The sequence below is a fragment of the Corallococcus aberystwythensis genome (assembly GCF_003612165.1).
Lineage (GTDB): Bacteria > Myxococcota > Myxococcia > Myxococcales > Myxococcaceae > Corallococcus > Corallococcus aberystwythensis.
Genome location: NZ_RAWK01000003.1, coordinates 1 through 56,021, shown reverse-complemented (window position 1 = coordinate 56,021; position 56,021 = coordinate 1). Strand labels below are relative to the sequence as shown.

General features: G+C 68.8%; 51 protein-coding genes (1 of these 51 running past the window's edge). 26 read left to right on the top strand and 25 right to left on the bottom strand.

Translation table 11 applies throughout. The annotated features are described in order from the left end of the window. The 5 genes from D7W81_RS01075 to D7W81_RS01055 all read left to right on the top strand — a co-directional run. On the top strand, positions 1-1,166 hold the 3' portion of the coding sequence (locus tag D7W81_RS01075; RefSeq protein ID WP_120553421.1) for a shikimate dehydrogenase. The gene continues 82 nt to the left of window position 1, outside the view; the window shows 1,166 of its 1,248 coding nt (coding positions 83-1,248); its start codon lies beyond the left edge, outside the window; it ends in the stop codon at positions 1,164-1,166. Then, positions 1,163-2,182, top strand: coding sequence for a chorismate synthase (aroC, locus tag D7W81_RS01070; RefSeq protein ID WP_120553420.1), 1,020 nt, complete (start codon positions 1,163-1,165; stop codon positions 2,180-2,182). The genes D7W81_RS01075 and aroC overlap by 4 nt, the downstream gene beginning before the upstream one ends. Beyond that, positions 2,179-3,249, top strand: coding sequence for a 3-dehydroquinate synthase (locus tag D7W81_RS01065; RefSeq protein WP_120553419.1), 1,071 nt, complete (start codon positions 2,179-2,181; stop codon positions 3,247-3,249). Before aroC ends, D7W81_RS01065 begins: the two co-directional genes overlap by 4 nt. Then, entirely contained in the window at positions 3,246-4,541 is a 1,296-nt protein-coding gene (locus D7W81_RS01060; protein ID WP_120553453.1) for a 3-phosphoshikimate 1-carboxyvinyltransferase, read from the top strand. Before D7W81_RS01065 ends, D7W81_RS01060 begins: the two co-directional genes overlap by 4 nt. A gap of 86 nt (positions 4,542-4,627) precedes the next feature. After that, on the top strand, positions 4,628-5,935 hold the full coding sequence (locus tag D7W81_RS01055) for a citrate synthase (RefSeq protein WP_120553418.1): 1,308 nt from the start codon (positions 4,628-4,630) through the stop codon (positions 5,933-5,935). Between the two features lie 77 nt (positions 5,936-6,012). On the opposite strand, the gene D7W81_RS01050 is transcribed toward D7W81_RS01055, so the two are convergent. Continuing rightward, complete coding sequence (locus D7W81_RS01050) at positions 6,013-7,830, bottom strand: AMP-dependent synthetase/ligase (RefSeq protein WP_208721107.1); 1,818 nt, start codon at positions 7,828-7,830, stop codon at positions 6,013-6,015. A gap of 95 nt (positions 7,831-7,925) precedes the next feature. On the opposite strand from D7W81_RS01050, the gene D7W81_RS01045 reads away from it, so the two are divergent. The 3 genes from D7W81_RS01045 (at position 7,926) to pyk (ending at position 10,815) form a co-directional block, all read left to right on the top strand. Continuing rightward, positions 7,926-8,288 (top strand): hypothetical protein, encoded by a 363-nt coding sequence (locus tag D7W81_RS01045; RefSeq protein WP_244226899.1) that lies wholly within the window; start codon positions 7,926-7,928, stop codon positions 8,286-8,288. A 129-nt stretch (positions 8,289-8,417) separates the two neighbouring features. Beyond that, positions 8,418-9,206 carry a bifunctional nuclease family protein gene (locus D7W81_RS01040; RefSeq protein ID WP_244226898.1) on the top strand — a complete coding sequence of 263 codons (789 nt, stop codon included), beginning with the start codon at positions 8,418-8,420 and terminating at the stop codon, positions 9,204-9,206. Positions 9,207-9,414: 208 nt separating this feature from the next. Beyond that, complete coding sequence (pyk, locus tag D7W81_RS01035; protein ID WP_120553416.1) at positions 9,415-10,815, top strand: pyruvate kinase; 1,401 nt, start codon at positions 9,415-9,417, stop codon at positions 10,813-10,815. A gap of 33 nt (positions 10,816-10,848) precedes the next feature. On the opposite strand, the gene D7W81_RS01030 is transcribed toward pyk, so the two are convergent. The 9 genes from D7W81_RS01030 to D7W81_RS00990 all read right to left on the bottom strand — a co-directional run bounded on the left by D7W81_RS01030 (position 10,849) and on the right by D7W81_RS00990 (position 20,302). Next, the gene (locus D7W81_RS01030; protein ID WP_120553415.1) at positions 10,849-11,514 is read right to left on the bottom strand and encodes a DUF7986 domain-containing protein; all 666 of its coding nucleotides are present in this window, start codon (positions 11,512-11,514) and stop codon (positions 10,849-10,851) included. Between the two features lie 19 nt (positions 11,515-11,533). After that, the gene (gene carA / locus D7W81_RS01025; protein ID WP_120553414.1) at positions 11,534-12,661 is read right to left on the bottom strand and encodes a glutamine-hydrolyzing carbamoyl-phosphate synthase small subunit; all 1,128 of its coding nucleotides are present in this window, start codon (positions 12,659-12,661) and stop codon (positions 11,534-11,536) included. Beyond that, complete coding sequence (locus D7W81_RS01020) at positions 12,661-13,962, bottom strand: dihydroorotase (protein ID WP_120553413.1); 1,302 nt, start codon at positions 13,960-13,962, stop codon at positions 12,661-12,663. The genes carA and D7W81_RS01020 overlap by 1 nt, the downstream gene beginning before the upstream one ends. Continuing rightward, positions 13,959-14,852 (bottom strand): aspartate carbamoyltransferase catalytic subunit, encoded by an 894-nt coding sequence (locus D7W81_RS01015; protein ID WP_120553412.1) that lies wholly within the window; start codon positions 14,850-14,852, stop codon positions 13,959-13,961. The genes D7W81_RS01020 and D7W81_RS01015 overlap by 4 nt, the downstream gene beginning before the upstream one ends. A 76-nt stretch (positions 14,853-14,928) precedes the next feature. Then, positions 14,929-16,176, bottom strand: coding sequence for a signal peptidase I (gene lepB, locus D7W81_RS01010; protein WP_120553411.1), 1,248 nt, complete (start codon positions 16,174-16,176; stop codon positions 14,929-14,931). Between the two features lie 5 nt (positions 16,177-16,181). Further along, complete coding sequence (gene lepA, locus D7W81_RS01005; RefSeq protein ID WP_120553410.1) at positions 16,182-17,993, bottom strand: translation elongation factor 4; 1,812 nt, start codon at positions 17,991-17,993, stop codon at positions 16,182-16,184. Positions 17,994-18,115: 122 nt separating this feature from the next. Next, a complete protein-coding gene (locus D7W81_RS01000; protein WP_120553409.1) occupies positions 18,116-19,060 on the bottom strand; it encodes an NAD-dependent epimerase/dehydratase family protein in 945 nt (314 codons plus the stop codon). Positions 19,061-19,135: 75 nt separating this feature from the next. After that, on the bottom strand, positions 19,136-20,095 hold the full coding sequence (locus D7W81_RS00995) for a UDP-glucuronic acid decarboxylase family protein (protein ID WP_120553450.1): 960 nt from the start codon (positions 20,093-20,095) through the stop codon (positions 19,136-19,138). Positions 20,096-20,119: 24 nt separating this feature from the next. Next, positions 20,120-20,302, bottom strand: coding sequence for a ribbon-helix-helix domain-containing protein (locus D7W81_RS00990; protein ID WP_014397342.1), 183 nt, complete (start codon positions 20,300-20,302; stop codon positions 20,120-20,122). Between the two features lie 92 nt (positions 20,303-20,394). Between D7W81_RS00990 and D7W81_RS00985 the strand changes: the two genes are divergently transcribed. Next, complete coding sequence (locus tag D7W81_RS00985) at positions 20,395-20,994, top strand: hypothetical protein (protein ID WP_120553449.1); 600 nt, start codon at positions 20,395-20,397, stop codon at positions 20,992-20,994. 52 nt (positions 20,995-21,046) lie between these two features. Here the strand turns inward: D7W81_RS00985 and D7W81_RS00980 are convergent, their stop codons facing one another. The 4 genes from D7W81_RS00980 to D7W81_RS00965 all read right to left on the bottom strand — a co-directional run bounded on the left by D7W81_RS00980 (position 21,047) and on the right by D7W81_RS00965 (position 24,970). After that, positions 21,047-21,409, bottom strand: a complete 363-nt coding sequence (locus tag D7W81_RS00980; RefSeq protein WP_014397344.1) for a cupin domain-containing protein — start codon at positions 21,407-21,409, stop codon at positions 21,047-21,049. Between the two features lie 30 nt (positions 21,410-21,439). Next, entirely contained in the window at positions 21,440-22,369 is a 930-nt protein-coding gene (locus D7W81_RS00975) for an SPOR domain-containing protein (protein ID WP_120553408.1), read from the bottom strand. Positions 22,370-22,563: 194 nt separating this feature from the next. Continuing rightward, entirely contained in the window at positions 22,564-23,610 is a 1,047-nt protein-coding gene (gene mnmA / locus D7W81_RS00970) for a tRNA 2-thiouridine(34) synthase MnmA (protein WP_120553407.1), read from the bottom strand. A 94-nt stretch (positions 23,611-23,704) separates the two neighbouring features. Continuing rightward, entirely contained in the window at positions 23,705-24,970 is a 1,266-nt protein-coding gene (locus D7W81_RS00965; protein WP_120553406.1) for a CCA tRNA nucleotidyltransferase, read from the bottom strand. Between the two features lie 218 nt (positions 24,971-25,188). Between D7W81_RS00965 and D7W81_RS00960 the strand changes: the two genes are divergently transcribed. The 4 genes from D7W81_RS00960 to D7W81_RS00945 all read left to right on the top strand — a co-directional run bounded on the left by D7W81_RS00960 (position 25,189) and on the right by D7W81_RS00945 (position 27,339). Next, positions 25,189-25,575 carry a hypothetical protein gene (locus D7W81_RS00960; protein WP_120553405.1) on the top strand — a complete coding sequence of 129 codons (387 nt, stop codon included), beginning with the start codon at positions 25,189-25,191 and terminating at the stop codon, positions 25,573-25,575. Between the two features lie 74 nt (positions 25,576-25,649). Further along, positions 25,650-26,105, top strand: coding sequence for a DUF4326 domain-containing protein (locus tag D7W81_RS00955; protein ID WP_120553404.1), 456 nt, complete (start codon positions 25,650-25,652; stop codon positions 26,103-26,105). Positions 26,106-26,143: 38 nt separating this feature from the next. Further along, positions 26,144-26,854, top strand: a complete 711-nt coding sequence (locus tag D7W81_RS41795) for a hypothetical protein (protein ID WP_147445301.1) — start codon at positions 26,144-26,146, stop codon at positions 26,852-26,854. A gap of 5 nt (positions 26,855-26,859) precedes the next feature. Next, entirely contained in the window at positions 26,860-27,339 is a 480-nt protein-coding gene (locus D7W81_RS00945; protein WP_147445300.1) for a hypothetical protein, read from the top strand. Between the two features lie 7 nt (positions 27,340-27,346). Here the strand turns inward: D7W81_RS00945 and D7W81_RS00940 are convergent, their stop codons facing one another. Next, the gene (locus D7W81_RS00940; protein ID WP_120553401.1) at positions 27,347-28,393 is read right to left on the bottom strand and encodes an alpha/beta hydrolase; all 1,047 of its coding nucleotides are present in this window, start codon (positions 28,391-28,393) and stop codon (positions 27,347-27,349) included. A 133-nt stretch (positions 28,394-28,526) separates the two neighbouring features. On the opposite strand from D7W81_RS00940, the gene D7W81_RS00935 reads away from it, so the two are divergent. Further along, a complete protein-coding gene (locus D7W81_RS00935; protein WP_120553400.1) occupies positions 28,527-29,837 on the top strand; it encodes a carbohydrate binding domain-containing protein in 1,311 nt (436 codons plus the stop codon). Positions 29,838-29,884: 47 nt separating this feature from the next. Further along, positions 29,885-30,505 carry a DUF1877 family protein gene (locus tag D7W81_RS00930; RefSeq protein WP_120553399.1) on the top strand — a complete coding sequence of 207 codons (621 nt, stop codon included), beginning with the start codon at positions 29,885-29,887 and terminating at the stop codon, positions 30,503-30,505. Positions 30,506-30,553: 48 nt separating this feature from the next. On the opposite strand, the gene D7W81_RS00925 is transcribed toward D7W81_RS00930, so the two are convergent. Further along, positions 30,554-30,847 carry a hypothetical protein gene (locus tag D7W81_RS00925; RefSeq protein ID WP_120553398.1) on the bottom strand — a complete coding sequence of 98 codons (294 nt, stop codon included), beginning with the start codon at positions 30,845-30,847 and terminating at the stop codon, positions 30,554-30,556. Between the two features lie 324 nt (positions 30,848-31,171). On the opposite strand from D7W81_RS00925, the gene D7W81_RS00920 reads away from it, so the two are divergent. Beyond that, a complete protein-coding gene (locus D7W81_RS00920; RefSeq protein ID WP_120553397.1) occupies positions 31,172-31,387 on the top strand; it encodes a carboxymuconolactone decarboxylase family protein in 216 nt (71 codons plus the stop codon). Between the two features lie 23 nt (positions 31,388-31,410). After that, a complete protein-coding gene (locus tag D7W81_RS00915) occupies positions 31,411-32,400 on the top strand; it encodes an aldo/keto reductase (RefSeq protein WP_120553396.1) in 990 nt (329 codons plus the stop codon). 17 nt (positions 32,401-32,417) lie between these two features. Here the strand turns inward: D7W81_RS00915 and D7W81_RS00910 are convergent, their stop codons facing one another. Then, positions 32,418-33,323, bottom strand: a complete 906-nt coding sequence (locus tag D7W81_RS00910) for a LysR family transcriptional regulator (RefSeq protein ID WP_120553395.1) — start codon at positions 33,321-33,323, stop codon at positions 32,418-32,420. After that, complete coding sequence (locus D7W81_RS00905) at positions 33,320-34,273, bottom strand: LysR family transcriptional regulator (protein ID WP_120553394.1); 954 nt, start codon at positions 34,271-34,273, stop codon at positions 33,320-33,322. Before D7W81_RS00905 ends, D7W81_RS00910 begins: the two co-directional genes overlap by 4 nt. A gap of 144 nt (positions 34,274-34,417) precedes the next feature. Here D7W81_RS00905 and D7W81_RS00900 point away from each other — a divergent pair, with 144 nt between their 5' ends. From D7W81_RS00900 to D7W81_RS00885, 3 genes are all read left to right on the top strand, one after another. Further along, positions 34,418-35,461, top strand: coding sequence for an NAD(P)-dependent alcohol dehydrogenase (locus D7W81_RS00900; RefSeq protein ID WP_120553393.1), 1,044 nt, complete (start codon positions 34,418-34,420; stop codon positions 35,459-35,461). A gap of 320 nt (positions 35,462-35,781) precedes the next feature. Then, a complete protein-coding gene (locus tag D7W81_RS00890) occupies positions 35,782-36,957 on the top strand; it encodes a right-handed parallel beta-helix repeat-containing protein (protein WP_120553392.1) in 1,176 nt (391 codons plus the stop codon). Positions 36,958-37,102: 145 nt separating this feature from the next. Continuing rightward, positions 37,103-37,978 carry an OmpA/MotB family protein gene (locus D7W81_RS00885; protein WP_120553391.1) on the top strand — a complete coding sequence of 292 codons (876 nt, stop codon included), beginning with the start codon at positions 37,103-37,105 and terminating at the stop codon, positions 37,976-37,978. Between the two features lie 66 nt (positions 37,979-38,044). Here D7W81_RS00885 and D7W81_RS00880 read toward each other — a convergent pair whose 3' ends face one another. Further along, entirely contained in the window at positions 38,045-39,946 is a 1,902-nt protein-coding gene (locus D7W81_RS00880) for a LamG-like jellyroll fold domain-containing protein (RefSeq protein WP_120553390.1), read from the bottom strand. Positions 39,947-40,271: 325 nt separating this feature from the next. Between D7W81_RS00880 and D7W81_RS00875 the strand changes: the two genes are divergently transcribed. Continuing rightward, positions 40,272-42,179, top strand: coding sequence for a hypothetical protein (locus D7W81_RS00875; RefSeq protein ID WP_120553389.1), 1,908 nt, complete (start codon positions 40,272-40,274; stop codon positions 42,177-42,179). Between the two features lie 34 nt (positions 42,180-42,213). Then, entirely contained in the window at positions 42,214-43,782 is a 1,569-nt protein-coding gene (locus D7W81_RS00870) for a M28 family metallopeptidase (RefSeq protein WP_244226902.1), read from the top strand. A 9-nt stretch (positions 43,783-43,791) separates the two neighbouring features. On the opposite strand, the gene D7W81_RS00865 is transcribed toward D7W81_RS00870, so the two are convergent. From D7W81_RS00865 to D7W81_RS00855, 3 genes are all read right to left on the bottom strand, one after another. Continuing rightward, positions 43,792-44,808, bottom strand: coding sequence for a hypothetical protein (locus tag D7W81_RS00865; RefSeq protein WP_120553388.1), 1,017 nt, complete (start codon positions 44,806-44,808; stop codon positions 43,792-43,794). 97 nt (positions 44,809-44,905) lie between these two features. After that, entirely contained in the window at positions 44,906-45,106 is a 201-nt protein-coding gene (locus tag D7W81_RS00860; protein ID WP_120553387.1) for a hypothetical protein, read from the bottom strand. A gap of 114 nt (positions 45,107-45,220) precedes the next feature. Further along, positions 45,221-47,299, bottom strand: a complete 2,079-nt coding sequence (locus tag D7W81_RS00855; RefSeq protein WP_120553386.1) for a sodium-translocating pyrophosphatase — start codon at positions 47,297-47,299, stop codon at positions 45,221-45,223. Between the two features lie 379 nt (positions 47,300-47,678). On the opposite strand from D7W81_RS00855, the gene D7W81_RS00850 reads away from it, so the two are divergent. Both D7W81_RS00850 and D7W81_RS00845 read left to right on the top strand, forming a co-directional pair. Continuing rightward, the gene (locus tag D7W81_RS00850) at positions 47,679-49,439 is read left to right on the top strand and encodes an ATP-dependent nuclease (RefSeq protein ID WP_158621385.1); all 1,761 of its coding nucleotides are present in this window, start codon (positions 47,679-47,681) and stop codon (positions 49,437-49,439) included. Positions 49,440-49,453: 14 nt separating this feature from the next. Beyond that, positions 49,454-50,956 carry a DUF1570 domain-containing protein gene (locus D7W81_RS00845; protein ID WP_120553384.1) on the top strand — a complete coding sequence of 501 codons (1,503 nt, stop codon included), beginning with the start codon at positions 49,454-49,456 and terminating at the stop codon, positions 50,954-50,956. A 9-nt stretch (positions 50,957-50,965) separates the two neighbouring features. Here the strand turns inward: D7W81_RS00845 and D7W81_RS00840 are convergent, their stop codons facing one another. After that, positions 50,966-52,660 carry an alpha/beta hydrolase gene (locus tag D7W81_RS00840; protein ID WP_120553383.1) on the bottom strand — a complete coding sequence of 565 codons (1,695 nt, stop codon included), beginning with the start codon at positions 52,658-52,660 and terminating at the stop codon, positions 50,966-50,968. Positions 52,661-53,013: 353 nt separating this feature from the next. On the opposite strand from D7W81_RS00840, the gene D7W81_RS00835 reads away from it, so the two are divergent. Continuing rightward, positions 53,014-53,682 (top strand): SDR family oxidoreductase, encoded by a 669-nt coding sequence (locus tag D7W81_RS00835; RefSeq protein WP_120553382.1) that lies wholly within the window; start codon positions 53,014-53,016, stop codon positions 53,680-53,682. Further along, the gene (locus D7W81_RS00830; RefSeq protein WP_120553381.1) at positions 53,682-54,458 is read left to right on the top strand and encodes an SDR family NAD(P)-dependent oxidoreductase; all 777 of its coding nucleotides are present in this window, start codon (positions 53,682-53,684) and stop codon (positions 54,456-54,458) included. The genes D7W81_RS00835 and D7W81_RS00830 overlap by 1 nt, the downstream gene beginning before the upstream one ends. A gap of 12 nt (positions 54,459-54,470) precedes the next feature. On the opposite strand, the gene D7W81_RS00825 is transcribed toward D7W81_RS00830, so the two are convergent. After that, a complete protein-coding gene (locus tag D7W81_RS00825; protein WP_120553447.1) occupies positions 54,471-55,136 on the bottom strand; it encodes a TetR/AcrR family transcriptional regulator in 666 nt (221 codons plus the stop codon). Next, a partial coding sequence (locus tag D7W81_RS00820) for a saccharopine dehydrogenase family protein (protein ID WP_120553380.1) occupies positions 55,136-56,021 on the bottom strand: 886 nt, incomplete at its 5' end. The genes D7W81_RS00825 and D7W81_RS00820, both read right to left, overlap by 1 nt.

The following is a 56,021-nucleotide window of genomic DNA, read 5'->3' as shown; positions in this document are numbered from 1 at the left end:
GCGGCGCGGACGTCATCGAGGTGCGGACCGACCTGCACGCGCCCGGCGACATCGACCCGGACGCGCTCGCCCGCGTGATGCCGCTGCTCGTCTCCGAGCGGGGCAAGCCGCTGCCCGCCCCGTGGGTCCAGGCCGCGTGGCGCGTGGACCGCGACGTGGAGCGTGCGCAGGACATGGATGCGCCCCCGGGCAAGCTGCTCGCGTCGCACCACGCGGAAGGGCCGCTGACGACGGCGGAGGCGCTCAAGCGCTGGTCCCGCCCCATCCCGCCGGATGCGCTGGTGAAGCACGTGGAGCCCATGGACGGGCCCGCGCACCTGGATGTGCTGCTGGAGACGCAGGCCCAGCTGGCCCTGCGCTTCGGCGCCGAGCGCGTCACCGTGCTGGGCATGGGGCCTGTCGCCATCCCGGCGCGCGCGGTGCTCTCGCGCAGGAACGGCCTGGAGTACGTGGCCATGGGCGGCCCGTGGACGGCGGCCCCCGGACAGCGCCTGCTGGACGACGTGGTGCGCGAGCACCGCAAGGCGAAGGATCCGCACGCGCCGCGCCTGGGCATCCTCGGCACGTCCATTCCCCACTCGCGCTCGCCGCGGATCCACCGTCAGCCGTTTGATCGCATCGACCTGGCGGAGGACGCGCCGGTGGAGGCGGTGGTGGACGCGATGCTGCCGCACTACGCGGGCTTCGCCGTGACGAGCCCGTTCAAGATGCGGCTCGCGAAGCACACGGGCTCGTCGCTGGACGCCATCAACACGCTGGTGCGCCGGGGCTCGCGGTGGGAGTCCTTCAACACCGACACGGAGGGCGCCCGCGCGGTGCTGGAGCGGCTGGGCGCGAAGGACGTGGCGGTGCTGGGCGACGGTGGCTCAACGCAGGCCCTGCGGCTGGTGGCCGCTGAACAGGGACGTGCCCTCAGGGTCGTGCGGCGCGCCGAGATTCAAACGCCTCTGTCGGGGGATTGGGTCTGGACGTGGCCAGACCGGGTGACTCCGCCTGAAAACCTGAGATTCCAGGGGGCACGCGTGGCGGTGATCGCATACGGTGCACCCGGCCGGCGCGTCGCCGCGGAGATCGTTCGCCGCGGGGGCACCCCTCTCCTGCTCGGTGCGGCGTGGTTCGTCGCCCAGGCCCGGCGGCAGCGACAACTCTGGGAAACGGCGACATGAATACCTTTGGCACCCTCTTCCGGCTGACCACCTTCGGTGAAAGCCACGGCCCCGCGCTGGGCTCCGTCATCGACGGCTGCCCCGCGGGCGTTCCGCTCACGCGCGACATGCTCCAGGCGGCGTTGGATCGCCGGCGTCCCGGGCAGTCCGCGCTCGTCACGGCACGCAACGAACCGGACACGGTCGAAATCCTGTCCGGTGTCTTCGAGGACAAGACGCTGGGCACGCCCATCGCGGCCATCGTGCGCAACACGAACCAGCGCTCGCAGGACTACAACCAGCTGGCCTCCGTGGACCGGCCGGGCCACGCGGACGCCGTGTGGCGTGAACGCTACAAGCACCGCGACCACCGGGGCGGCGGCCGCACCAGCGGACGCGAGACGCTCTGCCGCGTCATCGGCGGCACCATCGCGGAGGCGTACCTCGCGCGCGACCTGCCCTCGCTGAGCACCGTCGCCTACGTCTCCCAGGTGGGTGAACTGGTCGCTTCCGTGCCCGCGCCGGGCCTCACCCGCGCGATGGTGGACGCGCACGCCACGCGCTGCCCGGACACCTCCGTGAACGAGGAGATGTCCCGCCGGATCCTCGCCGCGAAGGAGGCAGGGGACAGCCTGGGTGGCGCCATCGACGTGCGTGTGGAGGGCCTGCCCGTGGGTCTGGGCGAGCCCATCTTCGGCAAGCTCAAGGCGCTCATCGCGCAGGCGCTGGGCAGCATCGGCGCCGTCACCGGTGTCGTGTGGGGCCCGCCGGATCTGCTCCTGCGCATCGGTCAGCCCGGCAGTGTGTTCCACGCCGTGAAGGACGCGTACGGCGGCATCCAGGGTGGGCTCGCCAACGGTGAGCCCATGCAGGTGCGCGTCTTCTTCAAGCCCCCCGCGACGCTCGCGGATCACGCCAAGGGCGGCCGTCACGACCCGTGCATCATGCCCCGCGCCGTCCCGGTGCTGGAGGCCATGGTGTCGCTCGTCATCGCCGACCTCGTCCAGCACCTCAACGCCCGCCCCCACTCCGCATGAGCCCGCTTCCTCCCGGTTCCTACCGTCCCCCGGCCGACCGCTGGGGCTCCTTCACGAAGCTCGTCGCGAAGCTGCCCGAGGGCAGCGTCGCCGTGGTGGACCGCACCGTCGCGCGCTTCCACCCCACGCTCCTCCCCGCCATCGTGGCCCGCAAGCCGCGCGCCATCATCCAGCTGGTCGGCGGTGAGCGCGCCAAGAGCCTCATCTCGCTGCAGAAGGTTCTCGCGGGTGGCATCTCGCTGCCGCGCTCCGGCACGCTCGTCGCCGTGGGCGGTGGCACCGTGGGCGATGTCGCCACCGTGGCCGCGCACCTGCTCAAGCGCGGCGTGCGGCTGGTGCAGGTGCCCACCACGCTGCTCGCGGCGGTGGACAGCAGCCTGGGCGGCAAGGGCGCGGTGGACCTCGTGGTGCGCGGCCGCGTGGTGAAGAACCCCGCGGGCGTCTTCCACTACGCGGATGAAACCTGGCTATGCCCGGAGCTGTACGCCACGCTTTCCGACTCGCAGGTGCGCGAGGGCTCCATCGAGGCGTGGAAGATGGTCGCGTCGCTGGATGCGTCCCTCTTCAAGCGCTACGTGCGCACGCCGCCGCCGCTGGAGAAGCTGGTGAAGGACGCGCGCGGCCTGAAGGAAGGCGTCTGCGCGAAGGACCCCTACGAGCACCAGGGCCTGCGCCGCGTGCTCAACTTCGGCCACACCTTCGGCCACGTGCTGGAGAGCCTGTCCCGCTTCAAGCTGTCGCACGGCGACGCGGTGGGCCTGGGCATCCTCTGGGCCCTGGACGTGGGCCGGCACCTGGGCATCACCCCGGAGCCGGTGGCGCATGACGTGGAGCGCGCGCTGGCGCGAGGCCCGGGCGTGCTGGGCCGCGACCGCGCCGCGGAGCTGGCCCACCGCGCGTCGTTGAAGGACGTGGTCGCGCTCCTGGACGCAGACAAGAAGGCCGGCGCGAACGGCGAGCTGCGCATGGTGCTGCTCACCGCCGTGGGCACCGCCGAAGTCGTGGATGTGATGCCGAAGACGTGGCGGGCCCTGTGGCCCGCCTGGACCCGTGGAGCCCGCCCTTGAGCCACGCCTCGCCGAACCGCCTCACCGTCGACCCGAGCGCCTTGAGCGCCTCACCGCTCACCCCGCCCGTGTCGAAGTCGGACGCCCAGCGAGCCCTGGTGTTGGGACACCTCACGGGCGCCTGGCCGTTGCCGTCGGTGCAGGCGGAATCGGACGAGGACCTCCCCGCGGACGTGCGCGTGCTGCGCCGGGGCGTGGAGGCCCTGCGCCTTCCCCCCGGTCCCGTGCGCGACGTGGACTGCGCGGACGGTGGCGCCCCTTTTCGCATCCTCGTGACCCAGGCCGCGGTGACGCCCGGCGCGCGCGTGCGCTTCACCGGCACGCCCCGCCTGGGCGAGCGTCCGCACGGCCCGCTCTTCACCTCGCTGAAGGAAGCCCTGGGCCCCGCGGGCCTGACGCTCACCGAAGGCACCCCGTGGCCGGTGGAGCTGCACGCGCCCCAGGACACGGCGAAGCTCGCGCCGGTGTTCCGCGTGCCGGGCGCGCAGAGCAGCCAGTACGCCTCCAGCCTGCTCCTGGGCTGCGCGGAGCGGTTCCTGCGGGAGAAGCGCGCGTGGAGCGTCCAGATTGAAGGCCCGCTCACCAGCGCCGGCTACATGGACCTCACGGTGGCGTGGCTGCGCCGCTTCGGCTTCACCGTGGAGCAGTCCGAAGGTCACTATTCGGTCACGGCCTATCAGGCGCCCGAATCCGTCCCATCACTGCCGGGCGACTGGTCCTCCCTGGGCTATCTGGTGCTCATCGCCTGGCGCACGGGCGGCACGGTGGAGCGCGCGGAGCCCGAAAGTGCCCACCCGGACCAGGCGATCCTCCGGCTGGTCGCTGACGTGGGCTTGAAGAGGATCCCCGCGGGCGCGCCCAACACGTGGCGCTTCGGGGGAGAAGCCACGGGCGAGCTGCGCGCCACCGGCAAGGAGTGCCCGGACCTGCTGCCCACGCTGGCGGCGCTCGCGTGCGTGCTGCCCAGGCCCACCACGCTCCTGGACGTGGGCATCCTGCGGGTCAAGGAGAGCGACCGCCTGGAGGGAATCCGCACGTTGGTGGCGGCCTACGGCGGCACCACGGAACTGTCGGCCGGAGCCGACAGTGAGACGCTGCGCATCCTCCCGCCGAAGGCGAAGCCCGCGCGCTTCGCCATGGACAGCCGGGGTGACCACCGCCTGGCGATGTCAGCGGCCACCCTGTGTGTGCTGTCCGGGGTGCCTCTGGATCTGACGGGGCCGGAGTGCGTGGAGAAGAGCTTTCCCGGCTTCTGGCGGCAGCTCGCGCGCGCCGGAGTCCGCTATTCCTGAGCGGGACGCCGGACCGGAAACTTCGCCTCTAGGACTTATCGTTCTTTTTTGTTGAAAGCGTCCGCCGCCCTGTGAAATCTCCGCCCATGCCCAAGGACACGCTGACCGTCACCGACAATCGGACCGGGAAGACGTACGAGATCCCGATCGAGAACGGCTGTATCCGCACCCCCGACCTGCGCCAGATCAAGACCGGCAGCGATGACTTCGGTCTGATGGGTTACGACCCTGCGTTCCTGAACACGGCGAACTGTAAGAGCGCCATCACCTTCATCGACGGTGACAAGGGCATCCTCGAGTACCGCGGCTACCCCATCGAGCAGCTCGCGGAGAAGTCCTCCTTCCTGGAGGTGGCCTACCTGCTGCTGAAGGGCGAGCTGCCCACGCAGAAGGAGCTGGAGAACTTCACGTTCAACGTGACCCACCACACGCTGGTGCACGAGAACATCAAGTCCTTCATCGACGGGTTCCGCTACGACGCGCACCCCATGGCCATGCTGGGCTCCACGGTGGCGGCGCTGTCCGCGTTCTACCCGGACGCGAAGAACATCAAGGACGCGCGCAGCCGTGAGATCCAGATCACGCGCCTCATCGCGAAGATGCCCACCCTGGCCGCGTTCTCCTACCGGCACGCGATGGGCCTGCCGTTCGTCTACCCGGACAACGACCTGTCCTACGTCGCCAACTTCCTGGCGATGATCAAGCGCATCGGCACGAGCGCCTTCAAGGTGCACCCCACGCTGGAGAAGGCGCTGGACGTGCTCTTCATCCTGCACGCGGACCACGAGCAGAACTGCTCCACCACGTCCGTGCGCACGGTGGGCTCCTCGCAGGTGGACCCCTACTCCGCGGTCGCCGCGGGCGTGGGCGCGCTCTACGGCCCGCTGCACGGCGGCGCCAACGAGGCGGTGCTCCGCATGCTCCGCGAGATTGGCAGCAAGGCCAACATCCCGGAGTTCATCAAGCAGGTGAAGGGCGGCGAGGGCGAGAAGAAGCTGATGGGCTTCGGCCACCGCGTCTACAAGTCCTACGACCCGCGCGCGAAGGTCATCAAGCGCGTGGCGGACGAGGTCTTCGACGTGACGGGCAAGAACCCGCTGCTGGAGATCGCGCTCGAACTGGAGCGCATCGCGCTCGAGGACGAGTACTTCGTGAAGCGCAAGCTGTACCCGAACGTCGACTTCTACTCGGGCCTCATCTACGAGGCGATGGGCTTCCAGGCGGAGATGTTCCCCGTCCTGTTCGCCATCCCCCGCACGGTGGGCTGGTGCGCGCAGTGGGAGGAGATGGTGACGGACAACGAGCAGAAGATCGCCCGTCCCCGTCAGGTCTTCACCGGCGCCGCGCGCCGCGACTACGTGGCCCAGGACAAGCGCACCAGCGGCGGCAAGTAGTCACCGCGGGCGGTAACAGCCACTGAAGCACGAAGGGGCGCGGGACTCAGGTTCGAGTCCCCCGCCCCTTTCGCTTTCTATCCGTGGGCGGCGTGCGCCCCGGGCTCGCTGTAGAGCGCTTCAATGGCGTCCGCGTACTTCTGCTCCACCACCTTGCGGCGCATCTTCATGCTGGGCGTGAGCTCCCCACCGTCGATGGAGAACTCCCCCGGCAGCACGCGGAAGCGCTTGATGGTCTCGAAGCGCGACAGCTTCGGGTTCACGTCCCGCTCGAAGGCCTCGTGCAGGTGCTGCTGGAGCCGCGGGTCCTTCACCAGCGTGGCCACGTCCTCCGGCCAGCCCTTCTCCCGCGCCAGCTTCCGCACCCGGTCCGGCTCCAGCGTCACCAGCGCCACCAGGTAGTTGCGCCTGTCCCCCACGACCAGCGCGTGGCCCACGGGGGACACGGCCTTGAGCAGCTCCTCGATATTGGCAGGGGACGTCTTCTTGCCGCCGGAGGTGACGATGATCTCCTTCTTGCGCCCGGTGATGCGCAGGAAGCCCTCCGAATCCAGCTGCCCCACGTCCCCCGTGTGCAGCCACCCGTCCGCCAGCAGCTCCTGCGTGGCCTCCGGGTTGCGGTGGTAGCCCAGGCACACGTTGCCGCCCTGGACGAGGATCTCCCCGTCCTCCGCGATGCGCACCTCCACGCCCAGCATGGGGCGGCCCACCGTGCCCAGGCGGGCGCATTCCGCCGTGCTCACCGTGGCGGGGCCGGACACCTCCGTCATGCCCCAGACCTCCAGGAGGACGACGTCGATGGAGGCGAAGAAGTCCAGCACGTCCCGGCCAATGGGGGCCGCGGACGTGGAGAACAGCTTCGCCTTCTCCAGGCCGATGCGCGTCTTCAACGGCTGGAACACCAGCCGCTGGGCCAGCGCGAACTTGGCCTCCATGAACGACGGCACGCGCTCCTGGCTCAGGATGCGCGTGTTGCGCTCCAGCGCCGTGGCGCGGGCCCACTCCACCAGCCGGCGCTTCAGGGGCGGCTGCGCGGCCAGCCCCTCCTCCGCCTTCGTCTTGAACTTCTCCCAGACGCGCGGCACCGCGAAGAAGACGGTGGGGCGCACCTCCGTGAGGTTCCTGCCCAGCGCGTCCAGCGAGTCCGCGAAGTACACCTGCGTGCCCAGCAGCAGCGGGCTGTGCAGGGAGACAATCTGCTCCGCGATGTGCGACAGCGGCAGGTACGACACCAGCCGCTCGTCCTCCATGTCCTGGAAGCCCATGGTGTCGCCCAGCTGCTTCGACGTCCAGGCGAGGTTGCGGTGGCTCAGGGCCACGCCCTTGGGCTGGCCGGTGGTGCCGGAGGTGTAGATGAGCGTGGCCAGCGCGTCCGGGTGGAGCGCGTGGACGCTGTCCCAGTAGGGGGCCTCGTCCTGCTTCGCGCCGGAGGCCAGCACGTCCGCGTAGCGCAGCACGCCTTGCGGCAGGGGCGTGGGCGCGTCCACGACGAGCAGGTGCTTGAGCGCGGGCAGCCGCTTCTGGACCTCCAGCGCGGTGGCCAGGTGCTTCGCGTTCTCCACCAGGAGGAAGCGCGCCTCGCAGTGGCCCAGGATGTAGACGAGCTGCTCCACGCTGCTGGTGGTGTAGAGCCCCACCGGCACGCCGCCCAGGGCCATGGCCCCCAGGTCCGCGACGTGCCACGCCTCGCGGTTGAAGCTCAGGATGCCCAGCGGGTCGCCTTCCTGGAACCCCAGCGCGTTCAGCCCCAGGGCGAAGCGCTTGACGCGCTGGGCATAGTCGAACCACGAGGTGGGCACATAGGCGCCTCCATGGCGGGACCAGAGTGCCGGGCGGTGTTCCAGCCGCGCGGCCTGGTCATGGAGCGCATGCAGCATCGTCTTGGGCAGGTCCATCCGACGGAACGTAGTGGAAGCTCCCTGCCCGTTCCACGTCCCCCCGTCTCAGTCGTTGACAGCATGTTCACCGGCTTTGTATGCCGCGCCCGACCATGAGCATCGACTTCACCTGCCAGAAGTGCGAGGCCAGCTTCGAGTTGGAAGCCCAGGACCTCATCGAGGGGACGGAGAAGATTGTCTGCCCCCACTGCGACGCGAAGGCGCCCGCGAACCTCAGCGAGGACTTCGTCGCCGCGCTCACGGAGATGCGCGCGCAGATCGCCATCCTGAGCAAGAAGTTCGCGGTGACGATGACGCTCGAGGCCGAGGAGCTGGAGGACGAACTCGACGACGAGGAGGAGGACGAAGAGGAGTCCGACGAGGACGACGACGACGAGGATGAAGACGAGGACGACGAGGACTCCGACGACGAAGAGGACTACGACGACGAGGAGTCCGGAGAAGACGACCGCTAGTCGTCTCGCGCACTCTCTTCCCGCCTGCCCGCCCGCCCTCCAACCGGGTGGGCCAGGGCCCGGGGGCCGCTCGCGGTAGCACGGGGGCGGCGCCCTCCCGGTGAAGGGGGAGGTGCGTAGCTTAGGGATGTGAAAACGTCCAACCGCGCCAATTTCTTCGTCGCTCCGTTCACGGCCGTGGTGCTGGCGCTGGGGGGAGCGTTGTTCCTTCCCGCGTTCGGGATACCCGGCGCCATCGCCGCCTCCGAAACAGCGGAAGCGAAGAAGGAGAAACCCTGCCTCACCGAGAAGGGCAGTGATCCGAAGGCCTGCTCGGAGCTGGTGGAGTTGGAGGTGAAGGACGTGGTGCCCTTGCTGGAGGCGCAGACGCACGCCGTCGTGCTGACCACCAAGGACGGGCAGACGGTGCTCCCGCTCTTCGTGGACGAGGGCGCGGCGGTCTCCATCGCCTTCCGCCTCGCGGAGCGCCCGCCCCCGCAGCCGCTGTCGCAGGACCTGCTGGACGACGTGGTGTCCAAGCTGGGCGGCAAGGTGACGGAGGTCCGCATCGACGACCTGCGCGACAACGTCTACTCCGGCCGCGTCTTCCTGCAGCAGGGCAAGAAGGAGCTGGCGCTGGACGCCCGCCCCTCGGACTCCATCGCCATGGCCATGCACAGCCAGGCCCGCATCCGCGTGACGCGCAAGGTGCTGGCGCTGGCGGGCATCACCCGCGCGGAGATTGAAGCCCTCCAGAAGCAGCAGGACCTGGGCGTGGGCGGCAGCGGCCACGGCGAGGACATGGGTCCCCTGCCCCCGCCGCCTCCCATGGGCCCCAGCGCCGGCCACCCGAAGCCGCCCTCGGAGGACATCGGCATGGACCAGGCCGTCCAGCCGCTGATGGAGCCCATGGGCAAGGGTCAGGAGATCGACCTCTAGCCGCCTCAAGGCACCGCCCTGAAACGATGAAAGCCCGGCCCCCCCTCCCAGGGTAGCCGGGCTTTCTTCGTCTCAGAGCGTCTGAGAGCCACGAATGGCATGCGCCAGCTCGCGGTAACTTTCCGCCCGGCGCGTGAGGCGAAGAGTTAGTCCTTCGGGCGCAAGGCTGTCAAGCCGCCCACACCGTGGGGCTAGGATGGGCGGTCCTATGCGCAAGGCGAAGATCATCTGCACGCTGGGTCCGGCGTCGGACTCCAGGGAAGTCATCGAAGGGCTCGTGAAGGCGGGCATGAACGTGGCCCGGCTCAACTTCTCCCACGGGACGCACGACGAGCACCGCCAGCGCGTCCAGCGCATCCGCGCGGTGTCGAAGAAGCTGGGGGTGCCGGTGGCCATCCTCCAGGACGTGCAGGGCCCCAAGGTGCGCCTGGGGAAGTTCGAGGGCGGCCAGCTGATGGTGAAGGCCGGCGACATCGTGACGGTGACGACGCGCTCGGTGATGGGCCAGGGGAACATCATCCCCACGCCGGTGCGCTCGCTGCCCCGGGACGTGGCGAAGGGCCACGAGGTGCTTCTGGACGACGGCCGGGTGCGCCTGCGCGTGCTGAAGGTGAGCGGCCAGGACGTGTCCTGCCGCGTGGAGGTGGGCGGGCTCCTCAAGGACCACAAGGGGCTCAACCTGCCCGGCACGGCCATGTCGGTGCCCACGCTGACGGAGAAGGACAAGGTGGACCTCGCCTTCGGCCAGGAGGTGGGCGTGGACTACGTGGCGCTGTCCTTCGTGCGCTCCGCGCAGGACGTGCGCCAGGCACGGGCGCTGGTGACGAAGCTCAACACGCCGATCATCTCCAAGATTGAAAAGCCCCAGGCGGTGGAGAACCTGGAGGCCATCGCCCTGGAGTCGGACGGGGTGATGGTGGCCCGCGGCGACCTGGGGGTGGAGATGCCCTTGGAGCAGCTGCCCGCCATCCAGAAGCGCGCCGTGCGGGAGGTCAACCGCATGGGCGGCATCGTCATCGTCGCCACGGAGATGCTGGAGAGCATGGTGCTCAACGCCCGGCCCACGCGCGCGGAGGTGTCTGACGTGGCCAACGCCATCCTGGACGGCGCGGACGCGGTGATGCTCTCCGGAGAGACGGCCGCGGGCCGCTACCCCGTGGACGCGGTGGCCACCATGGCGCGCATCGTGGAGGAGACAGAGCGCACCAGCCTCGTCACCCTGCCCCACCCCCCGTTCGAGCGCTCGGAGGACCTGGGCACCGGCATCGCGGCGGCGGCGGTGGCCGCGTCCCGGCAGCTCGGCATCGGGACCATCATCGCGTACACGGAGAGCGGCCACTCCGCGCGCCTCATCTCCGAGTTCCGCCCCGGCGCGCGCATCGTCGGCCTGACGCCCAACGCGGACACGGTGAACCGGATGGCGCTGTACTGGGGCGTGACGGGGCACCTGGTGAAGCGCGTCTCGTCCACGGACGCCATGCTCAAGCAGGTGCGCCGGCTCTGCCACGAGCAGCGCTTCTGCGAACCCGGCGAGCCCTTCATCCTGGTGGCCGGCATCCCGCTCAACGTGCCGGGCAACACCAACCTGATGAGCATCCACCGCGTCTGAAGCACGCGGTGGAGGCATCAAGGGCAGGAGGCCCTAGAGGACCTTCTGCTCGAAGTCGTAGAGCTTCTCCACGGAGAGCTGGCGGTAGCGCTCCACGTTGAGGGCCCGGCGGGCGCACTCCCACACCAGGTCCTTGGCGGGGCGCTCCGGCTCCTTCTTCTTGCGGCGCTTCACCTCGGCCTTGATGGCCTTGAGGGCCATGGCGGGGTGGTAGCAGAAGGCGGAGGAGAACAGCAGGTGGCCGCCAAAGGGCACCAGGCGCGCCTCCAGCACGTCACCCGTCTCCAGGCCCGCGATGTGACGGCGCTCCGTCACGTCGAAGTCCTTGCCGGAGAAGAGCTCGCGCAGGCGCACCATGCCCTTGGCCAGCTTGCGGACTTCAAAGAGGCCGTGGACCGTCTCCGTGAAGCTGCGGAAGGCGTTGGCCTCCTCTGGCGGCGCGGACTTCTGGCGCTCCTCGTACAGCTCCGCGGCCGGCGTCTTGCCCGTGAGCGGCGAGACGCGGTCGTAGAGGTAGTAGTCCAGGAACGACGCCATCCGCAGCTCGAAGAGCTTGTCGTCCTCGAAGACTTCGCCGGTGAGGCGGAAGTACTCCGCCTTGGCCTCCAGGAGGTCCGGCTTGCGCGCCTCCGAGCTGCCGAAGGCGATGAGCTGGTCCAGGTACGGCTGGTACGACAACGGGGTCAGCGCGGTGTCCATGGCCGGTGCGAGCCTCTTCCTACGAACCCGCCATCAGCGTCGCGAAGCGGCTGAACAGGTAGCGCGCGTCGTGAGGGCCGGGCGAAGCCTCGGGGTGGTACTGCACGCTGAAGGCCCGTGCGTCCGGTACGGCCAGGCCCTCCACCGTGCCGTCATTCAGGTTGATGTGCGTGACAACGGCCTTGCCCTTGAGGCTGGCGTCGTCCACCGCGAAGCCGTGGTTCTGCGCGGTGATCTCCACCTTGCCCGTGGTGAGGTCCTTCACGGGCTGGTTGCCGCCGCGGTGGCCGAACTTCATCTTGTACGTCCGGCCGCCCAGGGCCAGCGCCATGATCTGATGCCCCAGGCAGATGCCGAACACCGGCACCTTGCCCAGGAGCGCCGCGACGGTGCGGTCCGCGCCCTTCACCGCGGCCGGGTCACCCGGGCCGTTGGCCAGGAAGACGCCGTGCGGCTTCCTCGCCAGCACCTGCTCCGCCGTGGTGTTGGCCGGCACCACCGTCACGCGGCAGCCCACGTCCACCAGGTACTGGAGCATGGAGCGCTTGAGGCCGTAGTCGTACGCCACCACGTCGTACTTCAGCTCCGGCTCCGGCTGCTTGTCCCCGGTGCCCAGGAACACGTCCGGCGTCGGCGTGGTGAAGAGGTAGGGCTCCTTGCAGGACACGCCCGTGGCCAGGTCCAGACCTTCCATGCCGACAGCGCCGCGAGCGCGCTCGGACAGGGCGGCGGCGGACACGTTCTCCGTGGAGATGATGCCCGTCTGGGCGCCGTGCGTGCGCAGGTGGCGCACCAGCCGGCGGGTGTCCACGCCTTCAATGCCCACGCGGCCATGGCGCGCGAGGTACGCGTCCAGAGTCTCCTGTGAGCGCCAGTTGGAGGGCGTCTTCGTCAGCGAGCGCACCACCATGCCCACCGCGTGCGGAAGGCCTGCTTCCTCGTCGCCCGCGTTCGCCCCGATGTTGCCCATCTCCGGGTACGTCATGGTGACGATCTGCCCCACGTACGAGGGGTCCGTGAGGATCTCCTGGTAGCCGTACATGGACGTGTTGAAGACAACCTCACCCACCGTCTCGCCGGAAGCGCCAAAGGCGCGTCCCTCGAACGTGGTGCCATCCGCCAGTGCGAGCACTGCCCGCTTCGCCATCACCGAGACTCCTTGAGCTGACCGTCCTCGAACACACACCGGCCGCCCACCCACGTCTGCGCCACGCGGCCCTTCAGCGTGCGCCCGTGGAAGGGCGTGTTGCGACTGCGGGAATAGAACCGGTGGGCATCCACCGTCCACTCCTCCGAAGGGGACAAAAGCGTGATGTCCGCCGGGGCACCAGGCGCCAGGTGACCGCCCGGCAGGCCGAATACTCTCGCCGGCCCGTCCGACAGCAGCTCCACCGCCCGGCGCGGGGTGAGCACGCCCTCGTGCACCAGCGCCAGCGTGAGCCCCAGGGCCGTCTCCAGCCCAACGATGCCGTTGATGCCCTTCTCGAACTCCACCAGCTTGTCGGACACGCCGTGCGGCGCGTGGTCCGTGGCGATGGCGTCCACCGTGCCGTCCACCAGCGCCTCGCGCAGCGCCTTCACGTCCACGTCGCCGCGGAGCGGGGGCGCCATCTTGGCGTGGGTGTCGTAGTCCCCCACCGCCCGGTCATCCAGGATGAAGTGGTGCGGGGCCACCTCGCAGGTGACGCGCAGGCCGCGCTTCTTGGCCTCGCGGATGAGCCGCACGCTGCCCTCGCACGACACGTGCGCCACGTGCAGGCGCCCCTTCGTCTCCTCCAGGAGCACCAGGTCGCGCGCCACCATGGCCACCTCCGCGGAGGCCGGAATGCCGCGCAGGCCCAGCCGCGTGGACGTGGCGCCTTCATGCATCGCGCCGCCGGCGGACAGCGTGAGGTCCTCCTCGTGGACCATGACCGGCACGTCGAACTGCGTGGCGTACTGGAGCACCCGGCGCATCAGGGCCGCGTTCATCACCGGGCGGCCATCGTCGGTGAGGGCCACGCAGCCGGCGGCAATCAGCTCGCCCGCCTCCGACAGCTCCTCGCCCTTGAGCCCCTTGGTGATGGCCCCGGCGGGGTACACGTGGCACAGGTCCGCGTCCCGCGCGCGCGACAGCACCAGCTCCGTGACGAGCGCGCTGTCGTTCACCACCTTGGTGTTGGGCATGGCCACGACGCCGGTGAAGCCGCCCGCCACCGCCGCGCGGCAGCCGGTGAGGACCGTCTCCTTGCCCTCTTCTCCCGGCTCGCGCAGGTGCACGTGCAGGTCGATGAAGCCCGGCACCAGCCACTTCCCCGTGGCATCCACCACGCGCGCGTCGCCGGGCGCGGGCAGAGCGCCTTCCGACACCTGCGCCACCCGGCCGTCCGTCACCAGCACGTCCCGGACACCGTCCACGCCATTGCGCGGGTCGATGACGCGCGCCCGCTGAAAGAGCACCGTGGTCATGACGCGCAAGCCTCCAGGATGGCCCGGCGCACCGCGACGCCGTTGGCCACCTGTTCCAGGATGACGCTGCGAGTCCCGTCCGCCACCCCCGGCGAAATCTCCACGCCGCGGTTGATGGGGCCCGGGTGCAGCACGGGGGCGTCCGGCTTCATCCGCTCCGCGCGGGCGGGCGTCAGGCCAAACAGCCGCGAGTACTCCCGCTGGGACGGCAGGAAGGCTTCCGACATGCGCTCCGTCTGCAGCCTCAGGCACATCACCGCGTCCGCCTGGGGCAGCACGGCATCCAGCTGGTGCGTCACCTCTCCGCCCATCTCCTCCAGCCCGGGGGGCAGGAGGGTGGGCGGCCCGCAGAGCACGACCCGGGCCCCCAGGGCCTTCAGGCACACGAGGTTGGAGCGCGCCACGCGGCTGTGCAGCACGTCGCCAACAATCAGCACCGTGCGCCCGTCCAGCCGGCCCCAGCGCTGGCGCAGCGTGAAGGCGTCCAGCAGGGCCTGGGACGGGTGCTCATGCGCGCCGTCGCCCGCGTTCACCACCGCGCACTTCACGTGCCGGGCGACCAGGTGCGGCGCGCCGGAGGAGCGGTGGCGGATGACGATGACCGCCGGCCCCATGGCCTCGATGTTGCGCGCGGTGTCCAGGAGCGTCTCCCCCTTGGACACGGAGGAGCCCGCGTGGCTCCAGTTGAGGACGTCCGCGCCCAGCTTCCGCGCGGCCACCTCGAAGGAGGAGCGCGTCCGGGTGGAGTCCTCGAAGAAGAGGTTCGCCACGACGCGGCCCCGCAGCACGTGCGAGGCATCCGGTCCGCCGGGCAGGTGCGCCTGGGCGCGGTCGAGCAACGCTTCCAGCTCGTCCCGCCGCCAGCCTGCGATTCCGAGAAGATGTCTCATGGGCCGGGGCCGCCGCGTACCGCGCGCCGTACGTTGCGTCAAGCACCGCGCGTGGTGGCCACCCGCCTGGCGTTCTTCAGCGCACCGGTTCGAAGAACCGGTCGACCCGCAGGCCCGTGCCGCCAAACAGGTTGCCCAGCAGGCCGCCCCAACCGAGCGACAGCCAGACGACCATGGCCTTGCCCTTGATGTGCCCGTACGGCACGTAGGCCACCTCGGCGCCGGCCGGGCCGCCCAGGTTGTAGCGGCTGTCCGCGCTGTTGTCCCGGTTGTCGCCCATCACGAAGACGCTGTCCGCGGGCACCGTGTAGGGGCCCTCGTGGTCGCGGCCCGGCAGGCGCATGGGGTGCTGGAGCGACGAGTGCACCACGTCGCCCAGGGCCTCGCGGTAGAGCACCTCTTCCTGGTCGAACCAGCGGCCCGTGGTGTCGTCCTGGTTGTGCACCACGAAGTCCGGCGACACCAGCGTGCGCGTCTGCGCCTCGCCGTTGATGCGCACCACCCCGTCGATGATCTCCACCGTGTCACCGGGGATGCCGATGACGCGCTTGATGAAGTCCTTGGACTCGTCCACGGGGTTGTTGAAGACGATGACGTCCCCGCGCCTGGGCTCCCGCAGAATGCGGAACGGCACCACGTTCATGAACGGGACGCGCACCCCGTAGATGAACTTGTTCACGAAGACCTGATCGCCAATCTGCAGCGTGGGCAGCATGGAGCCGGACGGGATGCGGTACGGCTCCACCAGCACCGTGCGGATCACCAGGGCAATCAGCAGCGCCTTGCCAAAGCCGCCCACGAAGTCCCACACGGACTGCTTGCGGTACGCGCCCAGGTGCTCCTGCGTGAGCTTCTCCAGGGCCTGCGTCTCCGTGCGCAGCTGCTCCACGTTGCCCGCCACGGACGCGGACTCCACGCGCAGGGCCTGCTCGGTGATGCGCTCCGCCGCGGCCGGGGGCACCTTCGTGCCCACGCGCGCGAGGATGCGCTCGTCCTCGGAGAGCAGCTCGCGCGCCTCGTGGCGCAGCGTGCGCAGCTGCGATTCCTTCTTGGAGGCGATGCGCCACACCAGCAGGCCCACGAAGGCCAGCACCATCAAGAGGCCGAAGCCCTTCATCAGGGGCTGGGCCCAGGACGCGGTGCCGGGCGCCGACTCGATGAGGATGAGGTACGGGATGAACGCCAGGCCCACGCCGCACAGCGGGGCCCAGAGGCTGGTGAAGAGCTCGCGCCACATCAGCTGGCGGCGGGCCTTGAGCTGCTCCGGCGTACGGCGCGCGGCCATGGCCGCTCCCAGCTTCGCGGAAGGACTGGCCGTGCTCATAGGGCTTACTGCTCCGTCTTGAGGACCGCGAGGAAGGCTTCCTGCGGAATCTCCACCGTGCCCACCTGCTTCATGCGCTTCTTGCCCTCCTTCTGCTTCTCCAGGAGCTTGCGCTTGCGGCTGATGTCGCCGCCGTAGCACTTGGCAAGGACGTTCTTGCGCATGGCGGAGATCGTCTCGCGGGAGATGATCTTCGCGCCGATGGCGGCCTGGATGGCCACCTCGTACATCTGCTTGGGAATCACTTCCTTGAGCTTCTCGCAGACCTCGCGGCCGCGCAGGTACGCGCGCTCGCGGTGCACGATGACGGAGAGCGCGTCCACCGGCTCCCCGTTGATGAGGATGTCCAGCTTCGCCAGGTCTGCTTCCGCGTAGGCGGACAGCTCGTAGTCCAGGCTCGCGTAGCCGCGCGACACGCTCTTCAACCGGTCGAAGAAGTCGAACACGACTTCCGCCATGGGCATCTCGTACGTCACCTGCACGCGCGTGCCGCTGGAGCCCAGGTACTTCATGTCCTTCTGCACGCCACGCCGGTCCTGGCACAGCTTCAGGATGGCGCCCAGGTGCTCGTTGGGCACGTGGATGTGACAGGTGAGGATGGGCTCCTCGAACTTGGTGATGTTCTGCGTCGGCGGCAGCTTCGCCGGGTTGTCCACCAGGAGCACTTCATCCTTGGTGGTGGTGATGCGGTAGACCACCGACGGGGCCGTGGTGATGAGGTTGAGGTTGTACTCGCGCTCCAGGCGCTCCTGGACGATCTCCATGTGGAGCAGGCCCAGGTAGCCGCAGCGGAAGCCGAACCCCAGCGCCGTGGACGACTCCGGCTCGTAGGTGAAGGCGGAGTCGTTGAGCGTCAGCTTCGCCAGCGCGTCGCGCAGGTTCTCGTAGTCGGACGAGTCCACTGGGAAGATGCCGGAGAACACCATCGGCTTGACTTCCTTGAAGCCCGGGAAGGCAGTCTCCGTGGGCCGCGCCTCCTCCGTCACGGTGTCGCCGACCTTCGCGTCCTGCAGCTCCTTCACGTTGGCGACGAGGACACCCACCTCGCCCGCCATGAGCTGCGTCACCGGGCGCGAGAACGGGCTGAACACGCCCAGCTCCTGCACCTCGAAGACCTTGTTGTTGCTGAACATCTTGATCTTCTGCTTGAGCTTCAGCGTGCCTTCCAGCACGCGCACCAGCGTCACCACGCCCCGGTAGTTGTCGTACCAGGAGTCGAAGATGAGCGCCTTGAGCGGCCCGGACGGATCGCCCGTGGGCGGCGGCACGCGCTTGACCACCGACTCCAGGATGTCGTGGATGCCGATGCCCTCCTTCGCGGAGGCCGGCACCGCGATGGACGCGTCGATGCCGATGACGTCTTCAATCTCCCCGCGCGTGCGGTCCACGTCCGCGCTGGGCAGGTCGATCTTGTTGATGACCGGGATGATCTCCAGGTCGTGGTCCAACGCCATGTAGACGTTGGCGAGCGTCTGCGCCTCCACGCCCTGCGTCGCGTCCACGACGAGCAGCGCCCCCTCGCACGCGGCGAGGCTGCGGCTGACTTCGTAGGCGAAGTCCACGTGCCCCGGTGTGTCGATGAGGTTGAGGACGTAGTTCTGGCCGTCCTTGGCGGTGTACGTCATCCGCACGGACTGGGCCTTGATGGTGATGCCCCGCTCTCGCTCGATGTCCATGTTGTCGAGGAACTGGGCCTGCGCCTCACGCTTGGTCAGCGTGCCTGTCTTTTCCAGGAGGCGGTCGGCCAGCGTCGACTTTCCATGGTCGATGTGGGCGATGATGCAGAAGTTGCGGATGTGCGCGTTTTCAGCCGGCATGGTCAGGGCGCTCGTCGGTCGCGAAGTGGGCGTAGGTAACACCGAACCGCCCGAAAATCCACGACCGGCGCACACCCGCCCGCTGGCACGAAGGCCAGGGGGACGGGTGGCGAAGGGCCCTGCTAGCCCCGGGCCCGGGCGGGGCCCACGGCCTGATCGCGGAAGAACTGGATCGTGTGGCGCAGGCCCTCCGCCAGCTGCACGGACGGCTCCCAGCCCAGGACCTTCTTCGCGAGCGACGCGTCGATGCAGGAGCGCAGCTGCTCGCCCGGCTTGCCCGGCGCGTGCGCGGCCTTCAGCGAGCTGCCGCCGGCCTCCGCGATGAGCTCGTAGAGCCGGTTGATGTCCGTCTCCACGCCGGTGCCGATGTTCGCGGCGCCCACGTAGTCGCTCTGGAAGGCCAGGTAGTTGGCGCGGGCCACGTCCGGACCGAAGACGAAGTCACGCGTCTGCTTGCCCTCGCCGTAGATGGTGCAGCCCTGCCCCGCGATGACGCGCTGGCTGAAGATGGCCACCACGCCCGCCTCGCCGTGCGGGTTCTGCCGGGGGCCGTACACGTTGGCGTACCGCAGGGCGACGTACGGCAGGCCGTACTGCGCCCGGTAGTAGCCCAGGTACAGCTCGCCCGCCGCCTTGGAGACGCCGTAGGGCGACACCGGCCGCGTGGGGTGGCCTTCCGTGGCGGGGAAGTAATCCTGCTCGCCGTAGATGGCGCCGCCGGTGGAGCTGAAGATGACCTTCTTCACGCCCGCCTGGCGCGAGGCCTCCAGCAGGTTGAGCATGCCGCGGATGTTCACGTCCGCGTCGAAGCCCGGGTCCTCCACGCTGCGGCGCACGTCCATCTGGGCGGCCAGGTGGCAGAGCACCTGGGGCTTCTCGGTGCGGATGAGCTCCGCGGCTTCGGGGCTCCGGATGTCGTGCACGGCCAGCCGCACGCGCGGATCCAGGTTCTCCTTCTTGCCGCTCGTCAGGTTGTCCAGCGCGATGACCTCATGGCCATTGCGCAGGAACTCATCGCACACGTGCGAGCCAATGAAGCCCGCGCCGCCCGTTACCAGGACTTTCACGCCGTTCTCCCCCAGCCCGGCCGCCAGGAGGGGCCGGACCGTCGTCTACCTCGCGTTCACTCGCGCGCGGCCAACCTAAGCTCCAGAGGGGCGACCGGCAACCTCTCGGAAGTACGCGATGGTGTCCCGTAGACCATCTTCCAGCTTCACCTTGGGCTCCCACCCCAGCAGCGTGCGCGCGCGGGTGATGTCCGGCTGACGCTGCTTCGGATCATCCTTGGGCAGCGGCTGGTAGACGATCTTCCCACCTCCGCCCGCCGCCTCCCGCACGGCCTCCGCGAACTGCTTGATGGTCATCTCGCGCGGGTTGCCGATGTTCACCGGGCCCCGGACGTCCGAGAGGACCAGCCGCACCAGGCCGTCCACCAGGTCCTTCACGTAGCAGAACGAGCGCGTCTGGCTGCCGTCTCCGAAGACGCTGAAGTCCTCGCCCCGGAGGATCTGCCCCACGAAGGCGGGCACCACGCGGCCGTCGTTGAGGCGCATGCGCGGGCCGTAGGTGTTGAAGATGCGCACGATGCGGACGTTCACGCCCCGGCTGCGCTCGTACGCAGCGCTGATGGCCTCCGAGTAGCGCTTGGCCTCGTCGTACACCGAGCGCGGCCCGATGGGATTCACGTTGCCCCAGTAATCCTCCTTCTGGGGGTGCACCAGCGGGTCGCCGTACACTTCCGACGTGGAGGCCATGAGGAACACGGCCTTCTTCTTCTCCGCCAGCTTCAGCGCGTTCTCCGTGCCGATGGAGCCCACGCGCAGCGTTTCGATGGGCAGGTTCGCGTAGTCGATGGGCGACGCGGGCGAGGCCAGGTTGAGGACGAAGTCCACCGGCCCGTCCACCTCCAGCCCCTCGGTGATGTCCTGCTTCACGAACTCGAAGCCCGCGCGCGGCTTGAGCGTCCGGACGTTCGCCTCGTTCCCGGTGATGAGGTTGTCCACCGCGATGACGGACTCCGCGCCGTCGTCCAGCAGCCGCTCACACAGGTGCGAGCCCACGAATCCGGCCCCACCCAGCACCACCGCCCGCTTGCCACGCATGCTCGTCACGTCACGCCTCGTTCGTCAGGAGAGTTCGTCGAAGGTTGCCTGGCCCGGCAGCTGCGCTTTGTACTTCTCCAGCACCAGGTCGATGCCCTGCCGGATGTATTCGGCCACGGGCACCTTCGTCTTCTGGTTCAGCGCCTTGAGCAGTTCGTTCTGCTCCGGAGTGATGTAGATGGTGGTGCTGACTTTCTTTCGGGCCATGGCGATACGTGAAAATATATGGAATGACGTGGCCTGCGAAGCACGGATTGGAAGCGGCGCGAACATGGCGCCCCACCGGCTTGGGAGGCACCTTGGCTTCTAGCAACCGTCTGATTTTCCTGGGCTTCCTCGCGGCAGGTGTCCTCTCCGGCTGCGCTGGCCAGAAGCCAGCGGAGACCCCTGACGCGGTGCGCAAGCGCCCGGAGGCGGAGGCCATCCGGGGAAAGCAGGAGCCCGGGGAGACCGTCACGGAGCTGGACGCGAACGGCGATGGCCGCACGGACGTCTGGGAGTACCGGCTGAAGGACGTGCTGGTGCGCAAGGAGCTGGACCTGAACTGGGACGGCCGCGTGGACGTCACCCAGTACATGGATCCGCAGGGCGCGAAGGTCCGCGAGGTGATGGACCTGGACTACGACGGCAAGGTGGACGCCACGTACCACTACGCGGAAGGCAAGCGCACGAAGGGCGAGCGCGACCTGGACGGAAACGGCAAGGCGGACTCGTGGCTCTACTACGAGAACGACACGCTCGTGCGGAAGGAGCGCGACGCGAACCACGACGGCCGGGTGGACTACTGGGAGTACTGGGAGAACGGCCAGGTGGACCGGATTGGCGAGGACCTGGACGGCGACGGCACCGTGGACCAGTGGACCCGCAACCCGAACCCGGCGGCGAAGCCCAAGGAGTGACGCCGGGAGCCCGGGCCGGCGCACCGTGAAGGCGCGCCGGCGGGCGGTACGGCTACGGGGCGCTGGTGCCCGTGCGGCCGTAGGAGTCTTCCAGCCGCACGACGTCATTCAGCTCGGGGGTGCTGACCTCGAGGATGTCGCAGTCGGTGATGGCGACCATGCGGTGCTTGGTCAGCGGCTTGATGTGGTAGCTCTCACCGGGGTTCATCTCCTTCTCGATGAGGCCCTGGCCCTCATCGACGACGAAGAGGAGCTTGCCGCTCTGGACGTGGATGGTCTCGTCCTTGACGTTGTGGAACTGGAGGCTCAGCTTGTGGCCGGCCTTCACGTGCAGGAGCTTGCCCACGTAGCGCTCCGTGTGGGCCCAGATGAGCTCGTGACCCCAGGGCTTCTCCACCCGCTTCGTCGTCGTCATGTTGCTTCGTCTCTTCCTTGCCCAGCAGCGCTAGTTCGTGCCGGCCACGTACGCGTCGAGCTGGGTCTCGCGCTTGAAGTCCGTCAGGTACCGGCCCGCGGCTTCCTTGCTGGCGAAGCTGCCCATCCGGACGCGGTACCAGGTGCCCTTTCCGGGCACCTCCGCCGCCAGGATATAGGGGGCATAGCCCTTGTCGCGCAACCGCGCGGCGAACCGGTCGGCGTCCTGGCGGCTCTGGAAGGCGGAGAGCTGGAGCGTGAACGCCCCACCCTTCACGGCCTCCGAGGGACGCGGCGGCTCCGCGGGCAGCGCCTGGGCCCGGGCGATGGCCTCCTTCATGCCCCCGTCACGCACGGCGGTGCGGGTGGCGACCGGCGTCTCCTCCACCTTTCCCTTCACCGGCTCCGCCTTGGCGGGCTCCGGCTTCACCGGCTCCGGCTTCGCGGCGGCGACCTTGGCGGGCTCCGCGGGCTTGGTCTCCGGCTTCGCGACGGGCTTGCCGTTGGCGATGGCGTCCTCCTCGGCGGCGTCCATCGCGGGCAGCTCGCCCGTGTCGGGGTCCGGCGTGGGGGCCAGCGCGGCGGGCTTCGCGGCGACCTTGGGGGCTTCAGCGGGCTTGGACTCCGGCTTCGCGGCGGCGGCCTTGGGGGCCTCCGGCTTCGCGGCGGGCTTGGGCAGCGGGGGCAGGGGCTCCGCGCCCGTCTTGCGGGTGAGCTCGTCCGGGAAGGTGAGCGGCGGCTCCTGGCGCGCGTCGTTGAGGACCTGCGCGTTGGCGTCCAGCGCGGAGAGCAGGTCCGGCGCGGCGGCGGTCTGCGCGTCGCCGGAGAGCTTCTTGCCCACGACCACGCCCAGCACGAACACGGCGCCCATCACGACGATGCCGGCGATCAACAGGCTGACGATCTGCCGGTTGTCCAACGAGACGTCGAACTTCTCCTTCATCCGGTGGGCGTCACGCATGGCGGGGCAAACCTCATTGCGCGCTCGGGCCGTGTAACGGCCTGTAGCGACAGCGTGCGCGCAAGCTACGCCCCACCCCCAGGCGGGTCAAATTCACGGAGCCAGCGGAAACCCACTGCGCGCGAGGCCCAATCTCAGGCCCCAGCGGCTCCGGCGACGGCATGGGTGAACGGCGCACGACGCGCCGGGTGGGATCAGACGATCCACCCGCCGCCGAGCACGCGATCCCGGTCGTAGACGACGGCGGCCTGGCCCGGTGTGACGGCGCGGGCGGGCTCGTCGAGCTTCACGGACACCAGCCCGTGCTGCGAGATGTGGATCCGTCCCGCCGCGCCCGCGTGACGGTGACGGATGCGGACCTCCACGGCCTGTTCAGGCGGGGGCGGCCCGTCCACCCAGTGCGGCTGGAGCAGGCCGAACTGCGCGCGGCCGGTGCCCTCCGCGGGGCCCACGACGACGCGGTTCGTCTCCGGCTCCAGGCGCTGCACGTAGCGCACCTCGCCGCCGCCCAGGTTGAGTCCCTTGCGCTGGCCCACGGTGAAGCGGTGGATGCCGTTGTGCGTGCCCAGCACCTTGCCGTCCGGATCCACGACCTCACCCGACGGCTGGGGACCGGCGACCTTCTCCACGAACCCGGCGTAGTCGCCGTCGGGCACGAAGCAGATCTCCATGCTCTCCGGCTTGTGGGTGGTGGGCAGGTTGTGGCGCTCGGCGACGGCGCGCACCTCCGCCTTGGTGAGGTGGCCCACCGGGAAGAGGACGTCCTTCAGCTCCTCCTGGCCCAGCGTGAAGAGGAAGTAGCTCTGGTCCTTGGCGGCATCCACGGCGCGGCGCAGGTGGAAGCGGCCGTCCACCTCCTCCACCTGGGCGTAGTGGCCGGTGGCGAGCCGGGCACCCAGGGCGCGCGCGCGCTTGAGGAGGAAGTTGAACTTCACGTCGCGGTTGCAGCTCACGCACGGAATGGGCGTCTTGCCGCCCAGGTACGACTGGACGAACGGGTTGACGACCCGGTCCTGGAAGATCTCCTCGGCGTTGGCCACGTAGAACGGGATGCCCAGCGTCTGGGCCACCGCGCGGGCGTCGTCGATGTCGTCCGGACTGCAGCAGCTGCCACACTTCGCGTTGCCCTCGTAGGACCAGACGCGCAGGGTGATGCCGATGACCTCGTGGCCCTGCTCCTTGAGCAGGGCGGCGGCGGCCGAGGAATCCACTCCGCCACTCATGGCAACGACGACTCGCATGGGGCTCCTTCCTACACGCCCCCAGGCCGGTACGCACGGCCCGAGGCGCTCCAGGCCCCCTCCCCTGCCCTCCGGCCGGGAAGAGGCCCCCGTTTCATGAACCGCGCGCCGCCCAGGCCGTGAGCCGGGAGCGGAGCTCGTCCGCGGTGTTGAGCGACGGGTCGTCGAGCACGGATTCGACAAGGTAGCGGGTCGCCTCGCCCACCTTCGGCGACGGGCCGATGCCCAGCGTCTTCATGATGTCGCCGCCGGTGAGCGCCAGCTCCTTCGCGGACAGGGGCGGCTTCGCGGCGGCCAGCGCCTCCAGCCGCGAGGCGAGCCCCTCCAGCGCGGGAAGCCGCTCCGGGGCACGGACCTGGACGCGGGCCCGGGCCACGGCGATGAGCGCGGGCAGGTTCGCGAGCCCCACGCGGGCGAGCAGCCGGCGCAGCGCGGGGTCCGCGTCATCCGCGCGCGTCTCCAGCTTCGCGTGCTCGACGAGCAGCCCGATGAGGTCCGCGGACTTGTTGGGGAACTTCAGGCGCAGGCACAGGTCCCTGGCCTGGGTCGCGGTGTCGATGTCCGCGAGCAGCGTGGCCACGCGCAGGTCCGCGTCCAGCGGCGCGGCCTGCACGGCGGCGCGCGCCAGCCGGGCGGCCTCCGCGTCCGCGCGGGCCACCTCCGGAAGGAAGACCTCCATCAGCCCCGTGTCCGCGAGCAGGTGGAGCCCCGTCTCCGCGCGGGGGGACAGGAGCAGCTTGAGCAGCTCCTCGCGCACGCGCTCCAGCGCGACCTTGCGGAACACGGCCAGGGTCGCGGGGATGGCGTCGCGGGTGTCGGGGTCCAGGGTGAAGCCCAGCACCGCGGCGAAGCGCACGGCGCGCAGGGGGCGCAGGCCGTCCTCGGAGAAGCGCTCCTGCGCGGACCCCACGCAGCGGATCAGCTTCGCGGGCAGGTCCACCTGGCCGCCGAACGGATCCACCAGCTCGCGGTCGAGCGGGTTGTACGCCATGGCGTTGATGGTGAAGTCGCGCCGGGACAGGTCCTTCACGATGTCGCGCTCGAAGGACACGGAGCTGGGGCGCCGTCCGTCCAGGTAGTCCCCTTCCGAACGGAACGTCGTCACCTCCACGTGGTTGCCGCCGGTGACGACGGTGACGGTGCCGTGCTGGATGCCGGTGGGGATGACCTTGCGGAAGGCGCGCTGCACCTCTTCCGGCAGCGCGCTCGTCGCGACGTCGAAGTCCTTGGGGTGGACCTTGCGGACCATGTCCCGCACGCAGCCGCCCACCAGGTACGTGGGGTGGCCCAGCTCGCGCAGGCGGGTGATGACTTCGAGCACGGGCTTCGGGATGTCGGCGTCGTGGAGGTTGGCGATCATGGCCGCGAGGGGTGGGAGGAGGCGGGCGCGTACGTTGCCGTCTTCCGGCGGGCCTTGCCACTGCCGCGGTCGGCATGAACGTCGGCATACGACAAATGACGTATACGTGCGCAGATGAAAGTCTTCAGGAAACTCTCGCGCACACCTGCCGACAATCATTTCAACGCAGCACCTACCGCGGGCGGGGCCACGGGCCGCCGCCCCCAGCGAGAGAAACCATGCTCAAGGCCATCAGCAGCTACACGTTCAAGAACCCCTCCCGTCAGCAGGTGGATCGGACGTCGGATGGGTCGAAGTCCGACTACGGACAGCAGGTCAGCGGCATGAACCAGTTCCTGGACAAGAGGAACGTCGGCATCTCCGACCGGTCCCGCGACAGCGTCATCGACAACGTCGTCAAGGTGGAGCGCGGCGAGCGCAGCGAGATCAACGCGCACCAGCGCGAGGTGGTGGGCTTCGCCCGGGACGCCTTCGACAGCTTCCGCAAGGGAGACTTCAGGCAGGGGTCCGTGGAGGCCTTGGGCTCGGTGCTCAACGCGGCGGGTTCGGTGTTCAAGTCCACGTATACGCAGACCCCGAGCGAGAAGCGGGGCATCGACCCCTGATGCCCCCCGCCTGCTGACGGACCAGGCATCACGCACGGCGTGCGCCGGGTGCATCTGTTAACGATGCACCCGCCATGTCCGACTCCCGAACCACCGCGGTGCATGTCCACGACGCCTGTGAGGTCTACGTGGGCCGCGCCTTCCGCGTCTGGGCAAAGCCCGGGCCGCTCAACCCCGTGCCGGGCCGCTTCGGCAACCCATTCAAGCCCGGTGGGGTGAAGACCTGGAAGGCGATGATCCGCACGTACTTCGAGCCGTGGCTGACGAAGCTGCCCGGGGACGAAGCCGCGCGGATCCGCGACGAGGCCCAGCGCCGCATGGCGCCCGGCCCGGACGCGTTCGAGTCCTTCCGCTGGTACCTGGAGCTGCGCACGAAGCACGACGCGGACTTCCTGCGCGACGTGCGGACGTTGCGCGGCAAGCGGCTGGGCTGCTGGTGCAAGCCGGGCCCGTGCCACGCGGACGTGCTGGCCGCGTGGCTGGACTCAGGTCCGGGTAGTCTCGTTCCCCAACGCATACTGCTCGTGTAGGATCCTGCTGGCTGTCTTCGGCTGGGGGGATCCTGGGCATGAAACCTTCATGGGCTACAGGCTTCGCGATCAGCATGTACGCTTGTGTCCTTACGACGAGCTGCAAGCTAAGCGGGGTTGCTGTCATTGATGATCAGCATGGCCGGTCGGCTGAGAGATTGCCCGCCCTTGTATGGCCGCTTCCGCTGCCGACCTCCCGCCTGACGCTTCGCCTACCAACCTCCGGTACAGGAACGGCCGCGACCACGCTTTTCGGTCCGGCCAGCCAACTCAACACCCTTCTTCGCGACCACGCGTTTGAAACGGCCTGGTACACCGTCCCCCACGGGGTCGCGGTGCTCACGAATATCGAACAGATCAACGACTCGGGGCAGGCACTCGCAGGTCCACTCCGCTGGGAGTCAGGGCCCGTCTTCCGCCTCAACTCGGCATCCGCATACATTCGCGCCCTGTTCGGGCCAAGCGCTGGACGTTTCCGCGCATTCCTCTTCATCATCTCGGACGCAAGCCCCAGCTATGCGCCCACGGAGCTTTCTCCGGAGGTGCTGAACAGCATCAAGACCACGGGAGAAGACAGCGTCCCGGCGGCCCTCTCCTCCATGCCCTTGCAGGATGGACATCAGATTCACTGCCTCGTCTATGAATTCCGAAGGACGGCGACCGACACTCCGTCCCTTCTGCTGAAGACCAGTGAGATCCGCGTCAAGGAGCATCTACGGCTCGCGGGCCTCGACGCCTTGGCACCATGACACCCATGAAAATGCCACTTCGCACCAGCCAACGGAACATCGCGGCCGTCTGGTATCTGGGCACGTTCATTCCCTTCATGGTCCTGGTCATCCAGACGTTTCGCGGGGCCTATCAGGAGACCACGGCGACCGGGATGGTCGACCGTGCATCCGAAGCGTGGGGGTGGTTCGCGCCCGCTGTCATGCCTACGCTCATGCTCATCACCAGCGTGGTCGTCGCGGAAGCGACCCAGCCGGAGTCCTCCAAGAAGGAGGTGGACCGCTTCACCTACCGGGTGACGTTGTCGCTCTCGATCGCCTACCTCCTGCTGATCTGGGCGGCCCTCTTCTACCGGGCGGAGAGTGGCATCTCGCCCCTGGGCATCATGCGCAAGACAGGCCTCTTCTTCGCCCCCATCCAGGGCCTCGTGGGGTCGGTGATTGGCGTGTTCTTCGTCGCACGTCAGCCCCACGCAAGCCCAGGTGCCGCGCCCCCACCACAATGACAACGCGTCAGTGACGCGCGTTCTCCCGCTCGCGGACCTGCGCGGGCTGGGACGTGAGCGTCGCGTCCACCTGGCGCCGCGTGCCCAGCGCTTCCGACAGCGTCACGCAGGCCTGCGCGATGGCGTTGCGCGCGGCGAGTGAGTCCGCCAACGGATCCAGCATCACGAAGTCGTGGATCATCCCCTCGTACTGGATGGCCAGCGTTGGCACCCCCGCGTCCACGAGCCGGCGCGCGTAGGCCTGGCCTTCGCTGCAAAGCACGTCGCATTCGCCGTTGAGGATCAACGCGGGGGGCAGGCCTCGCAGCTGTTCGTCGGTCGCGCGCAGGGGGCTGACCCTGGGCTCGCTGCGGACAGAGGAATCCGGGGCGTAGTTGTCCCAGAACCACTGCATCCCGCTTCGCGTGAGGAAGTAGCCGTCCGCGTACCGCTCATAGGAAGCCGTGTCGAAGCGGGCGTCCGTGACGGGATAGAACAGCACCTGCTGCAGGATGCGCGGGCCGCCGCGCTCCTTCGCCTCCAGCGTGAGCGCCGCCGCCAGGTTCCCACCCGCGCTGTCCGCGGCCACGGCGATGCGCTGTCCATCCAGGTCCGCTTCACTCCCGTTCTTCGCGATCCACTGGAGCACGGCGTAGGCCTGTTTGAGCTGCGCGGGATACTGGCCTTCGGGCGCGGGCGTGTAGTTGACGAATACGATCGCGCAACGGCTCCCCACGGCCAGTTCGCGGATCAGCCGGTCGTGCGTGTCCTTGTCACCCAGCACCCAGCCGCCGCCATGGAGGTAGAGCACCGCCGGGAGTTTTTCCGACGCGTCCGCGGGCCGCACGATGCGGACGGAGACCCGGCCGTCGGGGCCCACCGGCAGGACGCGATCCTCGATGCGGGCAGGCTTCTTCGCGACCTTCCCTGACTGCACGCTCCGGAGCACGTCACGCGCATCCGCGGGGGGCAGGGTTTCGAGCGCGGGTCCTCCCGCTGCCCTCAGCTGCTCCAGGAAGGCTCGGGCATGGGGATCCAGTCCGGAGTCAGGCGGATTCTTCGCATCCGTGGGCATGGCGTCTCTCCTCCTGGGCCGAGGATGGCCATGCACGCCCGGAGTGGGAGACGCAGGCACACGGTGGGCTCGTCAGGACGCCATCTGGTCTTTATGATTAGACAAGTATTTCTAGATTTTCACGGAGAGTGCCATGATTGAGTCCGCCGTCCGTCGCACTGCCTGGGCATTGTTGCTGGCCGTCCCGCTGACGTCCGCTTGCAGCCCGGATCCCGAAGCAGAAAGCCCGGTACAGACCTCCGCGTCCCTGGCCTCGGTGATCACCAACCCGTCCTTCGAAACGAACACCAGCGGCTGGTCCAGCTGGCAGGGAACGCTGACGCGCGAGGCGCGCACCGGAGCCCCGAACGGGCAGTACGTCGCGCGCGTCACCGTCAGTGGTGCGGCCACGCTCTACTCGCTGGACGGCGCGCAGAGCAGCATTCCGAACGCGCCCCAGGGGCAGAGCTATACAGCGACGGCGTATGTCGCCGCGGGCAACAGCGGCACGGTGGGCAAGCCCGTGAGCCTCATCCTCCGGGAGAAGAACGCTTCCGGAGCGACGTACAAGCTCTTCACGGCGGACGCGACGCTGACCACCAGCTTCCAGCGGCTCACCGTGACCGGCACCGTGGAGCGCGCCGGTGACACGGTGGATGTCTACGTCCTCCAGAACCAGGCGACGTCCGGCAACACCATCCTCGTGGACGCCATCACGCTGGAGCCCGCGGGAGGCGGGGGCTCGAGCCCGTCGGGTGAACCGATGCCGGTGGGTGACCTCACGGGCTGGCGGCAGGTGTTCACCGACGACTTCACGACCAACGTGCCCGTGGGCCAGTTCCCCGCGGCCGTGTCGTCGAAGTGGGGCGTGTACCTGGATGGTTGGAAGGACACGAGCAAGAACGGGACGTATTCGCCCTCGAAGGTCGTCAGCATCCAGAACGGCGTGCTGAACAAGTACCTGCATACGGAGAACGGCGTACACAGGGTGGCCGCGGTGCTGCCGAAGATCCCCGGCGCGAATGCTTCAGGTGGACTCCCTGCCGGGCGCTACGCGGTGCGCTTCAAGGCGGATGCTGTGCCTGGCTACAAGGTCGCGTGGCTGCTCTGGCCGGACAGTGAAGTGTGGCCGCGCGACGGGGAGATCGACTTCCCGGAGGGCGACCTGGACGGAACCATCTCCGGCTTCATGCACCGGCAGAACGGGACGTCCGGCGGGGACCAGGATGCCGCCTCCTCGAGCGCGCGCTTCACGTCGTGGCACACGGCCATCATCGAGTGGAGCCCGGGCCGGTGCCGGTTCATCCTCGATGGCGCGGTCATCCTGGACAAGACCAGCCGGGTGCCGAGCACTCCCATGCACTGGGTCCTCCAGACTGAGACGGACCTGAGCGGCACGCCGCCGGGCAACAGCGCCGCGGGCAACGTGCAGATCGACTGGGTCGCGGTCTGGGTGCCGAAGTAGCACGCGCTGGATGAAACAAAGACGGCGGAGCTGCTAGGACGGGCCACATGGGACTCGATGCGCGTTACCAGGCCCTTCCTGGCGGCTCCCTGCTTCTGGAGCTGGCCCGCCGGAACGCCGGCGTGGGCGGATGGCTGTCTTCCATCACCTGGATGCTCCAGGATCCGCGCAAGGAGAGTCTGGCTCCAGGCGGTCCGGATCCCGGCGAGCTCCTCCTCCTGGGGGCCGTGAGGGACGCGTTGAAGACCCGCCCCGACCTGGCGACGCACCAGGTGGATCTCCAGCGGCGGTGGGATCATCTGCATTTCGTCCTGTCCGCCCACCGCAGGGACGCGCCGGGAACGGAAGACGACTCCCTGGCAGGCATCGCGATCAATGGCGAAGAGAGGATCGGCCCTCATGTGGTTGCGACCCAGGGCGTGCCCCTGCGCTACACGTGGCCGGAGACGGTGGAGCGGATCGCCCGGATGTTGGAGTCCTTTCCGTTCGACTCGCACCGCGAGCACTTCACCTTCGAACGCCTGAGCCAGGCGGGCGTCTACAAGTGCCCTCGCGAGAAGAACGTCGAAGAGGACTGGCAGTGGCTCCGCGAGCGCTTCGACCTCTTCCGCGCCTTCTACGTCACGGCCGCGAAGCACGGGGACGGTGTCCTGGTCTGCGTGGACTGAACCGCGAGGCCCGGACATGACGCCGGGCCCCGCTGGACTCAAGACTGATCAGCTCTCAGCAGTCGCGGCCTGCTCCGTTTCCGGATGGGCGGCGTCGCAGACCGGCGCCGTGTCCTCGGACCGCTGCTCCGAGGAGACGGAGGCGGTCTCCTGCGAAGGCTGCGCGGGCGCGAAGCACCCGACAGACTCGCCACAGGTGGTGCGGTAGGTCCCCTCATAACAAATCTGGTCGCAGTAGCTTGTGCAGACATCCCAGCACTGCGGCGGATAGGCAAACGCGGCGGCGGGGGCCACGGCGAGGATGGCGGCGACAGCGTTCAGGGACTTCCTCAGCGCGTTCATCGGCACTCCTGGGGTGTGGGGGATGTGCCCGCGCAGCGGCAGGCACGTCTGGGAGGAGACGCCGGTTCCAAACCCAATGACAGACGGCCCACCCCGCCACCGTCCGCGACTGAACGCTTACACAGTCCAAGAGTTCATCCTGACGCAAGTCAATCGTGGCAACCCACGATGGACAGGACGCATGGAAGGAACGCGACAGCCGCCTGCCAGGCCGCTTCATTCTCAACCCGTGCTTAACAGCCCATTGTCTCCAAGCGTCTAGTCCGCCATGGCACCGGGCCGTACCTTTCTTCGAGTCGTTTCACCCCCGCTCGGAGAACCTCCATGGCCACCCAACCCCCTGCCACCGCCGCACAGAAGGCCATTGGCGACTTCGCCCCGAAGTTGGTGGAGCGCACCGACGACGTGCTGTTCGGGGACGTCTGGGAGCACCCACAGCTGTCCAAGCGTGACCGCAGCCTCGTCACCTGTGCCGGCTGGCCCAACGCCATGTCGGCTGTGACGCTCGCCAAGGGGCTGTTCGAGAAGAAGCAGCCCTGAACCCATCCAACAAAGAGTCCACCATGCAAAAGCGCAAACTCGGAAACAGCAACCTGGAGGTCTCCGCCCTCGGGCTCGGATGCATGGGCATGAGCCATGGCTTCGGGCCACCGGCGGACAAGCAGGAGATGATCTCCCTCATCCGGACGGCCGTCGACCGGGGCGTCACCTTCTTCGACACCGCCGAGGTCTACGGGCCCTTCACCAACGAGGAGCTCGTCGGCGAAGCCCTGGCTCCCGTTCGCGGCCGGGTGGTCATCGCCACGAAGTTCGGATTCAACTTCGACTCCGACGGGAAGCAGTCCGGGCTGAACAGCCGGCCCCAGCACATCCAGCAGGTCGCCGAGGCCTCGCTCAAGCGGCTCCGGACCGACACGATCGACCTCTTCTACCAGCACCGCGTGGACCCGGAGGTGCCCATCGAGGACGTCGCGGGCGCCGTCAAGGAGCTGATCCAGCAAGGCAAGGTCCGGCACTTCGGCCTCTCAGAAGCGGGCGTGAAGACGATCCGCCGCGCGCACGCCGTCCAGCCGGTCACCGCCCTCCAGAGCGAGTACTCCCTGTGGTGGCGTGAACCCGAGAAGGAGATCATTCCGGTCCTCGAGGAGCTGGGCATCGGATTCGTTCCGTTCAGCCCTTTGGGCAAAGGCTTCCTGACGGGCAAGCTGAACGACGAGTCTCAGTTTGCCAAGGGCGACATCCGCAACGTCTTGCCGCGCTTTACGCAGGAGGCACGCCAGGCGAATCAGGCCTTCGTCGACCTGATTGGCAGGGTCGCGGCCCAGAAGGGGGTGACTCCAGCCCAGCTCGCGCTTGCCTGGGTCCTGGCACAGAAGCCGTGGATGGTCCCCATCCCGGGCACCACGAAGCTCCACCGCCTGGAGGAGAACCTCGGCGCACTCCAGGTAGCGCTCACGCCTGGCGAGCTCCGCGAGCTCACGGACGCCGCTTCGAAGCTCACGGCGCAGGGGGAACGCTACCCCGAGGCAATGCAGAAGATGATCAACCGCTGAGTGCAACAGGCGGCCCGTCAAACAGCCCTTACCGCAAGCTCGCGCGCCGCTTCGACGAAGAGTCGCAGTGGCGCCGAGCGCTGCGCGCGGCTGGGGTAGTAGAGGAAGAAGCCGGGCACGGTGGGCGCGTAGGCCTCCAATACCCGCACGAGCCGCCCCGAGCGGAGTTGCTCCGCCACGGCCGGTTCGAAGGCGTACGCCAACCCCACGCCCTGCTCCGCCAGGGACACCGTCAGGTGATTGTCATTGGAAACCACGCCCCCGCGCACCGGTACGCGCCAGTTCCTGCGGCCCCGCTCCAGCTCCCAGGCGTAGAGCGCTCCGGTGGAGCGCATGCGGAACGTGATGCACTCATGGCGCAGCAGGTCCTCCGGGCGCTGGGGTGTCCCGTGGCGCTCCAGGTACCCAGGAGCCCCCACCACCACGAAGCGGAACGCGTCGGTGAGCCGCACCTGCACCATGTCGCGCTCGATGGACTCGCTCAACCGCACGCCCGCGTCGTAGCCCTCCGCCACGATGTCCACGAAGCGCTCCTCGATGACGACCTCCACCTCCACGCGCGGGTGACGCTCGCGGAAGGTGGGGACCACCGGGGTGATGACGTAGGGCAGCGCTGCCCTCGGCACCGAGAGCCGGACCCGCCCCACCGTTTCGCCTGGCTGCGCGGCCACCTCCCCGAGCGCGGCGATCGCCTGCCCCATCGCGGGCCCCGCGGTCTCCACGAGGCGCCGGCCCGCGTCCGTCAGCGCCACGCTGCGAGTCGTGCGCGTGAGCAGCACCACGCGCAGCAGCTCCTCCAGCTGCCGCACCGAATGGCTCACCGCCGCCGTGGAGACGCCCAGCTCGCGCGCCGCGCCGCTGAAGCTGCTCAGGCGGGCCACGACGAGGAACACCTGGAGCTGGGTGAAGGGCGCCGTATTCATTCGCGAGGACCGCCTTTGGCTTCACTGCTCGGCAAGCGCGGAGAGGCGATGGCCCTGGCCGCCAGCTCCCGGGCCGCTTCGACGAAGAGTCGCAGCGGCGCCGAGCGCTGTGCACGGCTGGGGTAGTAGAGGAAGAAGCCAGGGACGGTGGGCGCGTAGGCCTCCAATACCTGCACGAGCTCTCCGGTGCGCAGCCGTTCCGCCACGGCCGGCTCGAAGGCGTACGCCAGCCCCACGCCCTGCTCCGCCAGGGTCGCGGGCAGGTGGATGTCGTTGCTGACGACGCCCCCTCGCACCGGCACACGCCAGCTCTTGCGTCCGCGCTCCAGCTCCCACGAGTAGAGCGTCCCCGTCGTCTGCGAACGGAAGGTGATGCACTCATGCTTCAGCAGGTCCTCGGGACGCTGGGGCGTGCCGTGGCGCGCGAGGTAGCCAGGGGACCCCACCACCACGAAGCGGAACGCCTCCGTGAGCCGCACCTGCACCATGTCGCGCTCAATGGACTCGCTCAGCCGCACGCCCGCGTCGTAGCCCTCCGCCACGATGTCCACGAAGCGGTCCTCGATGACGACCTCCACCTCCACGCGCGGGTGACACTCGCGGAAGGTGGGGACCACGGGCGTGATGACATAGGGCACCGCAGCCGTCAGCACCGACAGCCGGACCCGGCCCACGGCCTCTCCCGGCTGCGCGGATACCTCGCGGAGCGTGTCCAGCGTCTGCCCCACCGCCGGGCCCGCGCCCTCCACGAGCCGCCGGCCCACGTCCGTCAGCGCCACGCTGCGAGTCGTGCGCGTGAGCAGCACCACGCGCAGCTGCTCCTCCAACTGCCGCACTGCCTGGCTCACCGCGGCCGTGGACACGCCCAGCTCGCGCGCCGCGCCGGTGAAGCTGCTCAGCCGGGCCACCGCGAGGAAGACCTGCAGCTGCGTGAAGGGCACCGTATTCATTCGAGAGGATCGTATCCGAACCCACTGTTAAGCCCACGTTAAGAGCCTGTTGGCTCTTCGCGCGTAGTCATCCACGGGCCCGGCGTGTATCTCTCTTCTCGTGAACGGGGCTCACCCGCCCCACTGCTCAGGAAGAAGAGACACATGCCCACCGTCAACGCCTACGCCGCCACCTCCGCGAAGTCGCCGCTCGGTCCCCTGACCATCCAGCGCCGGGAGCTTGGCCCGCGTGACGTGCTCATCGAGATCAAGTTCTGCGGCATCTGCCACTCCGACATCCACACCGTCCGCGGCGAATGGGGCGGGACGGCCTATCCCCTCGTCCCCGGCCATGAGATCGCCGGCATCGTCGCCAAGGTCGGCGCCCAGGTCAGCAAGCACGCGGTCGGCGACCGCGTCGGCGTCGGCTGCATGGTCGACTCCTGCGGCGATTGCGCGCCCTGCCGCAAGGGCGAGGAGCAGCACTGCCTCAAGGGCATGGTCGGAACCTACGGCGCCACCGGGCGGGACGGACAGGTCACGCAGGGCGGCTACTCCACCCACATCGTCGTGACCGAGGACTTCGTCCTCAAGATTCCCGAAGGCATCTCGCTCGACGCCGCCGCGCCGCTGCTGTGCGCGGGCATCACGACGTACTCGCCGCTGCGCCGCTGGGGCGCGGGCCCCGGCAAGAAGGTGGCCATCGTGGGCCTGGGTGGCCTGGGGCACATGGGCGTGAAGTTCGCTCGCGCGATGGGCGCGGAGGTGACGGTCCTGTCGCAGTCGCTGAGCAAGAAGGAGGACGGCCTGCGGCTGGGCGCTCACCACTACTACGCGACGAAGGACCCGGAGACGTTCAAGAAGCTCGCGGGCACGTTCGACCTCATCGTGAACACGGTGAGCGCGAAGATCAACCTGAACGCCTACCTGTCCCTGCTGGCGCTGGACGGCGCGCTGGTCTCCGTGGGTGCCCCTCCGGAGCCGCTCGACGTCAACGTGTTCTCGCTCTTCATGCCCCGCCGCGTGTTCACCGGGTCGCTCATTGGCGGCATCCCCCAGACGCAGGAGATGTTGGACTTCTGCGCGCAGCACAAGCTCGGCGCGGACATCGAGGTCATCCCGGCCAGCAAGATCAACGACGCCTATGAGCGCGTGCTCGCCTCCGACGTCCGGTACCGCTTCGTGATCGACGCCGCGACCCTGAAGTAGCGCATCCGGAAAGGATGGATGGGAATGAGACTGTTCGCTGCGACTGTCATTTCGTTGTCCCTGCTCACTCCACCACCGCGATGACCCACCTCGCCATCCAGGAGCAGCTCGACGGCAAGGTCGTCGAGTGGATGGAGAAGGTCAGCGACGCCCAGTACGGCGGCCAGCCGTAGGCACCGGGGGCGATCGGCTTCACCCTTGGGCGCCGCCACGCTGTCGCCATCCGGGCTGCGTGCTGACACCGCTGGGGGGAAAGCCGCCTGGAGCATCATGAATAGCCTCTCCGCCGGTGGCCGGACGTCTCCGGCCGGGGAGGCAGCATGAAGCAGACACGCGGATTCGCCATGGCCGTGGCCGTGACCACCTTGCTCACGGGGGTGCCTGCCGCCCAGGCCCGTGGCACGGACTTGATCGACGCGGATGCGGAGGTGACGTTCAAGGGCGGCTCCGCTGTCCGGTGCGGTGACACCCTCACCGAGCACACGCGCCTCACACACGACCTCAGTTGCCCGGGCTCGGCGCCCTTCGCGATCCAGGTCGTGGGCGAAGGCGTCGTCCTGGACCTGGGCGGCCACACCGTGCGCCGCACCGGTCCGGCGAATACCGATTCGCAAGGCATCGCGCTCCAGACCAACAGCATGGTGCGCAATGGCACGATTCAGGGATTCGGCCGGGCCATCATGATTCCCAGCGGCTCGGGCGCGTCGAACGTGCGCCTCCACAAGCTCGCGCTCCTCGACGGCTACTCGGGCGTCTACAACGAGGCCACCACGGACTTCCTCATCACGGAGTGCCGCGTGAGCGGGAACAGCGTCGGGCTGAACAGGGAGCTTGATGCGTCCAGCGGCAGTTTCGACGTGAGGTCGTCGGTGTTCACCCACAACGAACTCGCGATGCTCGCGGACTTCCACAATATTGACGTGCTCGGCTCCACGTTCAGGTCCAATGGGAGCGTCTTCAACTGCTGGCAAGGCCTCGTCCGCATCAGGTCGAGCACGATCGCGTCGAACGACGCAGTAGGCTCGATCCGCAATGACCCCGGCTTCCGGATCTGCAACGAAATACGATTCGAAAACACGCTCATCGCGAACAACGCCGCGTTCGCGCCGGCCTCCGAGCCGGTCTGGGAGCCGATCAAGCTCTCGATGCTCGGCTCGTTCGTCACCAACAACGGCACGGGGCTCGAGGCCGCTGCCGTGAACGTCTACATCGACGGCAACACCTTCCATGACAACGCGGCCGGCCTGACCCTGTCCGATCGCGAAGGGTTACCCCCGGGTCCGCTCACGGGCATCGTCCGCGGCAACAATTTCCTGAGCAATGACGGGGATGGACTCCGGGTGAATCCGCCCAGCAAGCCCACGGTGGTCAACAATCGTGCCCTGGACAACGCGGGCTTCGGCATCTACGCGCCCACCGCCTTCGACGGAGGCGGAAACGTCGCGCGGAACAACGCCGCGGGCGACTGCGTCGGCATCGTCTGCGCCATGTACTGAGGTCCCGGCCGGCGCAGCCACACCCCGGCTGCCCTGGCTGGAACAATGCACCTCCAGACACAAGCACGCACCCGGGTCGCCTTGTGGCGCACCTGGGGGCTGTCGCTAGCGTGGTTTCCGTCCATTCCACCCTGGAGGTCGCGACATGGAAACGGAACGCGGAAGGGCCTGGGTGCCCTGGTTGGTGACGGCGCTGGTGGCGGGGCTCGCGGGCCTGGTGCTGTATCTGTCGCATCGCAGCACGACCCGCGCGGATGAAGAAGCTGCTTCGGCGACGGCCCGGGCCAGTGAGGCGGAGGCCGCGAAGCAGGCGCTGGAGGCGAAGCTGGCCGCGCTGGAGGCGGAGCACGCGAAGCTGTCCACGGAGAAGGAGCAGCTCAACACGGAGAAGGAGCAGCTCAGCCAGACGGTGCAGGAGCAGGAGGCGGAGCTGGCCCGGCTCAAGGCCACCTACGAGGACCTCCAGGACAAGCTGAAGCAGGAGATCGCCGAGGGCGCCATCCGCCTGACGCAGGACGGGGGCCGCCTCCAGGTGGACCTGGTGGACAAGGTCCTCTTCGATTCGGGTGACGCCAGCATCAGCGCACGCGGCCAGGAGGTCCTCACCCGGCTGGGCGGCGTGCTGTCCAAGGTGGATGACAAGATCATCCAGGTGTCGGGCCACACGGACGACTCGCCGCCCACGCAGAAGCTCCAGGCCACCTTCCCCACCAACTGGGAGCTGTCCGTCGCGCGCGCCGTCAACGTGGTGCGCTACCTCCAGGACAAGGGCGGCGTGCCCGCGAAGCGCATGCTCGCGGCCGGCTACGGCGACACACGGCCCCTGGGGGCCAATGCCTCACCGCAGGGCCGCGCCCGCAACCGCCGCATCGAGCTGTTGTTGATCCCGGAGCTGGCCGCCAAGCGGAACCCCGCCCTCGCGAAGGCGTCCTCCGCGAAGGCGACGCCCGTGAAGGGAACTCCCGCGAAGCCCGCCGCCGTGAAGCCCGCCGTGGGAAAGAAGGCCCAGGGCGGCCGGTAGGCAAAGCGCCTGGACAAGGCGCTTCGATGACAATCGACAACGCAGGGCCTCCTGATAGGTGGGCGCCTACTGGATGCCGAGGGTGGCGCGGGGGATGCCCCAGACCCAGGGGGCCAGGACGATGGAGGCGGAGCCCACGGCCTGCATCTTCTTGGACGCGCCCTCGGTAATGCCCCACACCATTCCATCCGTCGTGACGACGACGCCCTCGCCGTTCGTGGCCAGGGTGCTGGAGAGTTCCCTCACGGCGGTCGTGGAGGTGGACGGGCAGAAGTCGTGGATCGCGGACGGGTTGCTCTCTCCGCCGGAGAAGTGGAGCACGAAGCACGGATTGGCTCCCGCATTGCCCCGGTGATACGCCGCGCCGCCCTGGAGCTGATAGGTCTTGGTTCCCTGGGTGTAGGGCCCTGCGGGAATCGACCAGGTCACTTCCGGCGTGGAGTCCGGCAGCGAGCCATCCGCGTTCAGATTGTAGCCCCGGATGAGCCGGGCCCCACTTGTGAAGCAATAGAGCCGGTTCGAAACCACGTCGAGCGACACGCTGGCCCCTCCGCAGAGGCCGGTGTGGCTCTTGACGAGCTTGAGGTCCTCGATGGCGGGCCGCCCCGTCGCGGCATCCGCCGGATGCCAGGTGGTCCGGGGCGCGGAGAGGTCGAACTGAAGCAGGCCTCCAATGCCCGTGGCCTCATTCATGAGGGAATTGACATACAGGATGTGGCCCACCTTCACGACCCCGCCCGGGTGAACGCCACTCAGCTCCGCCCCGGTCGCACTCACCAGCCGGTAGGTCCGCCGGAGGCTGGGGGCGCAGGTCCCGGTGGCGCAGCCGGTGATGTTCACCTCCGGGACGATGGCCATCCCTTCCGAGAGGTCGGGGTCCGGTTCGTAGTGCCCCACCATGAACATCGTGTCGTTCGCGGTGGTGGTCGTGCCAACGAAGACGCCCTGGTAGACAAAGCCATCATTGAGATACGGCAGCGAGATGCGGCGGGTGACCTTCGCCTTCATGTCGTTGAACTGCGGGAAGTTGTTGCCGCCCTGGGGCTCGTTGATGGCGTCCGCCATGCGCCGGTACTTCGAACGGTAGGCGCCCGTGGGTGTGTCCGTGACCGCGGGGGTGAAGTCGAAATAGGACGGCAGGCCCGCGTACCAGCCGCCGTCATTCAGCTGGGAGAAGAGATAGCTCCTCGACCACAGCGGATAGTTGAGGACCTCCACGGTGGCGATGCGGCCAACGAAGTATTCGCCTACGGGGGCCCGGGAGCTGCCCGTGCCGTCGCACTCGGCCGCGACGCAGCCGGGCTGGCCGCTGTTCTTCAGGTTCTGCGCCCCGGGGATGGGAGAGACGTCGATGCGCTCCTGTCCGTCCACGTAGATGCGTGCATGGCTGCTCGCGGGCGTCGTGGGGTTGATGGTGACGGCCGCGACGACGTAGTGCCAGTTCGTATCAATGGGGTAGCCCGTGGCGGTGACGGACTGGTACCCGGTGCCGTCATGCCATTGCACCTGCATGCGGCCATCGACGATGTCGAGCGCGATGCCGCCGTTGCCCTGGTCCGAGTAGAGCGTCCGGCGGCCGGTCAACGACGCCGCGTCCGGCTTGAAATGCGCCACGACGGTGAAGCCCGTTGGCGACTGGAGCGGCGCGGTGGCACTGGCCTTGTACGCGCCCGCCGTAAACGGACGATACGTCAGGTTCATGAACTCGGTATTGCCGCTTCCCCCCCGCGCAATGGTGGCTGCGGCGCCCACGGTGCCCGTGATGACACCGGCGCTCGTGCCCGTCGTCGAGGCGCGATAGCGAAACACCAGCTTCGGGTCGTCTCCTTCATACAGCGCGTGCTCCGTCTCCTGGAGCCGCGCCGGAGTCTCCTCCTCCGGCGCGCCGGGGCCACATCCGGCCAGCCCGCCTGCGATCACCAGCCAGGCCGCCCGGTTCCGGAACTGCTTCAAGAAATTCGAACGCATGCTGTTTTCGCGCCTCGTCGGATGGAAGCCACGCGGGAAATCCTCGTGGTCCGCGAGAATTTAGTAAAATCATGAGTTCAAGGCTAATCTTGAATTTAGCGGTTGTTCACTCGCGAGGAACCCGGGGGAGGCATCACGCTCCGTCAGGCCGGCGGGTAGGAGATTTCACTCCATTTAATCCGGCTTAACCCCCTGCCGCCGCGGCGCGTTGGTAGACCCGTGTCCGCAGCGTGAATGACGCACGCAGAGGGGGAAGTGTTTCATGAGAATTGCCTTTCGCGGTCCTGCGCAGTCCCGTCCCGTTCAAGAGAACAAGCCCGCCGGAATGAACGTCGCGCCGCCTGCCCCAGGGAAGGCGGCGCCGACCCCGGTCCAGCAGCGGCTGACCCAGGATCTCTTCACCCCCGACACGCGGTCGCGCCAGACGGTGAGCTATTTCGGGGGCAACGGGGGGCCTCCGTTCACGCCTCCTCCGGCGAGCCCCACGCCTGGAGTCATCAGCACACCCGTGGCCAGCACCCCGGTCACCCAGACCGCGCAGGTGAACACGCCCGCTCCGGCGGCCACGGTCTCTCCGGAGGTCCAGACGGCCCTCGACAACATCAACAAGTACCAGCCGGCCGCCCAGCCCATCGGACTGGCCAGCGAGCTCCAGATGCACGGCAGTGACAGCGCGGAGGACGTCGCGTTCCGCAAGGAGCTGATGGCCGCCCTGGGCCCGGACCGCGTCGCCGAGCTGATGGGCCGTGTGGGCCCCCTGTCGGAAGAGATGCCGGGGCTCGCCAGGACCGTCCTGTCGGCCGCCATCGAGGCCTACCCCGTCGCGGATCAGGGCAAGGTCGTGCAGGGGATGGGGCCGGAGGTGCTGGGCGCGGCGCTGGCCACGGGCGTCGAGCTGGCCGGCAGCCCGCTCACCTTCAACCGGGAGGAGTCCGTCGCCCAGATGCAGGCCCTGGCCACGATGATGGGCAACCTGTCCGCACTGCCTCCCGGTTCGCCCGGCCAGGCGGAGGTCACCGCGGCGTTGGACCGCATCAAGTCTGGCGAACAGCCGTCCGAGGCCCCCGGCGCCTCCACCGCGGCGTGGCTCGTCGCGAACTCGGGCAGCGACTCGCTCCGCGCCAGCTTCGCCAACGGCTACCTGGAGGAGCTCAAGGCCGACCCGGCGTCGCTGTCCTCCGAGGAGGCCCGCGCCGTGGCGTGGGCGCTGGGCTCCATGACCCAGAGCCCCACGGACGGCCTGGGCGCGCTGGCCGACCTCCCCGATGCGGCGCGCTCCCAATTCCTGAACGTGCTCGGCGGCCCGGACGCGCCGGAGCTCGAGCACACCGGCGCCTTCTTCCAGGAGGACGTCCAGGCGGGGGTCAACGAGTTCCTGGGGGACGTGGCCCGCCTCAATCCGGCCAACTTCTCCAACGCGCAGGCCGCGAAGGAGCTGCGCATCGAGGCGTTCCAGCAGGTCTCCCTGGCCGTGGACGGCGACTTCTTCAACGACGGCGCGCAGACGCACCTCGCGCTGGCCGGCATGTTCGCGGCGGACACGGAGGGCATCGTCGACACCTCCGCCAACTCGGACTACGACAACCGCCTCTACGACAAGGAAGGCCGGGCGATGGCGAAGTTCTTCGACCGCGTGGCCTTCCGCGACGAAGGCAGCCGCGGGCTCGTGACGGAGGCCCTGCACCGGTACCTGGGACAGGGGACCCAGGACGGTCTCGTCCCCCAGCTCGTCCAGGGGCAGGGCGAGGACGGGTTCATGGCGGACGGCGGCAACATCCTGGCGCGAAACATGGGCTTCGTGCTCGGCGCGCTCTACCAGGGCTCCCAGAGCGCGATGCAGGGCATGGACGACGAGTTCGCGCGCAAGAAGGCCATGGTGGACGTGATGGGCAGCCTGGTGGAGAAAGCCATCGAGGCCACCCCGGGGGTGGGCGCCGCCTACGCGAAGATCAAGAGCGGCACCGCGGATCAGGTGAGCGTGGACAAGGTGTTCGGGTGGCTGGGTGACCAGTTCGGCGGAAACGTGGACGCGAGCAAGGATGGCGTCAAGGCGCTCTCCGGCACCATCATCAGCGACGCCTGGACGCCCTTCTTCGGCAACGACGCCCTGAAGGGCGCCATCCCCGGGAACCTCACGGCGATGTTCGGCTTCATCAACGGGGCCGTCGCGCTCGCCGACGGCATCACGGGCGACCCGAACATCAACATCGGCGGCGCCGCCTACGGCCGCTGACACCGGGCATTGCCGGAGGACAGCCGGGGTGGAGATGCTTGCACCGTCCTCCACCCCGGTGCCCTTCCGCATGTCCCCTTCCCGTCCGCTGCTCCGCCTCGCGGCGCTGTCCCTCGCCCTGGCCCTCCCGGCCCCTTCCCGGGCCGAGGAGGCCCTCCCTTCCGCGCGTGAGCGTGAAGCCGCGCTGCTCGTGGGCAGCGTGCTGGGCGGAACGCCCATGCTCGAGGACCTGCGCTCGCTGGTGGACGAGGTGGGCGGAAGGGCCACGGGCTCCGAGTCCAACCACCGCGCCGTGGAATGGGCGCTGCAACGCTTCCGCGCCGCCGGTGTGACGGCACGCGCGGAGCCCTTCCCCATGCCGGCGCTGTGGCTGGAGCGCGGCGCCACCGCGTCCGTGCAGGGTCCGGGCGTGCGCTTCGCCCCGCGCGTGGCCGCGATGCCCTTCTCCACCGCCACGCCCAAGGGCGGCTCCACCGCGCCGCTGCTGGAGGTGGGGCGCGGCACGGAGGCCGACTTCCGGCGGGTGGGCGCGAAGGCGCGGGGCACGTTCGTCCTGGTGGAGACGGACGAACTCAAGGACGTGGACGGGCTGTTCCGCGAGTACGACGAAGCGGCGGTGATTGAATCCCGCGCGTTCGCCGCGGGCGTGGCCGGCGTCGTCTACATGGGCAGCCGGCCCGGCAATCAGCTCTATCGGCACAGCGTCTCGGTGGGCCCCAGGAACACGCGTCCCATGATGGTGATGGAGCGCGACGGCGCGAAGCGCGCGCTGCGGCTGCTGCGCGCCGGCACGGCCCTGAGCCTCACCGCGACGCTGGACCTGCGCACGGGCGGCCCCTACACGTCACGCAACGTCATTGGAGAGATTCGCGGCACCACGCATCCCGACGAGGTCGTCGTGCTGGGGGCGCACCTGGACAGCTGGGACCTGGGCGGAGGCGCGCTCGACAATGGCGCCAACGTCGCGATGCTGCTCGACCTCGCGCGGCAGATGCAGCGTCTGGGATTGAAGCCCGCGCGCACCCTGCGCTTCGCGCTGTGGAACGGCGAGGAGCAGGGCATGTACGGCTCGGCCGGTTATACGGGCACGCACGCGGCGGAGCTGGACCGGCACACCCTGGCGCTGTCGGTGGACATCGGCTGTGGGCGCATCACCGGCTTCTACACCAACGGCCGGTCCGCGCTGGTGCCGCTGGTGGACCGGGCGCTGAAGCCGGTGGCGGGCCTGGGGCCCTTCACGCACGTGGACGTGCCGGTGGTGGGCACGGACAACTTCGACTTCATGATGCACGGCGTGGCCAACCTCATCGCCAATCAGGAACCGGCCACGTACGGGCCCAACTACCACGCGCGCTCGGACGAGTTCGAACAGTGCGACGCGCGCACGCTGCGCGCCAACGCGGCCGTGGTGGGCGCGCTCGCGTGGGGCTTCGCCACCATGGAGGAGAAGCTGCCCCGCCAGAGCCGCGCCGAGGTGGAGGCGCTCGTGCGCGACACCGACCTGGGCCAGCAGATGAAGTCCTTCAACGTCTGGGAGGAGTGGGCCGCCGGTACCCGGGGACATCCCCTGGAGGGCGGCAAGCCCACCCCTGCCCCGCGCTGAAGCGCGCAGCTACTGCTGGCGGATGTACACGGCGTTGATGCGGTTGTTCCCCGCGCCCGGCGCGCTCTTCACCGTGAGGCGTCCGTCCAGCACCGCGACGTTCGCGATGCCAGTGGTGTAGCCGTAGCCGGTGGGCATGCCGCTGAGCACCACCGTGTCCTCCGCCTGGATGCGGTACGCGCCCACGTAGTTGAACGGCTCGCCGGCCAGCATGCTCACCTCGTAGACGCCGTTGGGTACGGCGATCTCCCAGACGCGCTCGCCGCCCTGCTGCATGCGCGCGTGGCGCTGCGCGACGATGTCCACGTCATGGCCCGCGTCCACCATGTTGGCCGTGTTGTCCACGTTCCACCCGTAGGTGAAGCCGAACTGCCGCGCGCCATAGATGAGCCCGTTGTCCGGCAGGTAGCCGAAGTTCTCCAGGGGCGGGTTGGACGCGGGCTGGAAGTTGATGTCGATGCCGAACTTCCGCTTCACCTCCAGGAACGCGAGCTTGTTGTTCACGGCCGGGCTGCTGCTGCGCACCGTGAGCCGTCCGTCACTCACGTCCACCAGCTTCACCGCTTCGAAGAAGTGCTGATCCGCGGTCGGCGTGCCGCGCAGCACGTCGCCGTAATACTCGACGCTGAAGGCATACTCGCTGTCGATGAAGTCCGAGTCCCCCGCCACCAGCCGCACCTCGTAGTAGCCGTTGGGCACGGCCAGCTCCCAGGTGAAGTTCGCGCCGTTCTGCGTGCGGATGATCGTGTCGTACGCCTGCGACGGGGTGCTGGGGTTGTTGCGGTCGCGCGTGTTGGCGGTGTTGTCCTGGTTCCACCCGTAGGTGAAGCCGTTGCCCCGGCTGCCGTACACCTGGCCGGAGTCCGCCACGAAGCCCGTCGGCACTGGCGCGTTCGCGGGCTGGAAGTTCACCCGCAGCTCGAACGGCGCGAACGCGGAGAAGGGGCCGGGGGACTGGGCCAGGGCGGGCGCGGACATCAGTGTCAGGCCCAACGTCGTGGCAGCGGACCACAGGAAGCGCTTCATCGGAAACCTCGGGGACAGAGTGGAAATCACGGCTTAGCGCGATTTCCCTCAACCTCCCGTGCGGTTTCGTGTTCCCTGGCGACCGGGCCAGCTCCTGTCAGAGCGGCGGGTGGGCTGCCGGGTGCATCTGGGCCTCCACCTTGCGCTGGAGGGCCTGCAACCGCTCGAGCTTGTCCCTCAGGTGGTCGCGCAGGTCGCGTGCGTCGGTGTGGACGACCTCGTCACGCAGCGCATCGATGCCTTCGGCCAGCGAAGCGTGGAGGAGGTGCATCTGCTGCTGGGAGAGCTCCAGGACCATGGGACACCTCGCTGGCGGAAGGACCGCGGTGGCTCACCTGGAAGTGTAAGCACGCGCTCCTCCACTGCCCGGGTGCGGCGCCTGGAGTGACGGCGCCGCACCGCGAGGTCCGCGCTACCGCAGCGCGATGAGCGAGGCCACGAGCAGCGACACGACGCTCATGACCTTGATGAGGATGGCCACGCCCGGGCCGGAGGTGTCCTTGAAGGGGTCGCCCACCATGTCGCCGACGACGGCGGCCTTGTGGACCGCCGAGCCCTTGGCGTGGCCCGGCAGCTTGCCCTTCTCGATGTACTTCTTGGCGTTGTCCCATGCGCCGCCCGCGTTGGCCATGTAGAGGGCCATGGTGGCGCCGACGACGAGCGAACCGGCCAGCAGGCCCGCCAGGGCGAGGGGCCCGAGCACGTAGCCCACCACCGGCGGGGCGACGATGGCGATGAGGCCCGGGAAGATCATCTCGCGCAGGGCGCTCTTGGTGGCGATGTCGACGATCTTCTTGGGCTCCGGCTCGGCCTTGAGCTCCATCAGGCCGGGAATCTCACGGAACTGACGGCCAATCTCCTCGACGATGGCGCCCGCCGCGCGGCCCACGGCGAGCATCGTGGAAGCGCCCACGAGGAACGGGAGGATGGAGCCCAGCAGCAGGCCCACGATGACGTTCGGGTTGGTCAGCTCCAGGCTCATCTCCGCCAGACCGTTGGCGACGCGCGTGTGGTTGACCTCCAGGTTGAACGCGGAGAAGAGCGCGATGACCGTGAGCGTCGCGGAGCCGATGGCGAAGCCCTTGCCGATGGCCGCCGTGGTGTTGCCCACCGCGTCCAGCTCGTCGGTGATGGCGCGCACTTCGGGGCCCAGGCCGGACATCTCGGAGATGCCGCCCGCGTTGTCGGAGATGGGGCCGTACGCGTCCACCGTCATCACGACGGCGGTGCCGCCCAGCATGCCCACCGCGGACAGCGCGATGCCGTACAGGCCGAGCGCGCGGTCCGCGATGTAGGCCACCAGGGCGATGGTGGCCATGGAGATGCCCACGCTCTCCATGCCCACGGCGAGGCCGCGGATGAGGTTGGTGCCCGCGCCCGTGATGGAGGACTCCGCGATGCGCTGCACCGGCGTGGACGACGTGTAGTAGTCCGTGACGAGGCCGATGATGGCACCGCCGAAGGCGCCCGCGGCCAGCGCCACGGTGATGGACTGGGACAGGCCGAACACGTTCATCATCACGAACGACAGGCCCACCAGGATGACGGGGGGCATGATGAGCGCGCTGCGCAGGACCTGCGCGGGGTTCATGTGCTTGAGCGCGCGAGCGATGAAGATGCTCACCAGGCTGACAATCAGGCCCACCGCGGACAGCACCAGCGGGAGGATGACGCCCGCCACCTTGGCGGTCCCCGTCGCGGAGGTGTCCACCACGAGGCGGGAGAGCTCCGTCGCGTTGGCGGTCAGCGCGATGGCCATCGCGGCGACGATGGCGGCGACCATGGACTCGTAGATGTCCGCGCCCATGCCGGCCACGTCGCCCACGTTGTCACCCACGTTGTCGGCGATGACGCCGGGGTTGCGCGGGTCGTCCTCGGGGATGTTCTCGATGACCTTGCCGGCGATGTCGGAGCCCACGTCGGCGGCCTTGGTGTAGATGCCGCCGCCCACGCGCGCGAAGAGCGCGATGGAGCTGGCGCCCACGGCGAACGAGTGGAGGACGGGGGACAGCTCCTTGCTGGACCGGAACACGTAGTAGACGACGCCCATGCCGATGAGGCCCAGGCCGGCGACGGCCAGGCCCATCACGGCGCCACCATCCAGCGCGACGAGCAGCGCGTTCGGCTTGGAGCCGGTGCGCGCGGCCTGCGCGGTGCGCACGTTCGCGAACGTGGCGGCCTTCATTCCGATGTAGCCCGCGAGCAGCGACAGGAACGCGCCCGCCACGAAGCTCGCGCTCGCCGTCGGTCCCAGGGCGAAGCCGATGATCACCGCGACGACCACGCAGTAGACCGCCAGCACCTTGTATTCACGGACGAGGAACGCCATCGCGCCTTCGCGGATGTAGCCCGCGATGCGGTTCATGGTCGCGTCGCCGTCCGGGAGCGCCTTGACGCGGAAGTAGAAGAACGCAGAGAAGAGCAGACCGATGGCGCCGATGACGCCCGGTGCGATCGCCCAGAAATTCGACTCGAGACTCGACAACTCCATCCGTTCCTCCAGAGCAGTCCCGGGGGGCCCTGACCGCTCGCCCTGCGGATCGCTCGCGTACCGCGCGAAATTGTGCGGAGGCCTATACGTGATTTCAGGCCAAGCGGGGAGCCTCGGAGCGGATCCACGGCAAGGCGGGCCCGGAGGGGGTAACCGCCCCCAAGCCTCAGGGACGGCTGGAGGGGCCTGCCGAGTGGATGGAAGTACCTGGATTCACTGGTGATTCAGGCTGGAGCGGGGGCGGGCCCGGGCGAGGTGCACCGGTTCCAGCCACAGCGGCATGGTGGTTCACCGCCGGAGCAGTCCCGGGTGGGAGGCCGCGCCCCCTCCCCGCCTCCCATCCCCTGGACGTGCCAGCATGGCTCCACAAGGGGATTGGATGAGCGCTTCTCTCTTCATCGAGCAACTCACGTTCAGCGGGGGCGCGAGCATCCCGCTCGAACCCGACTCCATCGTCGTCATCGTCGGGCCCAACAACGCGGGAAAGAGCGCGACCCTCCGGGAGATCCTCGGCCGGGCGGGATCGGCCTATTCCAAAACGAGCAATCATGTCGTCACCGACATGAAGGTGGGGCGCGCCGGGACATTCGAGGCGTTTCTGGAGCGGTTGGCTTCGTTTCGTCTGCGAGACACTGAGCACTACAACCTCGCGGCGCTACAAATCGGGGACATCTTTTCGAAGATCAAATCCTCCACCAGCATTCTCTCCATGCTGGGCGTCGATTTCGCGAAGGTACCTGGAAGCCTGCTCCGGGCGTTCTGGGAGCAGCAATCAGGCTTCGACTCTGTCGCGGAGCTATTCGTCTATTTGCTCGACCTCGCAACTCGCTTCAAGGCCACCGAGCCGGCTGACGTCTTCAACCTCTCGACAGACATCCCATATCTTCCCATCCAGAAGATGTGCGTCGATCCGGTACTGGCGGAACGGCTCAGCCGTTACTTCCAGCGTGCCTTCGGACAAGCGCTCATCGTCAACCGGACCGCTGGATCCACGCTGCCGCTTCACTGCGGAACGGTTCCTCCGTTGGAGCCCGGCGAAGACCGGGTTTCTCCCAGCTACGCCCGGAAACTCCGGGCGCTTCCGCTGCTTCAGAGTCAGGGTGACGGGATGCGGAGCTTCGCAGGCTGCCTCCTTGAGGTCACGGCTGCCGACAAGTTCGTCGTCATGATCGACGAACCCGAGGCCTTCCTTCATCCGCCCCAAGCGCGACTCCTCGGAACGCTGTTGGCCAGGGAGAAGCCCGCTGGGCGTCAGCTCATCATCGCGACCCACAGCGGAGATCTGCTTCGGGGGCTCCTGGATGCCAACCCTTCAGCCCTCCAGATCATCCGGCTCACCCGCGAAGGGGACCTCAATCATGCGCGTGCGCTGGATAGCGACCGGCTCCGCACGCTCTGGGCTGATCCCATCCTGCGCTTCTCCAACACGCTGGACAGCCTGTTCCATGAGCAGGTCGTACTCTGCGAGGCGGACGGGGATTGCCGCTTCTACGCCTCGCTCCTGGAAGCGGTTCAGCCTGAAGACACGGACACCCGGATACCGGATGTCATGTTCACGAGCACGGGTGGCAAACATAAGATCCCGGCGATTGCCGCGGCCCTTGCCAGCATCGGAGTCCCCACGCGAGCCATCGTGGACTTCGACATCCTGAACGAAGATTCCCCGCTCAAGGGAGCCATCGAGGCACTCGGCGGCAACTGGGGCGAGTTCGAGGCGCGCTGGAAGAGGATCAAGGCAGGCGTCGAGCAACTCAGACCGGAACTGGAGACCACTCACGTCCGAAAGGAGATCGAAAAACTCCTGGGTCAGGTCAGCACCTCGATCTTCCCAGGGGATGTGGCCCAGGAGATCCGGGATGTGCTCAAGCGCGCCTCGCCCTGGGACGCGGCGAAGAAACAGGGTGTGGACGCGGTCCCCAGGGGCCAGTTGCGTCAGGTGGCCGAGTCGCTCCTCGCCGACCTCAAGCAGCTCGGTCTCTTCGTCGTGGAGTCCGGTGAAATGGAGAGCTTCGTCCCCACCGTCGGGGGACATGGAAACCCCTGGCTGGCGGAGGTGCTGCGCAAGGACCTCCGCCAGGATGCCCACCTCGAAGGCGCCCGGAGGTTCGTCCGGGGGCTGTTTTCCCTCCAGGAGATATGACAGAAGCCACGCGCATGAGTCTGCGTTTGGCGTTCCTGGGATTGGCATTGACGTTGTTCTCGGGCTGCACGGCGAGCCGGGCCTTGTGCCCGGCCGAGGGTGGGCGGCCCTGGCGTGAGGTGCGCAGCTCGCACTTCCGCGTGCGCACGAACCTGGAGGAGCCGGCGGCGGCCCGGAGCGCGGTGGAGCTGGAGGAGTTCCGGCGGGCGCTGCTGCTTGCGTGGGGCGCCGGCTTCGACCCGCCGGGCACGGTGGAGGTCATCCTGCTCAGCAACCCTCGCGACCTGGAGGAGTTCACCGACTCGGGTCGCTATGGAGGCTTCGCCGGACAGACGCCGGATGGCCCCCGGATGGTGATGACGGGCGGCGGCGGATACCTGTTGGCCGACACCACGGGCGACAAGGAGACCCAGGCCCACGAGCTGGCGCACTACCTGAGCGCCTTCGCCCTGCCCCGTCAGCCCCGGTGGATCTCGGAAGGCCTGGCGTCCTACCTGGAAACCATCACCATCCGGCCCAGCGACCGCAACGTGGTGCTGGGCCGGGCCAGCCCCGCGCTGCTCCAGTACGTGCGCGCGCACGGCTGGCTCACGCTGGACGAGCTGTGGCAGTGGGACGGCAAGACGCAACAGAGCACCGCGGAGCTGCAGAGCCACTACGCCTCGTCGTGGCTGTGGGTGCACTACCTCATCAACGAATACGGCGACCGCTTCAGCACCTTCCAGAACCAGCTGGCCCGGGGCGAGGAGCCCCGGCGCGCCTTCCAGGCCGCCTTCGAGGGAGAAACCGCGTTCCAGGCGGCCCTCGCCAATTATGTGCAGCTCGGGCGCTACGCCATCTCCACCCAGCCCCTGCCGCCGGTGCCTACGCAAACCCAGACACGCGGACTGGAGCCCTCGGACGTGCATGTCATCCGGGCCCTGCTCTTCACCCAGGCACCGGGGGACGTGCCGCGCGAGGAACGCCTGCGCAAGGCGGACCTGGAGCTGGAACAGGCGCTGAAGGAGGACCCGGCCCACGTGGAGACCCACCGGCTGCGTGCGGAGAAGCTGGACAAGGCGGAGCGGCTGAAGCTCGCGCGTCAGCTGGTGGAGAAGCATCCGGAGGACGGGCGCGCGTGGGACCTGCTCGCCAACGCGCTGGATGCCGAAGGGGACCTGTCCGTCCAGCAGGAGCAGGCCCGCCAGCGCGCCGCGGAGCTGATGCCAGACAGCCCCTCCGCGCAGAACAGCCTCGCCTGGTACTACGTGAACGTCCTGCAGCCCCAGAAGGGGCTCGCTCCGGCCCAGCGCGCGGTGCGGTTGATGCCGGGCAACGCGGGCATCCTCAACACCCAGGCAGCGCTGTTCTTCCAGTCCGGGCGTTGCAGGGAGGCCGTGGCCATGGGGCGGCGTGCACTCGACATGCTCCACGAAGGGGTTTCGGATGCGACGCGCCAGGAGTTCAAGCGCGTCCTCACCGTGTTCGAGACGAAGTGTGTCCCCGCTCCGGTCGCGCCGTCGGCGAAGGCTGAATAGCCTTGCGGCTCAACGCGTGAGCAGCAGGTTCCGCAGCCGTGCCGTCTGATCCGCGCTCCAGCCTTCAGGCCGCAGGAGCGCGGCCCAGCCGTCCACGTGCTCGCCGGTGTAGACGTGGCCGTACCCCGCGGGCACCGCCATTCCCAGGGGAAGGTCCGCCGTCACCTGCCAGAACGTGACGAAGGGGATCCACACCATCTGCCCCAGGACGTCATCGCCTCGCGGCTCGCGCAGCCAGTCCGGCCGCTGCACCAGAAGCCGGGGGCTCCACCAGATGATGGGGTCGGAGGGGTGCAGCAGGTACAGCACGCGCGAGTCCCCCCAGGGCTCGGACGCGGGCGGGATGTCGCTGCCCGGCCGGCGGCTGAAGCGGACGATGCGGCCCTGACGGTAGATGGGCTCAATCTCAGGGCTGCCCGGGTCGCGGTGGTCGGTGAACGCGCGATACAGCGTGTTGAAGTTCGGCGGCCCGACGAAGAGGACGCCGTCGGTGCGGTTGGCCAGGTCCCGCTCGCCGCTGAAGGCCGTCTCTCCGCCGTAGGAGCCCAGGCTCTCTCCGAACACCAGCAGCTTCGGGCGCTGGCCTGGAGGAAGCCGCGACCAGCGTTCGTAGACCGCGTCGAAGAGCGCCCTGCCTGACTCGCGGGCCCGTTCCTGATCCACCAGCACGGAGAGCCACGACCACAGGTGCGAGTACTGCATGGCAACGATCGCCGAGTCGCCGCGCGCCAGATATTCGAAGGCGTCCACGGACTCCGGCACCACCCACCCACTGCCCGTGGTCGTCACCACCAGCAGGTACGCACGGTCGAAGCCACCTGCCCGCTCCAGGTCGTCCACCGCGAGCGCGGCACGGCCCTCCGCATCCGGTGCGGAGTCGTAGCCGGCGTACGCGCGGATCGGTTCCTTCGCCGCCGTGCCATGGAACCGGGAGAGGTCTTCGACCGAAGGCCCCCGTCCAATGAAGTTGCGCCCTTCCCTTCCCAGGGACTCCCACGCAATCGGTGAGCCCGCGCCCCCGGAGCGCAGCACGGTGCTGGGGCGGACCACGCCCTCGTCGGTCATCGTGTCCTGCACCGCCAGGGTGCGGTCCGCCATCGAGATGAGGCCGTCCCACAACACGCCGCTGGCCACCAGCGCGGTGAGCACCACCACCGCCAGTCCACTCGTCGCCCGGGCCGCGCGACGCCCCATGTGTCTCGCGAGTCGCGTGGCCCCTGCTCGGGTCACGGCACGCAGGCCGCGTCCCACGGCGATGAGCACGAAGAAGACAACCGCCGCGACCGGCAGGGCGAGCAGATACCCGGCGCGGCCCGACGAGGGCATGCCCATGAGCTCGCGGAGGCGCTGCTGCCAATGCCAGCCCAGTAGCAGCGCCGCGACCAACGCCACACCGGCCGTGACGAAGAAGGCCTGCCATGCGCGCTGGCGGGGCGTCCTCGCGGGGCGGTCCGCGAACTCCCGCCAGAGCCAGGCACCCAGGCATCCCAGCCCATAACCCATCGCCGCGCTGAGGCCGCCGACGAACCCCTGAAAGGGCCCGCTGCGCGGCAGCAGGGAGGGAGTGAAAGCCAGACAAGCGAAGACAAGCGCCACCCAGGCTCCTGGCAAGGTGTAGCGGAGCCAGCGGGGCCACGTCCGGCTTGCACGTCTGGCCTGGGGCGCCACGGTGGGTTGCTCGGCGTGGGTGAGGAAGTGCTCCATGCGGACTCCCGGGCAGGCGCTCGGCGCGAGTGCGCCCACTTGAGCTACCGGCCAGAGAGACGCCAGGCGTTGAGGCTCGCCGTCTCTCCAGGGCGCACTCCAGAGGGTAGGCCCCGAGACTGCTCCCCGGCAGCGTGCGCCCGGCATGCCTGGCTCCGGCCCGGTCGATGCGGTCAGCCGCAGGTCTTGCCCCCTTCCCCACCGGAGCGAACCGTGCGCGCCCGAAGCGACGCATGCGCGAAACCGCCTGGAGCCAGGCCATGCCCGCGGCAATCCGTCTTGTCACCCTTTCCGTACCACCTTGCCTTCACGGAAAGTCTGGGGAGAATGGGTCCACGGAAGGGGCACGGCGCTTGAGCACTCGGAATGTCATCGTCGTCGGAGGCACGGGCGACATCGGACGCGCCGTCACCGACAAGCTGCGCGCGGAGGGCCTGCGCGTGGTGTGCGCCGCGAATGACGTCGCGACGGAGACCTCGGACACGCTGAAGGTGGATGTCACCCGCGAGGACTCCGTGAGGGCGCTGTTCGACAAGGCGGCGGCGTTGGGTCCCCTTTCGGTCCTGGTCAACTGCGCGGGTGTCGGCGTCTTCACGCCGCTCCACGAGACGTCCCTGGAGGACTGGCAGCGGACCCTGGACGTGAATCTCACGGGGACGTTCCTGTGCGCGCGCGAAGCGTTCCGGCGGATGAAGTCCCACGGCGGTGGCCGGATCATCCACATCGGCTCCGTGAGCGACCACCTCACGCTGCCCATGAATGGGGCCTATGCCGCGACCAAGCACGGGGTCCGCGGGCTGACTGGCGTCCTGAACGCGGAGGGCCACACCTTCGGCATCCGCGCGACGCTCCTGTCGCTCGGGGCCGTCTACACCTCCTTCTGGAAGTCCCGGCCGGAGTTCAGTCCCGCGGACATGCTCTCCGTTGAAGACGTGGCCCAGTGCGTCTGGGAGACGTCCATCAAGCCGCTGAACGTGCGGGTCGACGAGGTCCGCCTCGTCCCGCCCCGAGGTGTCCTGTGATGCAGACGCAGACGAAGGCCCCTGTCGCGGTCGTCACCGGCGCCAGCCGGGGGATTGGCGCCGCCATCGCCACCGAGCTCGCGCGCAACGGGTTCGAGGTGGCCCTGCTGTCCCGCGATGGCAATGCGCTGGAACAGCTTCAGCAGCAATTGCTCAAGGCAGGGGGCCGCGCGTGGTCGTTCCCCTGTGACGTCGCGAACAGGGACGACGTGACGGCAGCGCTCGGCCGGCTCGAAGCGAAGGTGGGCGTGCCCCGGGTGCTCGTGAACAACGCGGGCATGGGCGGACCATTTCATCGTGCGGACGAGGTGAGCGTCACCGAGTGGGACCAGCTCTTCGGCGTGAACGTGGACGGCGTGCGCAACCTGTGTCAGTGGGCGCTGCCGCGCATGAAGGCGGAAGGCTCCGGGCGCATCGTGAACATCGCGTCCATCATGGGCCTCTTCGGGGGCGCGCAATCGTCCACCTACGCGGCCACCAAACACGCGCTCGTGGGGTACTCGAAGGCCATCGCCGCGGAGTGGGGCGCGTACGGCATCACCTGCAACGCCGTCTGTCCCGGCTACATCGAGACGGAGATGCTGGCGAAGGCACCCGCCGCCTCACGCCAGCGGCTGCTGGAGCGCATCCCCGCGGTGCGCTTCGGAACGCCGGAAGAGGTCGCGGGCCTGGTGGCGTTCCTCGTCGGGCCAGCTGGCGGCTACGTCAACGGGAGCGCCCTGGTGATGGACGGTGGATTGTCATCGCATCTGGCGTCCGACCTGCCTTCGTTCTGAGCCGGTGTCTGACTATCGCGCCGGTCCTGGAAGCAGCACCTGCTCCAACAGCAAGCGCAGTTCCTGCTCCAGCCCCGGCACCGACGCGTCGCGCAGGTTCCCACCGCCCCGGAAGAGGGACAGTCCTTCGAAGAAGGCGACGAGCAATGCCGCGCGCCGTTCCCGGCGAGCCGGGGGGAGGTCGGGGGCCAGCTCCCGCAGCAACTCCACGACGCCTGCGCGATAGCCCGCGTAGAAGACCGTGAGCGAGCCGGCGACCATGGAGTCCCTCGCGGCCATCGCCCACAGCTCCGCGAAGAACTGGCAAGCGTGCGCTGAGTCCTGGTCCTCCAGGATGGCGTCCACGGCCAGCCGGAGCCGCTGCGCCGGCTCCCGGCCTCCGCCCTCCATCCGCTCGCGGACCCGCTGGAGCGCCTGCTCCAGGTAGCGCGCCAGCAGCGCCCGCACCACGTCCTGCTTCGTGGGGAAGTAGTACTGGAGGTTCCCCAGGCTCACCCCCGCTCGCTGGGCCACGCCCCGCAGGACGAGTCCCGCGTAGCCGTCCTCGGCCAGGACCTCCATGGTCGCGTCGAGGATGCGCTCCACGCGCTCGGTGCCCTTGGCGTGCACCGCGGTCCCCGTCCGGGGGCTCGCCGAGGGAAGTGCCCCTGGGACCTTCTTGTTCGCGCGGCGGACCATCACGCCACCTTGCGCGCCGGCCGCTCGTCGATCCGGACCTCGACGCCGCAGGCGCGCAGGGTGGCCAGCGTCTCTTCGGGTCGGGGCTCATGCTCCGGGAACCACACGCCTGGGGGCGGCGGCGGCGCTCCATCCAGCCCCAGGAGCCGCTCGGTGCCCAGCAGCGCTCCGACGGCGGTGAGGTGGGCCTGTCCCCGGGAGTCCACCACCTCGATGCGGGCCTGCCCCCGTTCACCCTCCACATCCGCCACCCACGCGGCTTCGCCCCCCGTGTTGTTGCCAGTGAGCAGCGCCCGGCGCAGAGACGTCCAGCGGGGGTGCTGGAGCAGCCGAAGGATCCCCAACCGCTGGAGCACGACGAGCGTCCAGGTCGCGGAGCCCGAGTCGAAGCCCAGCCGCGTCGTCACCGTTCGCGCACCCAGCACCCGGGGCAGCGTCGCCTGTTCGGGGGTGTCGAGCCGGAAGACGCGGGTGTGGCGCCCGTCGGAGAACGTCACCCGCCGGCCGTCCGTCAGCGGCAGCACCTGCCGTTCCTGTCCGTCCTCCATCACCTCGAAGGACAGGCCCAGCCGGTCCATGTACTCCAACGAGTCTGGACCTGCCTGATCCGCGAGCGCGAAGCGGATGGCCACCTCCACGCGCTCCAGGCGCCCCACCTTCCGCGCCGCCATCGCCACGAGGCGCGGCACCAGCCCCGCCATCCACGCAGAGCTGAGCAGCACCGGCGCGACCGGCGCCGCACCAGAGAGCCGCAACACCGTGGCCTTCAACCGGGACGTCCACCGGGTGATGTCCAGCACCGGCACCCCGTCGCGCGCCGCCGCCAGCAGCAGCGCATCCTCCGGGTCGTTGACCAGGGACAGCACCGCCCGGGGCTTCCCACCC

Bases quoted from the DNA above. Each gene is read 5' to 3' on its own strand.
- D7W81_RS00900 (WP_120553393.1), top strand. From the start codon at position 34,418: ATGCCCACCGTCAACGCCTACGCCGCCACCTCCGCGAAGTCGCCGCTC.
- D7W81_RS00860 (WP_120553387.1), bottom strand. From the start codon at position 45,106: ATGGTCCTGGAGCTCTCCCAGCAGCAGATGCACCTCCTCCACGCTTCG.
- D7W81_RS00995 (WP_120553450.1), bottom strand. From the start codon at position 20,095: ATGCGTGGCAAGCGGGCGGTGGTGCTGGGTGGGGCCGGATTCGTGGGC.
- D7W81_RS00915 (WP_120553396.1), top strand. From the start codon at position 31,411: ATGCAAAAGCGCAAACTCGGAAACAGCAACCTGGAGGTCTCCGCCCTC.
- D7W81_RS00975 (WP_120553408.1), bottom strand. From the start codon at position 22,369: ATGCGTGACGCCCACCGGATGAAGGAGAAGTTCGACGTCTCGTTGGAC.
- D7W81_RS01055 (WP_120553418.1), top strand. From the start codon at position 4,628: ATGCCCAAGGACACGCTGACCGTCACCGACAATCGGACCGGGAAGACG.
- D7W81_RS00980 (WP_014397344.1), bottom strand. From the start codon at position 21,409: ATGACGACGACGAAGCGGGTGGAGAAGCCCTGGGGTCACGAGCTCATC.
- D7W81_RS00960 (WP_120553405.1), top strand. From the start codon at position 25,189: ATGCTCAAGGCCATCAGCAGCTACACGTTCAAGAACCCCTCCCGTCAG.
- D7W81_RS00885 (WP_120553391.1), top strand. From the start codon at position 37,103: ATGGAAACGGAACGCGGAAGGGCCTGGGTGCCCTGGTTGGTGACGGCG.
- lepA (WP_120553410.1), bottom strand. From the start codon at position 17,993: ATGCCGGCTGAAAACGCGCACATCCGCAACTTCTGCATCATCGCCCAC.
- D7W81_RS01020 (WP_120553413.1), bottom strand. From the start codon at position 13,962: ATGACCACGGTGCTCTTTCAGCGGGCGCGCGTCATCGACCCGCGCAAT.
- D7W81_RS00945 (WP_147445300.1), top strand. From the start codon at position 26,860: ATGAAAATGCCACTTCGCACCAGCCAACGGAACATCGCGGCCGTCTGG.
- lepB (WP_120553411.1), bottom strand. From the start codon at position 16,176: ATGAGCACGGCCAGTCCTTCCGCGAAGCTGGGAGCGGCCATGGCCGCG.
- D7W81_RS00920 (WP_120553397.1), top strand. From the start codon at position 31,172: ATGGCCACCCAACCCCCTGCCACCGCCGCACAGAAGGCCATTGGCGAC.
- D7W81_RS01045 (WP_244226899.1), top strand. From the start codon at position 7,926: ATGAGCATCGACTTCACCTGCCAGAAGTGCGAGGCCAGCTTCGAGTTG.
- D7W81_RS01030 (WP_120553415.1), bottom strand. From the start codon at position 11,514: ATGGACACCGCGCTGACCCCGTTGTCGTACCAGCCGTACCTGGACCAG.
- mnmA (WP_120553407.1), bottom strand. From the start codon at position 23,610: ATGCGAGTCGTCGTTGCCATGAGTGGCGGAGTGGATTCCTCGGCCGCC.
- D7W81_RS00855 (WP_120553386.1), bottom strand. From the start codon at position 47,299: ATGGAGTTGTCGAGTCTCGAGTCGAATTTCTGGGCGATCGCACCGGGC.
- carA (WP_120553414.1), bottom strand. From the start codon at position 12,661: ATGGCGAAGCGGGCAGTGCTCGCACTGGCGGATGGCACCACGTTCGAG.
- D7W81_RS00825 (WP_120553447.1), bottom strand. From the start codon at position 55,136: ATGGTCCGCCGCGCGAACAAGAAGGTCCCAGGGGCACTTCCCTCGGCG.
- D7W81_RS00905 (WP_120553394.1), bottom strand. From the start codon at position 34,273: ATGAATACGGTGCCCTTCACGCAGCTGCAGGTCTTCCTCGCGGTGGCC.
- D7W81_RS01015 (WP_120553412.1), bottom strand. From the start codon at position 14,852: ATGAGACATCTTCTCGGAATCGCAGGCTGGCGGCGGGACGAGCTGGAA.
- D7W81_RS00830 (WP_120553381.1), top strand. From the start codon at position 53,682: ATGCAGACGCAGACGAAGGCCCCTGTCGCGGTCGTCACCGGCGCCAGC.
- D7W81_RS00840 (WP_120553383.1), bottom strand. From the start codon at position 52,660: ATGGAGCACTTCCTCACCCACGCCGAGCAACCCACCGTGGCGCCCCAG.
- D7W81_RS00965 (WP_120553406.1), bottom strand. From the start codon at position 24,970: ATGATCGCCAACCTCCACGACGCCGACATCCCGAAGCCCGTGCTCGAA.
- D7W81_RS00850 (WP_158621385.1), top strand. From the start codon at position 47,679: ATGAGCGCTTCTCTCTTCATCGAGCAACTCACGTTCAGCGGGGGCGCG.
- D7W81_RS00870 (WP_244226902.1), top strand. From the start codon at position 42,214: ATGCTTGCACCGTCCTCCACCCCGGTGCCCTTCCGCATGTCCCCTTCC.
- D7W81_RS00880 (WP_120553390.1), bottom strand. From the start codon at position 39,946: ATGCGTTCGAATTTCTTGAAGCAGTTCCGGAACCGGGCGGCCTGGCTG.
- D7W81_RS00925 (WP_120553398.1), bottom strand. From the start codon at position 30,847: ATGAACGCGCTGAGGAAGTCCCTGAACGCTGTCGCCGCCATCCTCGCC.
- D7W81_RS00865 (WP_120553388.1), bottom strand. From the start codon at position 44,808: ATGAAGCGCTTCCTGTGGTCCGCTGCCACGACGTTGGGCCTGACACTG.
- D7W81_RS00845 (WP_120553384.1), top strand. From the start codon at position 49,454: ATGAGTCTGCGTTTGGCGTTCCTGGGATTGGCATTGACGTTGTTCTCG.
- D7W81_RS00990 (WP_014397342.1), bottom strand. From the start codon at position 20,302: ATGGCCCGAAAGAAAGTCAGCACCACCATCTACATCACTCCGGAGCAG.
- D7W81_RS01065 (WP_120553419.1), top strand. From the start codon at position 2,179: ATGAGCCCGCTTCCTCCCGGTTCCTACCGTCCCCCGGCCGACCGCTGG.
- D7W81_RS00930 (WP_120553399.1), top strand. From the start codon at position 29,885: ATGGGACTCGATGCGCGTTACCAGGCCCTTCCTGGCGGCTCCCTGCTT.
- D7W81_RS41795 (WP_147445301.1), top strand. From the start codon at position 26,144: ATGAAACCTTCATGGGCTACAGGCTTCGCGATCAGCATGTACGCTTGT.
- D7W81_RS01050 (WP_208721107.1), bottom strand. From the start codon at position 7,830: ATGGACCTGCCCAAGACGATGCTGCATGCGCTCCATGACCAGGCCGCG.
- D7W81_RS00955 (WP_120553404.1), top strand. From the start codon at position 25,650: ATGTCCGACTCCCGAACCACCGCGGTGCATGTCCACGACGCCTGTGAG.
- D7W81_RS00910 (WP_120553395.1), bottom strand. From the start codon at position 33,323: ATGAATACGGCGCCCTTCACCCAGCTCCAGGTGTTCCTCGTCGTGGCC.
- D7W81_RS00890 (WP_120553392.1), top strand. From the start codon at position 35,782: ATGAAGCAGACACGCGGATTCGCCATGGCCGTGGCCGTGACCACCTTG.
- D7W81_RS00935 (WP_120553400.1), top strand. From the start codon at position 28,527: ATGATTGAGTCCGCCGTCCGTCGCACTGCCTGGGCATTGTTGCTGGCC.
- D7W81_RS00875 (WP_120553389.1), top strand. From the start codon at position 40,272: ATGAACGTCGCGCCGCCTGCCCCAGGGAAGGCGGCGCCGACCCCGGTC.
- pyk (WP_120553416.1), top strand. From the start codon at position 9,415: ATGCGCAAGGCGAAGATCATCTGCACGCTGGGTCCGGCGTCGGACTCC.
- aroC (WP_120553420.1), top strand. From the start codon at position 1,163: ATGAATACCTTTGGCACCCTCTTCCGGCTGACCACCTTCGGTGAAAGC.
- D7W81_RS00940 (WP_120553401.1), bottom strand. From the start codon at position 28,393: ATGCCCACGGATGCGAAGAATCCGCCTGACTCCGGACTGGATCCCCAT.